The following is a 56,295-nucleotide window of genomic DNA, read 5'->3' as shown; positions in this document are numbered from 1 at the left end:
CGCCGCACCGGTTCCCGTTCCCGGTGTCGCCGTCGCCGTCAGCGCCACCACCGCCACCGCCCCCGCGACCACGGCCGCGGCGATCCGGCTGATCTGCGAGTCGAAGCTCCCCTCGCAGGCCCACGACACCATCGCACTGATCGAGAAGGGTGGGCCGTTCCCCTATCCCAAGGACGGAACGGTCTTCCAGAACCGCGAGGGCATCCTGCCCCAGAAGCCGCGCGGCCACTATCACGAGTACACGGTGAAGACGCCCGGCTCCTCCACCCGCGGGGCCCGCCGGATCGTGACCGCCGGGCACGAGGGCGACGACGGCATGTACTACACCGCCGACCACTACCGCAGCTTCTCCCACATCGACTTCACCTGCTGATCCCCGCCGCCGGGCGGCCCGCGTGCGGCCGCCCGGCGGTACGGCCCGGAAATACGATGGCCCCGCGACGGCGCCGGTGCCACACTCCCGCGGGTGACCACCACCCGAACCGAACTGCTGCTCCGTCAGCTCGACATCGCCTGGGCGCTGTTCGAGTACCACCTGACGGACCTCGACGACGCCGCGTTCCTGTGGGAACCGGCCCCGCACTGCTGGACCGTCCGCCGCGCCGGGGACCGCTGGGTCGCCGACTGGGCCGACGCCGAGCCCGACCCCGTCCCCGCCGTCACGATCGCGTGGGTGACCTGGCACATCGGCTACTGGTGGACGACGACGCTCGGCCACTGCTTCGGGTCCGGCGCGCCGGACCGCGAGGAGATCGCCTGGCCGGGCTCGGCCGCCGCCACGGCCGGGTGGCTGCGCGGGCTGAAGGACGAGTGGCGCTCCCGGCTGACGGGCCTGTCCGACGCCGACCTGGACGCCCCCGCCTCGCTGCCCTGGGCCACGGACCAGAGCCTGGCCGACGTGGCGGGCTGGGTGACCGTCGAGCTCACCAAGAACGTCGCCGAGGTCGGCCTGCTCCACAACCTCCACGGCACGCGGAAAGCCTGAGCCCGGGAAATCCGGGCGGGGCTGTCGATCCGGGCGGGGTCCGTTCGTCGTCATCACATGACGGACACGATTCTCTCCTGGCTCCGCGCCGAACGGCTCGACTTCGCCGACCTCCTGGACGACCTCGGCCCGCACGAGTGGGACGTCCCGTCCCTGTGCCCCGGCTGGACGGCGCGCGACGTGGCCGCGCACCTGACGCTGTCCACGCGCACCACGCTGCCGCTCGTGCTCTGGCGCGCGGTCCGGGCGCGGGGCGACTGGAACCGCATGACCGCCGACCTGGCCCGCGAGCGCGCCGCCGCGTTCCCGCCCGCCGCGCTCATCGCGCAGATCCGCGAGACGGCGGGCTCGGCGCGGCGCGCGCCCGGTGCGGGACCGCTGGACCCGCTGGTCGACGTGCTCGTGCACGGGCAGGACATCGCCCAGCCGCTCGGCCGCGTCCGGGAGATGCCCGTCGAGCCCGCGATCGCCGGGCTGGAGCACGTCCTGCCGAGCCGGTTCTACGGGGCCCGGCAGCGCATGCGCGGCACGCGGCTGGTCGCCACCGACGCCGACTGGTCGGCCGGGGAGGGGCCCGCCGAGGTGCGGGCCCCGGCGGGCGACCTGCTGCTGTGGGCGACCGGCCGCGCGATCGCCCCGCCCGCGGGGCCGTGACCTCGGCTTCGGTGGCCCGGACCAGCTCGCCGCCCATGCCGACCTCCCCCGCGCCCAGCTCCACACCGCGCCGTGGAGGGAGCCGGTTCCTTCGACGCACGCGGCGACGTCGGGGATGGTCGCGCCGCGTGCCGGGGGCGGGGCCGCGGCTGAACGATGGGGCGTGCGATTCGGCCGGGCGATCGTGGGTCGGCGGCATGGCGCTGGACGCCTCGCCCGGCGCGGGGCCGCTGTTCCGCGTCGATCCGGGCGGACGACGTACGTGACCGAGACGGCACGGCGCCTCATCCTCGCCCACGACTTCGACGTGGGCGTGCTGGGCGTGTCCCCGGTCGTGTACGCGGGCCCGCTTCCCGACCCGGAGACACAAAAGAGCGGGGAATCTTGTCAGTGATCGGTGGAGAAATCGGCGGCGGGCGGGGGCCATGATGCGCGCATGCGGATCTTTCGGCTCGGCTGTGTCGCGGGGGCCCTCCTGCTGACGTCCCCTCCGGCGCTCGCGGCGGAGGCCGGGGCGTGGCGGGCCGTGCCGCTGCCGTTCCTGTGGCGGGACAGCGGGCTGCGCGCCGTCGCCGCGACCGGGCCGGGGGACGTCTGGGTCGCCGGGTACCAGGGGTACAAGGTCCTCCCCCATCCCGTGAACGTCGTCAGCCATGGCAGTCCCGTGGTGCGCAGGTGGGACGGCGCGGCGTGGCGCGAGTACCCGCTGAACGGGTGGGGCGGGCCCGGATGGGCTCCGCGTCTCGCCGTCGGGCCCTCCGGGGTCTGGCTCAGCACCGGGTGGTGGGACAGGCAGCGCGACTACCTGGCGCGGTTCGACGGGGCGGCGTTCCAGCCCGTCGCGCCGCCGCCGGGCAGGGAGCCGGAGGTGCTCGACGCGGGCCCGGCCGGGGTCTGGCTGAAGAACGGCAGGCCCGGCGCCGTGCACGGCGAGTGGGCGCTGTACCGGCGCGCCGGTGACGCCTGGGTGGAGGTCCCGGTGCCCGGCCACGTCGAGTCGATCGCCGAGATCAGGGCGCGGACCGCGACCGAGGTCTGGGCCGTGGGCAGGCGCCGGAACAACTGGACCGACAACTACGTGGTGCTGCGCTGGGACGGGTCGTCCTGGCACGACGTTCCCGTGCCGGACGCCCCCGGCCGCCCGCCCGGCTGGGGACTGGAGCACGTCGCGCCCGTCTCGGCCGACGAGGTGTGGGTGTCCGGCAACGGCGAGGTCGGGCACTGGAAGGGCGGTGCCTGGACGTTCTCCGCCCCGCCGATGCCGCAGCCGGCCGTCGGGGACGTCGCCGTCGACGCCACCGGAACGCCGTGGGTCGTCGCCCTGGCCCCCGACGGCTCGCGGCGCGCGCTGTACCGGCGCGCCGGTGACGCCTGGCGGGAGGCGCCGTTGCCGCCGGGCACGAGCCCGGACGCCGTGGCGGCGGTTCCGGGCTCGTCCGCGATGTGGGCCGTGGGCGCCAGGCCCGACCCGGCCGACCGCGGTCACCCCGACAGCGCGACCGCCGTCACCGGAGACTGAGGCCAGGGCTTCTCGCCGCGGTCATCGCGAGGGTCAGTCCGCGGTGAAGGAACTCGACCTCCGTCCGGCCACGTCGCGGACGCGCGGGTCGTCGTCGGAGGACGCCAGGTCGGCGACCCGCCGCCGGAGCGACGAGGCGTTGCGGTCGGTGACCGACCGCACGGCGACCTTGCGGACGGCGGGGCGCCGGTCGTCCAGCAGCCGCGCCAGCACCTCGTCGGCCTCGCGGCCGGGGAGCCGCGTGGCGCAGGAGGCGGCCGCGGCCGCGACCTCCAGCCGGGGGCTCTCGGCGGCGGACCGGACGGCCCGCCGGGCGGACCTGTCGTCGACGCGGCTCAGGGCGTGCACGGCGCGCGCCGCCAGCCACCCCTCCTCGTCGTGCATGAGGGCGGTGAGCGCCTCGACGTCCTCGGGCCCGATCCCGGCGTAGGTGTGCTCGTCGGGCTCGATGTCGCTGAGCTGCGCGCGGAGCTCGGCCTGGGATTTCGCCATGGTGGGCTCCTAGAACGGGTCGGGCCGGGTCAGGGCGCTGTCGAGCATCTTCGTCGTCTCGGCGGCGCTCACGTCCGGCGGGACGTTGGTCCAGCCGGTGTTCGGCCACATGAGGAAGTCGCTGTTGGTGGTGGGCGTGCGGGGCACGTGCCGCAGGGACAGGACATGGCCCACCTCGTGGGCCAGCAGCCACCGCGAGCTCGTGACGACGACCGCCGCGCCGGGCTTGCCGGACGGGTGGGTGGCGCAGCCGACGAGGTTGCCGTCGCCGCCGTCCAGCATCTGGACGATGTAGATGACCAGGTCGGTGTCGGCGGCGCCGCCGCGGTGGGCGAACAGCTCCTCGTGCTCCTCGGTGGGCCGGCCGAGCAGGCACGCGCCCACGTCCAGGACGAGCAGGGAGTCGAGGTCGCTGTCGCCGCTCAGGTCCTCGATGGAGCCGCGGCGCACGTCGATGCGGGACCGGGTGAACAGGTCGCGCATCGCGCCGAACTGGTCGTCGATGAAGTCCTGGACGGCCGAGTCGATCTTCAGCAGGGACTTGAAGTGGACGACGATGAACTCGCGGTCCCAGCCCCAGTTGGAGATCGGCGCGGGGTAGCCGGGGTCCACGGTGCCGGGACCGGTCTCGCCCCGGGTGACCCGGATGTACTGGTCTCCCTTGAAGAAGTAGGTCTTGGAGCCGGAGTTGAGGGCGGCGTCGATGCCGTTCGCCCCGAATCCCGACGGCCAACCCCAGTTCGAGATCGGCGCGGGATAACCGGGGTCCACGGTGCCGGGACCGGTCTCGCCCCGGGTGACCCGGATGTACCGGTTCCCCTTGAAGAAGTAGGTCTTCGACCCCGAATACAGGGCGGCGTCGATGCCGTTCCCGCCGAACCCCGACGGCCAACCCCAATTCGAGATCGGCGCGGGATAACCGGGGTCCACGGTGCCGGGACCGGTCTCGCCCCGGGTGACCCGGATATACCGGGCCCCTTTGAAGAAATAGCATTTGGGGCCAGAGAAAAGCGCAGCGTCGATCCCCATTCAGCCCTCCCCCGGGCCGGATTCCGCGATGCGGCGGAATGTGTTCCGTCATCGTCGTCCCGCTCCCGGGGAGGGTCAAGGTCGAAAAGGGCTCCGCGCAATTCTGTCCCACTATGGCCAGTGCCGCTCCGGAACGGGCGGGTCGGACGGGGCGCGAAGGGCGTCGGAGAGGGGTTTGGCGCCGCCGTGGGCGGTGTAGCCGCCGTCCACCGGGATCTCCGCGCCGGTGATGTAGGAGGACTCGTCGGAGACCAGGAAGACGACCAGCGGGGAGACCTCCTCGACCGTGCCGGGGCGGCCCAGCGGCGTCTGGGCGTCGCTCGCCTCGCGGAACGCCGCCGGGGCCGAGGCCGTCATCTCCGTCTCGATGAAGCCGGGGTGCACGGTGTTGACGCGGATGCCGAGGCGGCCCAGCTCGGCGCAGGCCGCCCGGGACACCCCGCGCAGCGCCCACTTGCTGGCGGTGTAGGCGACCGGGTAGTGGCCGGTCAGGGCCGCCGCCGAGCCGATGTTGACGATCGAGGAGCCGGGCGGCATCAGCGGCGCCAGGTGCTGGATGCCGAGCAGGGCCCCGGTGACGTTGACGCGGTGGACGCGTTCCAGGTCGGCGACGGCGGTGTCGCCGACGCGGGTGCGGTGGGTGATCCCGGCGTTGTTGACCAGGCCGTCCACCCGGCCGTGCGTGGCGCGCAGCCAGGCCGCCAGGTCGGTCCAGTCCTGTTCGGAGGTGACGTCGAGGCGGCGGTAGGTCACCCCGGGCGGCGCGGGGGCGGCGGTGGCGAGGTCGGTGGCGACGACGGTCGCGCTCGCGCGGGCCAGGGCGGCGGCGTGCGCCGCGCCCTGGCCGCGGGCCGCGCCGGTGACCACCACGATCTTTCCGGCGGCGCGGGTCATGGCCGGGTGCGCGGCCGCCGGCGGGCGGGCGGGACCGGCAGCGGGTCCGGGCCCGGCACGACCGTGTTGGCGACCGTCCCGATGCCCTCGACGGTGAGGGTGACGGTGTCGCCCGGCCGCAGGGGCGGCGGGGTCCGCTCCCCGTTGCGTCCCCACAGCTCGGCCAGGCAGCCGCCGTTGCCGCAGGTGCCCGAGCCGAGCACGTCGCCGGGGCGGACCTCGGCGCCGCGCGAGGCGTAGGCGACCAGGTCCTCGAACGGCCAGCCCATGTTGGACAGCAGGTCCCGGCCCACCACCGCGCCGTTCACCTCGGCGGTGAGGGCCAGGCGCAGGAAGCCGTCGGCGTCGCGGTACGGCTCCAGCTCGTCGGCGGTGACCAGCCACGGCCCGAGGGTGGTGGCGAAGTCCTTGCCCTTGCAGGGGCCGAGGCCGACCCTCATCTCGCGGGCCTGGAGGTCGCGGGCCGACCAGTCGTTGAAGACGGTGTAGCCGAGGATGTGGTCGCGGGCCCGTTCGGGCGTCAGGTCGCGTCCGGCGCGGCCGATGACGGCCGCGACCTCCAGTTCGAAGTCCAGCGCGTGGCAGCCCGGCGGCACCGGCACGTCGTCGTGCGCGCCGACGAGGGCGTGCGGGTTGGTGAAGTAGAACGTCGGGGCCTCGTACCAGGCGTCGGGCACCCCGGACGCGCCGTCCACCGCCGCGCGCACCCCCTCGACGTGCTCCTCGAAGGCGACGAAGTCGCGGACGCTCGGCGGCTGGACGGGCGGGAGCAGGCGGACTTCCGCCAGGGGGACGGGCTCCCCGGTCGGGGCGTCGCCGGTGGCCGTCAGCGCCGTGACGCCCTCGGGGAACGGGTGGATCCCGTCGTCCTCCACGCGGCCGGTGCGGTGTTCACCGTGGTGTTCGTAGCGGGCGATGCGCATGGCGGATCACACCGGAGGGGCGACGAACACGCCGCGGTCGGGGTCGTTGAAGGACTCCTTGGCGACCAGCTCGTTCATGGGGTTGGCGGTGCCCCACTGGTCGGTGACCTCCGGCCGGGAGAAGTCGTGGACGCTGGGGTGCCAGGTGTCCTCGTCGAGCAGTTCCAGCTCGGTGGTGTACTCGACGGTGTTGCCGTGCGGGTCCAGGAAGTAGGAGAAGGTGTTGTCCCCGGCCAGGTGGCGGCCCGGTCCCCAGATCATGCGGACGCCCGCGCGCAGCAGGCGGCCGGTGCCGTACATGTACTCGTCCAGGCCGCGCATCTCGAACGAGATGTGGTGCAGCGAGGTGTGCGGGCCCTTGGCGAGGGCGACGCTGTGGTGCTGCGGGTTGCAGCGCATGAAGTGCATGACCTCGCCCATGCGCGGGGAGGACAGGGTGTCGCTGAGCGCGAAGCCCAGGTGCCGTTCGTACCAGCGGCGGGTCGCGTCCAGGTCCGGGGAGTTGAGGACGACGTGGGACAGGCGGACCGGGACCGCCTCCTTGGCCTCCAGCCTGCGGTGCCCGCGGACCGCGACGTCGGCGGACACCTCGATGGTGCGGCCGTCGATGTCGAAGAACCGGAAGCCGTAGCCGCCGCCGGGGGTGTCCATCTTCCCGGGCTGGGAGACCAGCCGGACGCCCGCCTGCCCGAGGCGTTCGGCGAGGGCGTCCACCTCGGCGGGGCTGCCGGCGCCGAACGCCACCAGGTCCAGGCGCTTCTCGTCGGCGCGGCGCAGCCGGACGACGTACTGCTCGGGCGAGCCCTCGGCGGCCAGGAACGACAGGCCGGAGTCGCTGGCGACCTCGGTCAGGCCCCACACGCCCGCGTAGAACTCGCGCTGCCGGTCGTAGTCGGGCACCGCCAGGTCCACGTGGCGGAGATGGGTGATCAGTCGGGTCATGTCCTTCAGTCCTTGAGGTCGAAGAGGGCCGCGGCGTTGCCGCCGGTCACCGCGTCGCGGTCGGGGCCCGGCGGGAGCACGTCGCGGATCAGGTCCAGGGGGTGGTCGTCGCCCATGTCGAACGGGTGGTCCGAGCCGAGCACGACCCGGCCGGTCCCGGCCGCGCCGAGCAGGGCGCGCAGCGCGGCGGCGTCGTGGACGAGGGAGTCGAACCACAGCCGCCGCACGTAGGAGCCGGGCGGTTCGGCGCAGCCGCGCGCCTCGGGCCGGACCCGCCAGCCGTGGTCGGCGCGGCCCAGGTGGGCGGGCAGGTAGCCGCCGCCGTGCGCCGCGACGACCTTCAGCGCGGGGTGCCGGTCCAGCACCCCGGAGAAGATGAGGTGGGAGAGGGCGACGGCGTTCTCGACGGGCTGGCCGACGATGTTGGACAGGTACCAGCGGTCGAGGCGCTCGTCGAGGGTGCAGCCGAACGGGTGCACGAACACGACCGCGCCGTGGGACTCGGCCCGCGTCCAGAACGGCTCCAGGCCCGGGTCGGACAGCTCGCGGCCGGGGGCGTGCGAGGAGATCTCCACGCCCTTCAGGCCGCAGGCCATGGCGTGGTCCAGGGCCTCCACCGCCAGGTCGGGGTGCTGGAGCGGGACCAGGCCGAGGCCGTGCAGGCGGTCGGGGGCCTGCGCGCAGTGCGCGGCGGTGCCCTCGTTGGCCAGGGTCCACACGGTGCGGGCCAGGTCGCGGTCGGCCCAGTAGTGGTAGTGCGACGGGGACGGGCTGACGATCTGCGCGTCGATCCCGGCGGCGTCCATGTCGGCCAGCCGCGCGGGCACCCGGGTGAGGCGGGGGATGCGCTCCCCCACCATCCGTCCGCTGACCTCCAGGGACTCGGGGCCGTTGCGGAGGGCCTCCAGGTCCCGGTGCCCGGCGTGGCCGGGCATGCCCGCGACGGCCCGCTCGATCTCGGGGAGCAGGACGTGGGCGTGCACGTCGACGGTCTTCACGGCCGCTCCGTCACCAGGGCGGCGACGCGCCCCATCAGTCCGGGCACGTCGGCGTCCGGGGCGGGCTCCATCTGCCAGCCGGCCAGGCGCAGCGAGGCCTCGACGACGGCCCTGGCGCGGTCGTACCGGCGGTCCATGAACTCCTCGAACAGCCGCTGGTCGAGGCGGTCGCGGCCCAGCAGCAGTTCGGCCAGGACGGCGGCGTCCTCCAGGCACTGGGCCGCGCCCTGGGCGAGGGTCGGCGGGCAGGCGTGCGCCGCGTCCCCGATCAGCACGGTCCGGCCCCGGTTCCACGGGCGGTCCACCAGCAGCGACTCGAACCACGTGTAGTTGATGCGGCCGGGGTCGGTGATGTCGTCGCGGATCTCGTCCCAGACGCCGCCGTACCCCTCGGCGAGGGCGCGCATGTGGGCGGGCTTGTCGGTCTCGGCGACCGACTCGCGGGGCCGGGCCCTCTCCACCAGGTAGGCGTACATGGTGTCCGGGCCGGTCGGGCAGTACCCGGCGATGAAGCACGGGCCGCCGTAGACCAGGTCGGTGCGGTCGACCGCCTTGGGGCGGCGGGTGTGGATCCGCCAGATGCCCATCCCGCTCGGGCGGGGGCCGAGGTCGATCCCCATCAGCCCGCGCACCCGGGAACGGATGCCGTCGGCGCCCACGACCAGGTCGTAGGTCGCGGTCGTGCCGTCGGACAGGTCCACGCGGACGCCGTCGCCGGTGTCGGCGAGGGCGTCCACCGTCAGGCCCAGCCGGACCCGCGCGCCCGCCTCGCGGACGGCGCCGGCGAGGATCGCGGCGAGCTCGGGGCGGTTCATGCCCAGGGTGGCGGGCAGGTCGGGGCCGCCGGTGCGGGCGTCGGGGATCTCCGCCAGCAGGGTCCCGTCCGGGGCGCGCAGCCCCAGGCTGTCGAAGGCGTGGCCGGTCGCGCGGACCCGGTCCCACACGCCGAGGTCGCGCAGGACGCGCAGCGCGTTGCCCTGGAGGGTGATGCCCGAGCCCAGCGCGCCGAGGTCGGGTTTGATCTCGGCGATGTCGACGGTGACGCCGCCGCGCGCCAGCAGGATCGCCAGGGCGGACCCGGCGGTGCCGCCGCCGACGATGAGCGCGTTGCCTACTGCTGCCATGGGGGCCTCACTTGAGGGCGATGGGGTTGACGGGGGCGCCGACCGCGCCGGTGACCGGCAGCGGGGCGGCGGTGAGCAGGAACTCGTACACGCCGTCGGCGGCGCAGTCGGCGGCCAGCTCGTCCAGGTCCCACATCTCGCCGACGAGCAGGCCCAGGTGGGGGATGACGACCTGGTGCAGGGGCTGGAACGCGCCGTCGAACTCGTTGGGCCGCACCTCGAAGCCCCAGGTGTCGGTGGCGATCGCGGCGATCTCGGTGCGGTGCAGCCAGCCGGCGGTGGTGAACGACAGGCCCGGCGCGGGACCGCCCGCGTAGTCGCCCCAGCCCTCGCCGCGCCGGACGCGGGCGAGCTGGCCGGTGCGGACGCAGACGATGTCGCCGCGCCCGACCGTGACGCCGTGCGCGTCGGCGGTGGCGGTCAGGTGCTCCTCGGTGACGGCGAAGCCGTCGGGCAGCTCGCCGTCCTCGCCGACCGCGCGCCCCACGTCCAGCAGCACGCCCCGGCCGGTGACCGGCGCGGCCAGGTGCTCGATGCCGGTGACCTGGTCGCCCTCGCTGGTCACCACGCGGGCGGCGTCGCGGCCGTTCCACGCCCGGCCGTGGTCGAAGATGTGGCCGAGGCCATCCCACTGGGTCGCGCACTGCAACGGCATGAAGATCACGTCGTCGGCGCCGCCGAAGCCGTGCGGGAAGCCCTGGGTGCCGAGCGCGGCCTCGGTGCCGGTGTCGGTCATGGTGTGGACCGGGTTGACGCGCCGCCGCCAGCCCTTCTGCGGGCCGTCGTTCTGGAACCGCATCGACAGCGAGAACGCCGCGCCCCGGCGTACCAGCGCGGCGGCCCGGACGCGCGCGGCCTCGTCGATGAGGTTGACGGTGCCGCGCACGTCGTCCTCGCCCCAGCGGCCCCAGTTGGAGTACTTCCGGGCGGCCTCGGCGATCGCGGCCTCGGGGTCGGCGCGGTCGATCCGGCCGGTCATCGCGCGGCCTCCGCTCGGCAGACGTTGCGCTGGACGCCCAGGCCCTCGATCGCGCCCTCCATGACGTCGCCGTCGCGCAGGATCTCGCCCCACTTCTTGCCGTTTCCGGCGGGGCTGCCGGTCAGCACCAGGTCGCCGGGCAGCAGCGGGGTCGTCCGCGACACGTAGGACACCAGCCGCGCCACGTCGAAGATCATGTCCTTGGTGGTCTCGTCCTGGCGCACCGCGCCGTTGACGGTGAGGGTCAGGCGCAGGTCCTGCGGGTCGCCGACGAACGCGGCGGGCACCAGCCACGGGCCGAGCGGGGTGAACGTCGGGGCGTTCTTGGCGCGCAGCCAGTCCGAGCCGATCGCGGGCATGTCGGGGCGGAACACCATCTCGCGGGCGGTGAGGTCGTTGGCGATGGTGTAGGCGGCGACGTGGTCGAGGGCGTGCTCGCGGTCCACCCGGAAGGCGGGCCTGCCGATGACGGCGGCCAGCTCCAGTTCCCAGTCGGGCTCCGCGCACCAGGACGGCAGCACCACGTCGTCGTACGGGCCGGTGACCGCCGAGGGGAGGCCGAGGAACACGTACGGCTGGTCCCCGGCGGCGCGGCGGTCCATCATCGCGGCGGTCTCGGCGCGGACCTCCTCGACCGTGCGCGGGTCGCCCGGGGCGCGGTGCGCGACGGCCAGGTCGATGACGTGGGTGCGGTAGTTGGCCCCCGACTGGAACACCTGGCGCGGCTCGACGGGTGCCAGCACCCGCAGGTCCCCGACCGGCGTCCCGTCGGCGGCGGCGCGGCCCGCGAGCCCTTCCAGCAGGGGGAACACCGTGTCCCAGCGTTCCAGCAGGGCGCGGGTGGTCAGCGGTCCGTCGACCGGGAGCGAGGCGGCGCGCAGGTCGAGCACGCGGCCGTCGCCCAGCAGGCCGGGGAAGGCGGGTCCGTCGCCGTCGGCGAAGGTGCCGAGGGCGAACGGCCCGGACAGTGAAGGGTGGGACACCACCGGAGTTCCTTTCGAGCGGTTTCCCACCAATGTGACGGCGGACACTGGATCTGACAAATGGATAGTGTGTATAGGAATGATCCACCGAACGAATAGCACGAGGCAGGGTGGTATGCAGCTCGCCGGACTCGACCTGAATCTGCTGGTGGCGCTGCGGGCGTTGCTGGCCGAACGCAACGTCACCCGCGCCGGGGCCGCCATCGGCCTCAGCCAGCCCGCCACCAGCGCCGCGCTGGCGCGGCTGCGCCGCCACTTCGGCGACGAGCTGCTGGTGCGGGTGCGCGGCGGCTACGAGCTGACGCCGCTGGCGGCGGCGCTGGTCGAGCCGGTGGAGACCGCCGCCGCAATGCTGGAGCGGGTGTTCACCGCCCAGCCCGGCTTCGACCCGCCGACCGCGCGGCGCGAGTTCACGCTCCGCAGCTCCGACTACGCCCTGGCGGTGCTCGCCGAGCCCCTGGCGCGGACGCTGCGCGCCGAGGCCCCGCACGTGCGGCTGCGGCTGCGGCAGTTCGGCCCCGCCGACGTGGAGGAGATCGACACCACGCTGCGGACCTGCGACGGGCTGCTGATGCCGCACGGGTTCCTCACCGACCACCCGGCGGTGGACCTGTTCACCGACACCTGGGTGTGCATGGTCGCCGCCGACCACCCCACGGTCGGCGACCGCCTCACCCTGGCCGAGCTGGCCGAGCTGCCCTGGGTGGACTACCTGAACCGCCCCACCGCCTTCACCCCGGCCTCCTGGCACCTGCGCACGCTCGGCATCGAGCCGCGCGTCGAGGTCGTCACCGAGAGCTTCCAGATCATCCCGTTCCTGGTCGCCGGGACCGACCGCGTGGCGCTGATCCAGGAGCGGCTCGCCGCCCGCTACGCGGGACTGGCGGCGGTCCGCGTCCTGCCGTGCCCGTTCGACGTGGTGCCGCTGGTGGAGGCCATGTGGTGGCACCCGGTGCACACCCGCGACGCCGGGCACGCGTGGCTGCGGGAGGTCATGGCGCGGGTCGGCCACATGATCGCCGACGCCGGGTGAGACACCGGGCGGGACGGCGGGTGGTCAGCGCCCGGCCAGCAGGTCCTCGAACGGGACCACCGGCTCGTCGAACGGGTCCGCCGGGCGGGCCGGGGCGCGGCCGGCGATCGCGGCGGCCAGTTCCCGGCCCAGCCGGGCGGCCCGCTCGGTCAGCGCCGCGTCGCCCCCGGCGCCGCCCCAGTCCTCCGAGGCGGCGTACACGCCGGTCGGCATGGCGTTCGCGCGCAGGTAGGCGAACAGCGGGCGCATCGCGTAGTCGATGGCCAGCGAGTGCCGCCCGGTGCCGCCGGTCGCGCCCAGCGCCACCGGGACGCCCTCCAGCACGCCCTGCTCCAGCACGTCGAAGAACATCTTGAACAGGCCGCTGTAGGAGGCGTTGAAGACCGGCGTCACCGCGACCAGCCCGTCGGCCGCCGCGACGGCCTCCAGCGCGGCGCGCAGGTCCCCGGTCGGGAACCCGGTGACCGTCGCGTCGGCCAGCGCGCGGGCGTGGTCGCGCAGGTCGACGGTGACGGTCTCCACCTGCTCGCCCGCCTCGCGCAGCGCGTCGGCGGCCGCGTCGGCGAGCCTGTCGGCCAGCATCCGGGTCGTCGACGGCTTGCCGAGCCCGGCGGAGACGACGGCGAGGGCGCGGGTGCTCATCGGGCGACCTCCGTGGTGTCCTTCTCTCGCCTGGCGGCCAGCAGGGAGGCGTGGGTGGGGGCGTCGGGGACGTTCGCCGGGCGGCCGATCGCGAACTCCCTGCGCAGCACCGGCACGACCTCCTCGCCCAGGATCTCGATCTGCTCCAGCACGGTCTCCAGGGGCAGCCCGGCGTGGTCCACCAGGAACAGCTGCCGCTGGTAGTCGCCGAAGTGGTCGCGGAACTTCAGGGTGCGTTCGATGACCTGCGCGGGGCTGCCGACGGTCAGCGGCGTCTCGGCCATGAACTCCTCCAGCGACGGGCCGCCGCCGTACACCGGGGCGTTGTCGAAGTAGGGCCGGAACTCGCGGATCGCGTCCTGGGAGTTCGCGCGCATGAACACCTGGCCGCCCAGCCCGACGATCGCCTGCTCGGCGGTGCCGTGGCCGTAGTGCTCGAAGCGGCGGCGGTACAGGCCGATCAGGCGCTGGAAGTGCTCCTTGGGCCAGAAGATGTTGTTGGCGAAGAACCCGTCGCCGTAGTAGGCGGCCTGCTCGGCGATCTCGGGGCTGCGGATCGAGCCGTGCCACACGAACGGAGGCACGCCGTCCATCGGGCGCGGCGTCGAGGTGAACGACTGGAGCGGGGTGCGGAAGCGCCCCTCCCAGTCCACCACGTCCTCGCGCCACAGCCGGTGCAGCAGCTGGTAGTTCTCGACGGCGAGCGGGATGCCGTCGCGGATGTCCTTGCCGAACCACGGGTAGACCGGGCCGGTGTTGCCGCGTCCCAGCATCAGGTCGACCCGGCCGTCGGCCAGGTGCTGGAGCATCGCGAAGTCCTCGGCGATCTTCACCGGGTCGTTGGTGGTGATCAGCGTGGTCGCGGTCGACAGGACCAGCCGCTCGGTCCGGGCCGCGATGTGGCCGAGCATCGTGGTCGGCGAGGACGGCACGAACGGCTTGTTGTGGTGCTCCCCGGTGGCGAACACGTCGAGCCCGGCCTCCTCGGCCTTGCGCGCGATGGCGACCATGGCCTTGATCCGCTCGTGCTCGGTGGGGGTCCGGCCGGTCGTCGGGTCGGGCGTCACGTCCCCGACGCTGAAGATTCCGAACTGCATGCCCGACATGGCCCGCCTCCGTTGATAGAAGTTTCAACTATCGTACCGAACCACGAGCCCGGGGACGGTATTCCCCTTCGCGGCGGTTTGATCGTTTCCCGCCGGAACCCTACAAAGGGGCATGCCGTTCATCCTGGGCTACCCCGCCGCCGCCACAGCTTCGCGGACGCGCTGCCCTGGCTGATCACCGTCTCGTTCGGCGGGCTGGGGTCGTACCGGTGGTTCCAGTACGCGAGCGGCGTCGGCGGGCTGGCGATCCTGGCGTGGTGGCGGTGGTTCCGCGCCGCGCCGATCGCCCTGCGGGGGCCCGGACGGGCCGTCCGGGCGGGCCTCGCCGACGGTGGCCGCCCTGCTGACGGGCACGGGCCTGGCGGGCACGGGCCTGGCGGGCGCGGTCGTCGGGACGGTCAGCGGCCTGCTGGTCGCGCCGACCCTCTACGCGCCGCTCTTCCCCGCCCTGGCCCGGCGGGTCACTTCCGGGCGTCGCGGATCAGGTCGCGCGTCCGGTCCATGATGGCCGCGAACGGCCCCACCAGCATGTTCTTCGTCGCGCTCTCGGTGCCGGGGTGCGGATGGGTCGGCGCGGTGGCCTCGGCGGCCTTCACCGCGACGGCCATCGCCTTGCGCTGCGCGTCGCTGAACTGGTCGCGCAGCCGCTCGAACTCGTAGCGCTCCTCCGCCCGGGCGTGGGTCAGCACCGCCAGCCGGAGCTGGTCCAGCTTGGCCAGGAAGTCGGGCGCCTCGGTGTCCATGCCGTCGAGCTCGGCGAGCAGCTCCTTGGCCGAGCGCTCCTCGGCCAGCCGGTCGTCGACGATGCCCCCGCCGCCCGGCAGCGAGCGGGCCATCGGATGGACGATCTCCTCCTCGGCCGTCTCGTGCACGGCCAGCAGCCGCACCAGGTCCTGGAACGCCGTGCGGCGCTCCTCGCCCTCGGACACCATCACCAGGCCGAACAGGTCGCGGATCTGGCCGTGCTGCTGGTACAGCAGGTCGATCACGTCGGTGACCGGACGTTCGGAGGTCGGGCTCTTCATGTGCTCCCCCTCAAGGGCTCGGCAGGTCGGCGGCTCACCTACCCCGGGCCCCGACCGCCATGCACAATCCGGGGAAAACCCCGGCCAAGGAGTGCCCTTGATTGTCCGTATGTCGTGCACGGGCAATCGGTGGGGGTAGGCGGGTGAGAGGGCCGCCGTTCTGGGTAGGGCGTGCTCCCCCGTCATCGTGAGGAGAGACCAACACATGTCCTTCAACCCGCTGGAGCACAAGGGCATCCCGCTGGAGCGGCAGGTCCGCAACTGGCGCGAACTCGACGTCACCCCGGTCGACCCGGACCGCTCCGACCCGTACACCAAGTGCCGCATCATCACGATGAACGGCATCGAGGTCGAAGCCGTCATGTTCAGCCACCACTTCAACCGGGTCTGTCCCGACCCCGAGGTCAAGCGGCAGCTCGCCGAGGTGCGCTTCACCGAACAGCAGCAGCAGAAGGTCGTCAACTGGCTGCTGCCGGGCCAGGCGTCGATCCTGGAGACCACCATCTCCTACGAGCAGGTCGCGGTGGACCTCACCGCGTGGGTCGCCCGCATGGAGCCCGACCCCTACCTCAAGCAGGCCTACGAGTTCGGCGTCCTGGAGGACTTCGACCACCTGTACCGGTACGCCAACCTGTACGAGATGATCGAGCACCGCCAGGCCGAGAAGATCGTCGACGGGCTCACCGAGGTGATGCCGGGCCGGCCCACGATCGTGGAGCACCGGCACCCGGCCGACAACGTGCGCGACCCCTACGACCGCGCCAAGGCCGACCCGCTGTCCAAGCTGCACGCCCTGACGGTCATGTCGGCCGAGCAGCAGACGATGAACTTCTACATGACCGTCGGCCCGCAGTACATGGAGCCGATCGCGCGCCAGCTCTACCAGGAGATCGGCCTCATCGAGGAGGAGCACGTCACGCACTACGAGTCGCTGGTCGACCCCGGCGAGACCTGGTGGGAGCGCCTGGTCAACCACGAGTACAACGAGTGCTACATGTACCACTCGTTCATGGAGACCGAGAGCGACCCGAAGGTGAAGGCGATCTGGGAGCTCCACCTCAACATGGAGCTGGAGCACCTGCGCATCGCCTGCGACCTGATGCGCCGCCACGACGGCCGCGACCCCGAGAGCGTCCTGGCGCCGCAGCTCCCGCCGCCGGTCACCTTCGAGCCCAACAAGGAGTACCTGCGCCACCTGCTGGCCACCCAGATCGACCTGACCACGCTCGGCGCCGGCTACGTCCGCGAGGCCCACGAGCGGTTCGAGAAGATGCAGGAGGCGATCCACGGCGGCGAGAAGCCCCCGTCCGAGCGCGTCATCGACATGCACCGCGAGAAGTTCGGCCAGGAGTACCGGCACCAGACCGACGGCCAGCACCCGGTGGAGAGCCTGCGCGAGGTGCGCGTCTCCCAGGACTGACCGGCCGGATCACCCGTTCCTTCCGCGCGGTCGGGCCGGTCACCCGGCCGCGCGACGCGCGATGTTGCGGGGCATCCTCCCGAAGATGAACCCGTGCAGCGGGGAGATGCCCCACCAGTACAGGTGGCCCAGCAGCCCGTGCGGATGGAAGATCGCACGCTGGGCGTAGACGCTGCCGCCGTCCCGGCCGGGGCGGACCGACAGCTCCAGCCAGGCCAGGCCCGGCAGCCGCATCTCGGCGCGCAGCCGCAGCAGGCGGCCGGGCTCCAGGGCCTCCACCCGCCAGAAGTCCAGCGCGTCGCCGACCCGCAGCCGGGCCGGGTCGCGGCGGCCCCGGCGCAGGCCGACGCCGCCGAACAGCCGGTCCAGCGCCCCGCGCGCCCGCCAGGCGACCGGGAGCGAGTACCAGCCGTTGTCGCCGCCGATGCCCTCGACGACCCGCCAGACCGCCTCGGGCGGCGCGGCGACGGGGCGTTCGCGCTCGTCGGTGTAGAGGACGCCGCCCGCCCAGTCGGGGTCGGTGGGCAGCGGGTCGCTGGGCGTGCCGGCGGTGGAGGCCGACGACCAGCGGGTGGCGACGTCGGCCTCGCGGATGCGCTTCAGGGCCAGCTCCACCGCGCGGTCGAAGCCGGTCAGGCCGCCCGGCGGGTCGGGGACGTACCCGGCGATGTCGTGCTCGCGGCAGACGACCTCGCTGGTCAGCGACTCCACCAGCGGGCGGGCCAGCGCGCCGGGCACCGGGGTGATGAGGCCGACCCACAGGCTGGACACCTCGGGCGACAGCACCGGGACCGGCAGCACGACCCGGCGCGGCAGGCCCGCGGCGGCCGCGTACCGCAGCATCATGTCGCGGTAGGTCAGCACGTCCGGGCCCCCGATGTCGAAGGCGCGGCTGACCTCCGGTGGCAGCGCCGCCGCGCCGACCAGGTAGTGCAGCACGTCGCGGATGGCGATCGGCTGGATGCGCGAGTGGACCCAGCGCGGGGTCACCATGACGGGCAGCCGCTCGGTGAGGTAGCGCAGCATCTCGAACGACGCCGAGCCCGACCCGATGATGACGCCGGCGCGCAGCACGGCCGTCGGCGTCCCCGAGTCGAGCAGGATCCGGGCGACCTCGGCGCGCGAGCGCATGTGCCGTGACATCCGGCCGCCCGAGTACAGGCCGCCCAGGTAGACGACGCGCTCCACCCCGGCCGCCTTGGCGGCGGCGGCGAAGTTGTGCGCGGCGGTGCGGTCGCGTTCGGCGAAGTCGCCGTCCCCGCCCATCGCGTGGACCAGGTAGTAGGCGACGTCCACGCCGTCCAGGGCCGCGCGCAGCGAGTCGGCGTCCAGCACGTCGGCGCGGACGCTGTCCACCTCGCCCGCCCACGGATGGTCGCGCAGGCGGTCGGGGTGGCGCGCCATGCAGCGCACCCGGTGCCCGGCGGACAGCAGTTCGGGGACGAGACGGCCGCCGATGTAGCCGGTGGCGCCGGTGACCAGGCAGGTACGTGCGTTCACGCAGGGCCGGTACCCCGAAGTGATCGGTTGGACACTCCCAGGGAGGCCAGCAGCCATTCATGGGCGAGGCCGAGGCTGAGCCGGTCGCCGGTGACGCGGGCCGCCAGCCGCCAGTAGCGGTCGAGGCGCGGGTCCTGGTCGAGGGTGAGCTCGGCGTGCAGGTGGCGGCGGAACTCCGGGGTGTCCCTGCCGCCGCGCACCTCCGCGTGCGCGGCGACCAGGCGGTCCAGGGCCGTGCCCGGGGCCGGCGGCGCCCCGGCCGCCAGGGCGGGGACCGCCAGCCGCCACGCCTCGCCGACGCCCTCCATCAGGGCCTCCTCGTCGGAGATCGCCCGGGCGTTGACGCGGCCGCGGGCGCGCACCCGCCGCACCAGCGCCGGGTCGGCGGCCAGGGCGACCATCTCGGCGTAGGCGACGACCTGGCCGGGTGTCGGGTCGGCGGGCGGGTCGGGGACCGCCAGCGCGACGAAGCCGTCGAGGTAGCGCCCGCCGATCGGCGCGACGATCACCGAGTGCCAGAACCCCACCAGCGCGTCGCGGGCGGCCGCGCCGTTCTCGGCGGCGGCCAGCAGGTCCAGGCGGGCGGCGCGTTCGGCGGGACCGGCCTCCTCGACGGCGCGCAGGGTGGCGTGCCGCCAGGCCAGCGCCGACAGCTCCACCTCCAGCGCGGCGCGTTCGGCCGCGACCGCCTCGGCGAGGGAGCGCTCGCCGTCCAGGACCCCGGCGATGGCGGCCAGGCCGAGGCCGAGGGCGCGCAGCCGCCGGATCGTGCGCAGCCGCTCCACCGCCGAGGGGTCGAAGCGGCGGTGGCCCCCGCCGCTGCGGCCCACCGGGAGCAGCCCCTCGTCGCAGTAGAACCGGACGGTGCGCACCGGCAGCCCGGCCCGGGCCGCCAGCTCCCCGATGCTCAGCGTGGTCTCGCTCACAGTGTCTTGAACCTCCACCCGGGTGGAACCCCTACGGTACGGGCGAGTCGGAGAACGCGTGAGGAGACACCCATGAAGCATCCCGACGCGAGCATCCTCGCGGTGTGGCTGCACGAGCAGACGGCGGCGTTCGCGGCGGCGGCCGAGGGGCCGGGCCTCGACACGTGGGTGCCGACCTGCCCGGAGTGGCGGATGCGGGACCTGGTCGAACACGTCGGGCGCGCGCACCGCTGGGCCGTGGAGCTGGTGGCGTCTGGGTCCAAGGAGATGCCGCCGCAGCCGGAGGTGACCCTTCCCGCCACCCCCGGCGAACGCACCGGCTGGCTGGTGGAGGGCGCCGAACGGCTGGTCGAGGCGGTCGAGCGGGTCGGCCCGGACACGCCGGTCTGGTCGTTCCTGGGGCGGCGGACGCCGACGTTCTGGCTGCGGCGGATGCTGCACGACACCACCGTCCACCACGCCGACGCCGCGCTCACCGCGGGGATCGAATACCGACCCGACCCCGCGCTGGCGGCCGACACCCTCACCGAGGGTCTGGAGCTCATGGCCGCCGTGGTGGAGTCGGGGATCAACCCGACGCTCGCCGAACTGCGGGGCGACGGCGAGACGCTGGCGTTCGTCCCCGACGAGACCGGCGTCGAGGGATGGGTCGTCACGCGGACGCCGGACGGACTGACCTGGACGCGGGGGCGCGGGGACGCGCAGGTCACGGTCGCCGGGCCGATGGCGTCCCTGCTGCTGGTGTTCAGCCGCCGGACCAGGCCCGACGACGCCGCGGGCGTGCGGGTCACCGGGCGGCGGCCACTTCTGGACCACTGGTGGGAACGGACCGCGTTCGGCTGAAAAAATGATCTTCCGTACGGCCTCGTGAAGGAGGTACCGCACTGTGAGCCTCGCCTACGCCCTCGCCCTGGCACCCGGCGGCGACGGCGGATTCCACGCCCCCGACACCGAGATCTTCCGCTGGGGGCCGCTGTTCCCCGACGGGCCCAGCTGGCTGCGCTGGTTCACCAAGCCCGTGCTGCTGATCGCGCTGTCGGCGGCGCTCGTCGTGGCGTTCTACCGGATCGCGTTCCGCGCGCCCCGGCTCGTGCCGCGCGGCATGCAGAACCTCGGGGAGGTCGCCTACCTGTTCGTGCGCGACCAGATCGCCCGGCCCATGATCGGCAAGGACGGCGACCGGTGGATGCCGTTCCTGCTGTCGGTGTTCTCGTTCGTGCTGGTCATGAACCTCATGGGCGTGGTGCCGGTGCTCCAGCTCCCGGCCACCTCGCACTTCGCGATGCCCCTGCTGCTGGCGCTGGTCGTGTACGGGCTGTACCTGACCCTGAGCATCCGCGTCCAGGGGTTCACCGGCTACTTCCGCAACGTGATGTTCCCGCCCGGGCAGCCCGCGTGGATGTACTTCATCTACTCCCCCATCGAGCTGCTCCAGCACCTGGTGCTGCGCCCGGCCACGCACTCGATCCGGCTGTTCGCCAACATGTTCGCCGGGCACCTGCTGATCGCGTTCTTCGCGTCGGTGGCCTGGTGGTTCCTGTTCGAGAAACTGTCGGCCGCCGGGGTCGGCGTCGGGATCGTCGGCGCGCTGATGACCGTCGTCATCACCGCGTTCGAGATCTTCGTGCAGGCGCTCCAGGCGTACATCTTCACGCTGCTGGCGGCGTCCTACATCGGCGGCGCCCTCAACCCCGACCACTGAGTCCCGACCACTGAGTCCCGACCACTGGGCGCGCGGCGGACGGGCGGGGCGTCGAGCTCGCCGCGCGCCGCCTGGCCGCCGGCTGATCCGCGCGGGTCAGCGCCACACGATCGACGGTGTCAGGTCGTCGCGCGCCACCCGCGCGACCAGCCCCTCGTAGACGAACACCGCCGGGCGGGTCTGGCTGGGACGCGCCCGCCAGATCTCCCCGACGGCGCCCGGCCCCGCCGACAGCAGGGCCTCCGACAGGGCGCGCAGCGCGCTCGGCTTGCTGCGGCTCACCCCGCACGGGCCCAGCCCGCCGTCCCCGGCCGGCAGGTCCTGCACCTCCCACGCGAAACACGCGGCGGGCACCGCCCGTCGATCCGTCTCCATGGCCATCGTCTCCCCCCAGAGCGAAACCGTCAGAGTTCCGAAAATAGGACGAGGGGGCCCGGCGGCGCATGCGTAGACTCCCCCATCCGCATACCTATCCCGCCCGTCCGGCGAACCACTCGGCGATCTGCGAACGGGACGAGAAGCGCAGTTTCGCCAAAATATGCTCCACATGGGAGTCGGCGGTGCGCTTGGCGATGACGAGCCGGTCGGCGATCTCCCGGTTGGTCAGGCCGTCGGCGACCAGTTCGGCGATCTGCAGTTCGCGGGGGGTGAGGGACGGCCCGGCCGAGCCGTTCAGCACGGCCGGCGCGGGGCGGTGCGGGCGCTCCCCCAGCGCCTCGGCGACCGCGTCGTCCAGGTCGAGCGCGCGGCCGTCCCGGCAGGCCGCCTCGAACCCCCGCTCGCCGAGCAGGTCCCGGGCCTGCCCGGTGACCAGCTCGCGCAGCATCCCGTGGTGCGGGCCGAACAGCCCCATGCCGGTCGCCGAACGGCAGCGTTCGGCCGCGCCCAGCAGCCGGGCCCCGCCCGCGCCGTCCCCGTCCGCGATCATCGCCGCGCCGAGCAGGTCCAGCGCCAGCGCGATCCCCAGCCGGTCCCGCAGGTCGCGTTTGACGCGCAGCGCCGCGCGCAGGTCCCGTGCCGCGCCGTCGGCGTCGCCGGTCGTCAGCAGCGCGAGCCCGTGCACGCACAGCGCGTAGGAGCGGCACCACTGCTCCCCCGCCTCCCCGGTCGCCGCGACGGTGGCGGCGGAGTGGCCGAGGGCGGCCGGGACGTCCCCGGCGGCCAGGCACGCCTGCGCCAGGAACACCTCCCCGATCGGGACCAGCACGTCGGCGGTGCCCGCCGCCTCGTGCAGCCGCCGCGCCTCGGCCAGCAGCCCGATCGCCTCCTCCGGATGCCCGGAGTACGCCGCGATGGTGCCCCTGACCTGGTGCGCGTAGCCGAGGGCGCGGGTGTCGCCGGCGGCGCGGGCGCGTTCCTCGGCCCGGTCGACCAGGTCGCGGGAGACGGCCAGGTCGTTCTGCACGGCGGCCAGCCACGCCGCCAGGGCCAGCAGCTCGGTCCCGGCGGGGCCGGGCTCGGGCCCGCGTTCGGCCAGCAGCCGGTCGGCCCAGTGCCGGGCCTCGCCGATCAGTCCCTGCAACGCCAGGATGCGGCCCATCCCCAGCGCCGCGCGCGTCATCTGGTCGTCGGAGTCGTGCCGCAGCGCGAACTCGTACTGGGCGCGCAGGTTCGTCTGCTCGCGGTGGGCCCAGTCCAGCCAGTCCCCCTGCTCGCCGGTCGCCAGCGCGTCGGCGGCCCGCCGCACCAGCGCGGCGAACCGGGCGTAGGCGCGAGCCCGGACGCGTTCGGCGTCGCCGAGCCCGGCCAGGCGTTCGGCGCCGTACTCGCGCAGGGTGTCCAGCATCCGGTAGCGGGTCGCGCCGTCGCGTTCCACCCGCAGCACCACCGACTTGGCGACCAGCCCGGCCAGCACGTCGAAGACCTCGGCGACGGGGAGCCCCCCGTCGCCGGTGTGGTCGGTCCCGTCGGTGGCGTCGGCGTCGCAGCACACGTGTTCGGCGGTGGCCAGGTCGAAGTCCCCGGCGAACACCGACAGCCGCGCCCACAGCAGCCGTTCGCCCGGCGTGCACAGCTCGTGGCTCCAGTCGATCGCGGTGCGCAGCGTCTGGTGCCGGGACATCGTGGTGCGGCGGCCCCGGATGCGCAGGATGCGGCTGTCGAGGCGTTGCAGCGTCTCCTCCACCGACAGCGCCCGCAGCTGGACGGCGGCCAGCTCGATCGCCAGCGGGATGCCGTCGAGGCGGTGGCACAGCGCCGCGACGGCGTCCCGGTTGGCGTCGGTGATGCGCCAGCCGGGGACGACGGCGGCGGCGCGGTCGGCGAACAGCCGCGTCGAGTCGCACGGCGCGTCGTCGGCGACGCCGCCGGTGGGGGCCGTCGGGCCGGCGCACGGCAGCGGCGCGACCATCAGCGTGTGCTCGCCCGCGACGTCGAGGGGCTGGCGGCTGGTGGCCAGCACGCGCAGGCCCGGCGCGCTGCGCAGCAGCGCCTCCGCCAGGATCGCGCAGCCGTCCACCAGGTGCTCGCAGGTGTCCAGCACCAGCAGCATCCGCCGGTCGGCCAGATGGGAGACCAGGGTGTCCAGCAGGGCGCCGGGGGCCTGGTCGGGCAGGCCGAGCGCCTCGGCGACGGCCAGCGGCAGCAGCCCCGGGCCGCGCACGGCCGCCAGGTCCACGAAGCACACGCCGTCGGGCATCCGGTCGCGCGCCCGCGCGGCGGCGTGCACCGCCAGCCGCGTCTTGCCGACGCCGCCGGGCCCCATCAGCGTCACCAGGCGGCACCGCTCCAGCAGGCGGCCGACCTCGGTGAGCTCCTCGCGACGGCCGACGAAGCTGGTCAGCTCCGCCGGGAGCCGCCCGGACCGTTGTTCCAGAGTCGTGAGCGCCACGGCCGCCTCATGGTCGCTTGGGGGGGACGTCGCCAGCATCGTACCCGCGCCGGGACCGTTCGCAACGGCCCTATCACGGTGCGTGTCCATCCTCCCCATGAGGACGCTCCGCGTGCCAGGTCGCGATCTGGACACGGGAGGTGAAACCGAGCTTGCCGAGGATGTGCTCGATGTGGGAGTCGACGGTGCGCTTGGAGATGACGAGGCGTTCGGCGATCTCGCGGTTGGACAGGCCGTCGGCGACCAGCGCGGCCACCTCCCGCTCGCGGCGGGTCAGCGCGCGCCGCCCGGCCGGCCGTTCGGGCGCCTCCCCCAGCGCCTCGGCGACGGCCCCGGCGGTGTCCAGCGACCGCCCGGCGGTGAACGCCGCCGTGAACGCGGCGTCGCCGAGCCCGTCCCGCGCGAACTTCTCGAAGAACGCGCGCAGCTGCGCGTGCTGGCGGCCGAACAGCGCCGTGCCGATGAAGGTCCGCAGCCGGTCGCCCGCCCCGAACAGCCGGACGCCCGCGCCGAACGCGCCCGTCCCGATCAGGCAGGCGCCGGTGATGTCGAGGGCCAGCGCGACCCCGAGCCGGTCCTCCAGCTCGTCCTTGACGGCCAGCCCGGCGCGCACGTGCGGCAGCGCGGCGGCCGGGTCCCCGGCGAGCAGGTGCGCCAGCGCCCGCATGCACAGGCCGTAGGACAGGCACCACTGCTCGCCGCTGTCCTCGGCCTCGCGCACGATCGCGGCGGCGTGGCGTTCGCCCTCCTCGGTGTCGCCCGCCAGCGAGCACGCCGCCGACAGGAACACCCGGGCGATCGGCACCAGCACGTCGCGGGAGCCCGCGGCCCCGTGCAGCCGCCCCGCCTCGGCCAACAGCCGCGCCGCCTCGGCCATCCGGTCGGAGTACAGCTCGATCGTGCCCTGCACCTGGCGCACGTAGGCCAGCCCGGCCGGGTCGTCCCCGGCGCGGTCGGCGGCCCGCCCGACCATCCCGCGTCCTTCGTCCAGGTCGTCCTGGAGGGTGGCCAGCAGCCCGCCGAGGGCCAGCGCCTCGGCGGCGCACGTCTGGTCCGGCGCGGCGATGGCCAGCAGGCGGCGCAGCCAGTGCCGCGCCTCGCCGATGAGGCCCTGCAACGCCAGGATGCGGCAGAAGCCGAGGAACACCGGGTACAGGTCGGAGCCGTGGCCGTCGCGCAGGGCGTGGTCGAGCACGGCGCGGACGTTGGCCTGCTCGTCGCGGAACCAGCGCAGCCAGCCGGGCTGGGCGGCGGTGGCCAGCTCCTCGCGGGCCCGGTGGATCTGGCCGGTGAACCAGTCGAACGCGCGTTCCCGCGTCCGCTCGCGCTGGCCGAGTTCGGCCAGGCGTTCGGCGCCGTACTCACGGAGCGTGTCCAGCATCCGGTAGCGGGCGTCGCCGTCGCGTTCCACCCGCAGCACCACCGACTTGGCGACCAGCCCGGCCAGCGTGTCCAGGACGTGTTCGGCGGGCAGCTCCCCGCCGTCGGCGTCGTCGCGGCACACGTGCTCGGCGCTCTCCAGGTCGAAGTCCCCGGCGAACACCGACAGCCGCGCCCACAGCAGCCGTTCCGGCGGCGTGCACAGCTCGTGGCTCCAGTCGATCGCGGTGCGCAGCGTCCGGTGGCGGGGCAGCGAGGTGCGGCGGCCCCGGGCGAGGACGAGACGGTCGCCGAAGCGGTCCAGGAGCTGCTCGACCGACAGCGCCCGCAGCTGGACGGCGGCCAGCTCGATCGCCAGCGGGATGCCGTCGAGGCGGTGGCACAGCAGCGCGACGGCGTCCCGGTTGGCGTCGGTGATGCGCCAGCCGGGGACGACGGCGGCGGCGCGGTCGGCGAACAGCTCCATCGACTCGCACGGCCCGGCGGGCGCCTCGGGGCACGACAGCGGCGCGACCACCACCGTGTGCTCGCCCGGCACCTCCAGCGGCTGGCGGCCGGTGGCCAGCACCAGCAGGCCGGGGGCGCTGCGCAGCAGCGTCTCGCTCAGCAGGGCGACGGCGTCGACCAGGTGCTCGCAGGTGTCCAGCACCAGCAGCATCCGCCGGTCGGCCAGATGGGCGATCAGCACGTCGAGCGCGGCGGCCGGTTCCTGGTCGAGCAGTTCCAAGCGTTCGGCGACGGTCTGGGCGAGCAGCGCGGGGTCGCGCAGCGAGCCGAGGTCGACGAAGCGGACCCCGTCCGGCAGGCCGTCGCCGACATGGACGGCGGCGCGCAGGGCCAGGCGGGTCTTGCCGACCCCGCCGGGCCCGGTCAGCGTCACCAGGCGGCACCGGGTGAAGAGGCGGGCGATCTCGTCGAGTTCCGCGCGGCGCCCGACGAAGCTGGTCAGCTCCGCCGGGAGCCGCCCCGACCTGTGTTCCAGGCTGGCCAGCGACACCTCGGCCTCTCAGCGGGAGGGGAAGGACTCCGCTGCATCGTACCTCCGGTGCACGGTCCGGATCGGCACCGTCACGCGGCGCGCGCTTCGCGCAGCGGGACACCGGCCGGGGCGGGCGGGGCGGGCTCGGCCAGCAGGCGGCCGGAGAGGACGCCGCGCAGCGTGCGGGACGCGGCGACCGCCCACGCGACGGTCAGCAGCAGGAACAGCGCGGCGGCCACGGCGGTGAGCGCGGTCAGGCCGGTGCGCCGGGCCAGCGCGGCGGCGCCGGTGACGCAGGTCCCGACCGGGAACGTGTAGGCCCACCAGGTCATCGCGAACGGCATCCCGCCGCGCAGCGCCCGCGCGTTCGCCAGGCCCGCGACGGCCAGCCACAGCAGCGCGAACCCCAGCACCGGCACCCCGTACAGCACGGCGAACGCGCGCATCGCGGCGGCGTGCGCGGGCGCGGCGGCCCCGGCGGCGTCGGCGAGCTGGTTCACGGCGGTGGTGGACTGGCCGAGCGGGCCCAGGACCAGGAACAGGGTGGGGGTGAGGGTGACGGGGGCCAGGGGGTCGCGGACCAGGCGGGTCCACACGCCCGGCAGCAGCGTCAGCGTGGCCAGCAGGCTCATCCCGAACATCGCGTAGCAGCCGTACAGCATCGTCGCGCGCGCCTCGCCCGGGGGCAGGTGCGGGACCAGCGCGGGGCCGAGGGCGGCGGCGACCATCGGCGCGACGACCGGCAGCAGCCGGGTCGGGTCCGAGGCGCCGGGGTGGCCGCTGTGCCGGGAGGTCATCAGGTACGGGACCACGACGGCGACGGCCAGGGAGTAGAGCGTTCCCGTGGTCCACAGGGCGAGGTCGAGGGCGACGGCGAGGCGTTCGCCCAGGACGGCGGGGCCGATGACGAGGGTGCCGTGGCCGACGGCGAGCAGCGCCATCGGCGGGCAGCCGTAGAAGACGGCGGTGGAGGGCTCGTCCAGCAGGTGGGCGCGGGCGACGTCGCGGTGGCGCAGCAGGTGCGCGGCGCGGGCGGCGGCGACGGCGGCGAGGGCGGCCAGCGACAGCAGCCACACCGCGACCGCGAAGGCGTTCCGGCCGGGGAGGTCGACGGGGAGGGCGTGGGCGGCGTTGGCCACGATGGCGGTGCCCATGACGCTGGCGTACCAGTTGGGGCCGATCCCGCGGCAGGAACGGGTGATGCTCATGGTCCCCAGGCTGGCCCGCGGGCGGGCGGGCCGGTAGAGGTCATCACCCTATGCCGTCATAAGCTGGCCTTATGAGTGTGGCGCGTCGCGTCCCCGATCTCGGGGCCCTGGAACTGCTGCTGGCGGTCGTGCGGCTGGGCAGCGTCGGGCGGGCGGCGGCCGAGCTGGGCGTCACCCAGCCCGCCGCCAGCGCGCGGATCCGGGCGATGGAGCGGCAGGTCGGGGTGGCGCTGCTGGAGCGGTCGCCGCGCGGCTCGCGGCCCACCGAGGCCGGGGCGCTGGTGGCCGGGTGGGCGCAGCAGGTGGTCGACGCGGCGCACGCGCTGGACGCCGGGATCGGGGCGCTGCGCGGGCGCCGCGACGGGCGGCTGCGGGTGGTGGCGAGCCTGACGGTGGCCGAGTACCTGATCCCGGGGTGGCTGGTGGCGCTGCGCGAGGCGCACCCGGAGGTGACGGTGACGCTGCGGCCCGCCAACTCCGCGGCGGTCGCCGACGCGGTGCGCGGCGGCGAGGCCGACCTGGGGTTCGTGGAGGGCGTGCGCACCCCGTCCGGGCTGGGCGGGACGGTGGTGGGGTCCGACCGGCTGGTCGTGGTCGTCGCGCCCCGGCACCGCTGGGCCCGGCGCCGGGGCGGGGTGACGGCGGCGGAGCTGGCGGCGACGCCGCTGATCCTGCGGGAGGAGGGGTCGGGCACCCGCGAGGTGCTGGACCGGGCGCTGGCCGCGCACGGCGGGGCGGCCCCGCCGCGCCTGCAACTGGGCTCGACGACCGCGCTGAAGGCGGCGGCGGTGTCGGGGGCGGGCCCGGTGGTGGTGAGCGAGCTGGCGGTGGCCGACGAGGTGGCGGGCGGGCGGCTGGTGGTCGTTCCGGTCCCCGACCTGGACCTGAGCCGTCCCCTGCGCGCCGTCTGGCCCCGGGGCGGCCGTCCCGCGGGGCCCGCCCGCGACCTGCTGGCCCTCGTCCGGTCGGGGGAACGCGCCCTCTGAGCGCCCGCCCGTGATCCCCGCGCGCCGACCCAGGGTGTCCGTCAGGCGGCCAGGACGGCCTGGATCTCCAGCTGGATGGCGATCGTGTCGCCGAGCACGACCTTGTCGCCCTGGAGCGGGAGGTTGAACTCGATGCCGAAGTCGCCGCGGCTGATCACGGCGGTCGCGGTGAAGCCGGCGCGGATGCCGCCCCAGGGGTCGGGGCTGACGCCGTGGTACTCGGCCAGCAGGCGGACGGGACGGGACACCCCCTTGATCGCCAGGTCGCCGTCCACGTGGTAGCGGGGCGCGCGGGCGCGGCGGCCGATGGCGGCGCGCCCGACGCCGCGGGAGGTGAACGTCATCACCGGGAAGCGCTCGACGTCCAGGAAGTCGGCGGAGCGGACGTGGGCGTCGCGCTCGGCGTTGCGGGTGTCGATGGAGGCCATCCGGATGTCGGCGCGGGCGGTCGAGGCCGGCGCCTCCCGCGCGACCTCGATCTCGCCGGAGAAGTCGGTGAAGCTGCCGCGCACGGTCGTCATCAGATGGCGGATGGTGAAGGTGATCTCCGAGTGGGCGGGGTCCACGGTCCATCGCCCGGCCACCAGTCCGGGCAGCCCGGTCTCCAGAGTCACATTCCCCCCAAAAGTCACAAAAGCTGACAGACCAGCAGAATCTACCCGAGGGCGCGGGCCGTCCCGGCCATCTCCGGAGCGCTCCCGCCCAGGTCAGCCCGTTGCGCGGGGGAGGCCGGCGGCCCACGGCGGTGCGAAGCGCCGTCGAAGGGGAATGACACCGACCATGATCGGAGAACACGTTCTGGTCGGGTACGTCCCCGACCCCGGAGGCAGGGAGGCGCTGGACCTGGCGCGCACGGTCGTCGCCCACACCGGCGGGCGGCTCACCGTCGCCCACGTCCACCCGCCCGACCGGCTCGCCGCCGCGGGCGAGGCGCACGCCCTGCTGGAGCAGGCCGCCGAGCTGCTGGCCGACCAGCCCGCCGAGTACACCGTCCAGGAGGGCCGCAGCGTGGGGCGGGGCCTGTCGTCGCTGGCCGGGAAGGTCGGCGCGGACCTGATCGTGGTGGGCTCCCCGCCGGGCGGGGCGCGCGGCCGCATCGCCGTCAGCGCGACCGGCGACCACCTGCTGCACTCGGCGCCCGAGGCGGTGATGCTGGCCCCGGCGGGCCACCGCCCCACCGAGGAGGGCCTGACCCGGATCTCGGTGATGTACGTGCAGCGGCCGCAGGCCGACGAGGCGGTCGCCCGCGCGGCGGTGGCGGCGGTGACGCTCGGCGTCCCGCTGCGGCTGGTCACCCTGGCGATCGGCGACGTCTCCACCGGACGGCTGCGCGACGACCTGGCGCTGGCGATCCGGCTGGCCCAGGAGTCCTCCGGCCTGCCGCCCGAGAGCGTCACCGCCGAACTCGGCGAGGGCGACGACGTGGCCGCCGCGCTGGCCGACGTCCCCTGGTCCGAGGGCGAGATCCTGGTGTGCGCCAGCAGCGAGGACGCCGCCGCGCACCGGGTGTTCCTCGGCGAGGTCGCCCTCAAGGTGCTGCGGGCCGCGCCGTGCCCGGTGACGGTCCTCCCCCGGGGCTACTCCTGACCACCGGGGGACTATCGCCCTACTAGTCCGTATCGACCACTTCTCGCGGGACGACTTGTCACTCGTTCTTTACCTCGGCTAGATTCTCGCGTGATCGGAACGTGACCTTGAAACGGGGTCACGTTTCTCATGGTCGGGCGCACCCGTCCGCACCAGGCACGCCCCGGGGAGTACGTCAGTGGACCCGATTGGTCAGAAGCTGCTCGAAGTCGCCAAAGGCCAGCTCGGCTACACCGAGAAGAGCGACGGCTACACCAAGTTCGGCGACTGGTACGCCGAGAACGTCGACGGCGACAACGACGAGTACTTCAAGACCGCCCCCTGGTGCGACATGTTCCTGGCCTGGGCCGCCGACAAGGCCGGGGTCGCCGACGAGGCCGGGCAGTTCGCCTCGACGATCCTGCACGCCAAGTGGTTCGACGAGCAGGACGCGTTCGGCGACGACCCCGAGCCCGGCGCGCTGGTGTTCTTCGACTGGAACGGCTCCAACGACATCGACCAGATCGACCATGTCGGCATCGTCGAGAAGGTCGTCGGCAAGAAGATCCACACGATCGAGGCCAACGCCGACGGCTACAAGCTGACCCGCAAGGTCCGTTCCATGGACCAGATCGTCGGCTTCGGATACCCCGGCAAGATCGCCGAGGTGAAGAGCGCGGCCGAGAAGAAGTACGTGCCCAAGCACGCCGCGCCCGCCCCCGGCGTCGAGGCGCTGACCGGCGCGACCCCGGCCACCGGCGTCCGGACCGTCCAGCAGCAGCACAAGCCCGCGCCCGAGATGGTCATCCCGCACGAGGAGGCGCTGCTCGGCGGGCTGCTGGCGTTCTTCCTGTGCGGCACGTTCGCGCTCGCGTTCGGCAAGGCCGCCGCCGCCAAGACGCCCACCACCCCGCCCATCCGGGTCCGCAAGCGCGGCAAGCACCACCGCCCCGCCGCCCCGGTCCTGCTGCCCGCCGACATGACCCCCGCCGACCTGGCCGCCGCCGAGGGCGAGACCACGATCATGCCCGCGCTGTCGCTGGCCGCCGCCCACGAGGCCGAGGACCGCGAGTTCTGGGGCCGCATCGCCCACCTCCAGGAGGACGAGGAGCTGGCGTTCTGGGACGACCTGCACGCCGAGTCCACCCTCGTCGGCCGGGGCACCAAGCAGCCCGAGCAGCCCGAACGGCCCAGGGACTCCCACGCCGTCCCCAGCGTTTTCGCGAGCGGCCCCAACATCGGCTAAAGTTGAACCTGCGCGACGGGGCGAGCCCCGGAGCCAAGCGGAAGTGGCTCAGTTGGTAGAGCATCACCTTGCCAAGGTGAGGGTCGCGGGTTCGAATCCCGTCTTCCGCTCGCGAGTTGGGCCATCGTGGTCGACGCAGCCGCGTCTTCCCCGGTGGCCCGCGGTGTCTTCTGGGGGGCGACCCCCAGACCCCCGGGTTGGGGGCCCGCCCCCAAGCCCCCGTCGGGGCACAGCCCCTGAACCCCTCGGGGCCACGCCCCTGAACCCCCGGGCCACGCCCCTGAACCCCCGCCTGCGGACGAGCCGTCCTGGCCGAAAGCCGCTCGTCCGTTTCCAAGATCCTTCGTAGCCCCCGACCTTGAGGCCCGGGTCGTGGAGTACGCATCCACTCCGGAAGTCCGCTAAAGTTGAGCCTGCGCGACGGGGGAAACCCCGGAAGCCAAGCGGAAGTGGCTCAGTTGGTAGAGCATCACCTTGCCAAGGTGAGGGTCGCGGGTTCGAATCCCGTCTTCCGCTCTGAGGAGGGGCCTGGCCCCACTCGGTGGAGTGGCCGAGAGGCGAGGCAACGGCCTGCAAAGCCGTGTACACGGGTTCAAATCCCGTCTCCACCTCGACATCCCGCGAGGGAACGTCACGGGCGATTAGCTCAGTGGGAGAGCGCTACCTTGACACGGTAGAGGTCACTGGTTCAATCCCAGTATCGCCCACCACATCCGGAAGGCCCGGTCCGTATGGACCGGGCCTTCCGGCGTCTGTCAGGGGCTCACCTCGACCAGTTCGACCTCCATCAGGTCGGCCAGGGCCCGCAGGTCGGCGATGCGGTGGCCGGTGCACAGGGCCCAGTGGTGGGAGATGCCGGTGGCGCTCCAGGCGTCGGTCCACTCCCCCGGGTCGCAGCCGAAGTCGACCCGGGAGGTGGTGTTGCCGATCCTCATGAGCGGCCCGTCGACGACGGCGCCCTCGGACGCGACGAACCCGTAGCGGCCGTCGCGGCGCTGGACGATCCCGAACGCGGTGACCGGCCCGTGCCTGACGTCGAACTCCACCGACACGCCGTAGCCGCGCTTGCCGTGGTAGACGCCCAGGCCGCGCAGCAGCGGGCGGCGGGCCGAGATCGCCAGGTGCGCGGGCCCGTCGTGCCCCATCTCGACATGGCCGCGCCGGAAGTCCAGGGCCTGCAGCTCGGTGAACGAGCCGCCCCCGCCCAGCCGGTCGGCGACCAGCATCGCCAGCGAGGTGCGCAGCTCGTACTCCCCCGCCGCCGGGATCCCGCGCGCGGTGAGCAGCGAGGCGCCGAGGATCATCCCGGCGCCCAGCCGCTCGTGCACCTCGCCGTCCAGCCCGCGGTGGTAGTAGGCGAGGCTGTCCAGCCCGAAGTCCTCGACCAGGCGGTCCAGCCCGACCGAGACCCGGGCCGCCCAGGCCAGGTCGTCGTCGTCCACCGAGCCGTCCAGCTCGAAGATCTCCGCCGCCCGGTCCGTGCGGGCCCGGACCTCGGCGTCGGTGACCTTCTCCACCCGGACCCTCAGGTCGTCGAACTCCAGGACCTCGACGTGGCCGCCGAAGTTGGCGCTGACCAGGGTCAGGTCGGTGGAGACGTCCAGCATCCCCGGGTAGAGGTGCCCCATCAGGCCGTGGCGGCCGCGGCGCAGCGCGGCCCGCACCCCGGCGGCGCGGACCCAGCGGCCGATCCTCGTCCAGGCCCGCTCGTCCTCCAGGTGGCCGCTGACCGAGCGGAACGGGACGCCGCAGCGCTGGAACGCGTTCGCCATCTCCGGCAGGGGGCAGGCGCCGCAGTAGGCGAGCCACTGCCCGGTGTCGACGGACCCGTGGTCCATCGACTCGGTCGGCTGGAGGTTGATCAGCAGCACCGGCGCGTCGCCGCGCTGGGCGATCGGGACCAGCATCGTCGCGGTCATGTAGGTGGTGAGGAACCCGACGATGAGGTCGCAGCCCGCCGCGCGCAGCTTCTCCGCGGCCGCCGCGCCCTCCTGCGCGTCGGAGATGAACCCGACGTCGACCACGTCCGCGCCCAGTTCCCGCATGCGCGCCGACACCCGGTCGGCGGACCTGCGGAGCCGCGGCAGCAGGTCGGGGAACTGCGGCCAGTACGCGCCCAGGCCCCCGGCGACGAGGCCGACCCTGACGCGCGGCGCGGTGACGCGGTCGAGCGGGAGTTCGGTGGGGACGGTCATGGTGCCCTCCTCGGACATGGATGCGAACGCTATGCCTCCCGCACGCCCGGCCTGCGGTCCTCGACCACGAAGCTGGCGCGGGTGGTGACCGGCGCGCCCGGCCTGGTCACGTACGGCAGCACGCGGAAGTCGGTGCGCCACCGCTGCCGGTCGACGTTGATCCTCAGGTAGCCGCGCTGGGCGTTGAAGAACTTCATGTGCGGGTTGGCCGACAGGAACGTGCGGCCGAGGGCGTCGATGTCGGCCCCGTCGCCGCCGCTGGTGACCGACGTGCCGACGAACTCCGAGCCCACGGTCGGCGAGTCGGGGTCGTCGTGGTCGCGCTTGAGGTCGACGGCGTAGTTCTGGTGCCGGTCGCCGCTGACCACAACGAGGTTGCGGACGCCGAGGTCGTGCGCGGCCGCCAGGAGGCGGTTGCGCTCGCCGGCGTACCCGTCCCACGGGTCCACCCAGACGTCCTTGCCCGGTCCCGGGTCCCAGTCGGTCTCCGCCATCGGCATCTGGTTGCCCAGGATGTGCCAGCGGGCGCGCGAGGTGCGGAAGCCGTTCAGCAGCCAGCGCCGCTGCTGGTCGCCCAGCACGGTGCGGGCGGCGTCGAAGCGCTCGTCGCAGTCGCGCGTGCGGCCCGTGCCGTTGCCGTAGGAGCAGGCCTGGATGTCCCGGTGGCCCCGGGTGTCCAGCATGGTGAAGTCGGCGAGCCGGCCGTAGGAGATCCTGCGGTGCAGCCGGATGTCGGGGCCGGACGGCAGCTGCGAGCGGCGCAGCGGCAGGTTCTCGTAGAACGCCTGGAACGCCGCCGCCTTGCGCCGCGCGAACTCGGCCGGGTCCGGATTCGGGTGGCGGCCCATGATGACCGTGTCGTCGGCCCAGTCGTTCACCACCTCGTGGTCGTCGAGGGTGTGGATCCACGGGACGGCGGCGTGCGCCCTCTGGAGCGGCGCCTCGGCCTTGTAGAGGGAGTACTGCAACCGGTAGCGGGCCAGGTCGAACGTCTCGGTGGTGAACTGCGGGCCCGGCACCGGCACGCCGCGCCGGTTCTTGGCGGGGATCTCGTACTCGTAGATGTAGTCGCCGAGGTGGACGATCAGGTCGAGGTCCTCCTCGGCCATGTGGTCGTAGGCGGTGTAGAAGCCGTCCTGCCAGGCCTGGCAGGAGGCGACCGCGAAGTTCAGCCGGCGCGGCTGGGAGGTCGCCGGCGGCATCGTGAGGGTCCGGCCCGAGGGGGAGATCTCCCCGGCCACGCGGAACCGGTAGAAGTACTCGTGGCCCGGCCGGAGCCCGGCGATCTCGAGGTGGACCGAGTGGCCGAGCTCCGGCGTCGCCACCGCCGCCCCGCGCCGGACGACGTGGCGGAACCGCTCGTCGCGGGCGACCTCGTACTCGACCCGGACGCGGCGGTCGGGCATCCCGCCCCGGCCGTCGGGGGCGAACGGCTCGGGCGCCAGCCTCGTCCACAGCACGAAGCCGTCGGGCGACGGGTCGCCCGAGGCGACGCCGAGCGTGAACAGGCCCGCCTTCCGCAGCGTGTAGGCGTGGGCGGCCGACGCGCCCAGGGCGCCGGTGCCGAGCATGACCGCCGCCGCGCCGGCCCCGCCGGCCCCGAGGAACCGGCGCCGCGACACCTTGTCGTCGTTCGGAGTCATCTGAACACTTCCCTTCAGGGGGCGGCGGGCGTGGACGCCGGAGCCGGTGAAGCGGATGTCCTCGTGGGTGGGTCCGGCCGGGCCGGTGATCTCGGGGGCGGGCCGGGGGCGTGGTCGAGCGGGGAGGGAACCGTCCACGCACCACTCCGATCACGGATCAATGTGTGAACGTAACTTTCAAAATGTGAAATGAGCGTAGGGGCGGCCCCGAACGGCGTCAAGATCCTCGGAGGCGGCGGCGTCCGGGGCTCGGCGCGACGGGCCGGGACGGTCCAGGACCCGGGGAGACGGGAAGGCGTACACGCCTTACGGGAAAGCCGCTGCTCGCGCCGCATGTCGCCGCGCCGCCCGGTCGGCGACGGCGCGCCCGGACGGAGGAGCCCCCTTCGCGTCACGGCTCCCGGATTTACCAACTGGTAGTGTTAACTTACACCGCCAGTCATCGCGTCAAGGGGTCCTCTTCACCGCCTCCGGACCAGCGGAGTGACGGCGGTCGTCCACCGGCCCGCCGCCGCCCGGCCACGAGAGGATCGCAGCATGACCAAGGACAGCAGCGTCCGGCGCGGGCCCGACGTGCGCCGCCAGGCCATCACCGACCACGTCCTCTCGGCGGGCTCGGTCACCGCGGGCGAGCTGGCCGAGCGGTTCGGCGTGAGCCTCATGACGATCCACCGGGACCTGGACGAGCTGGAGCGGCAGGGCATCGTCCGCAAGTACCGGGGCGGGGTCACCGCGCAGCCGTCCGCGGTGTTCGAGAGCAACGTCGCCTACCGCATGAAGTCCATGCAGCCCGCCAAGGACGCCATCGCCGGGAAGGCCGCCGAGATGGTGGAGCCGGGCATGGCGGTGATGCTCGACGACTCCACCACCACCCTGGCGCTGGCCCGCCGCCTCGGCGCCGTCACCCCGCTGACGGTGATCACCAACTTCCTGGAGACCACCAACCTGCTGGCCCGCGAGCGCGGCATCCGGCTGATGGCGCTGGGCGGGGAGTACGACGCGCTGCACGACTCCTTCCTGGGGGTCTCCTGCGTGGACGCCATCGCGGCGCTCCAGGTCGACCTGTGCTTCGTGTCGACCTCGGCCGTCTCCGGCGGGTTCGCCTACCACCAGGAGCAGCACATCGTGTCGGTCAAGCGGGCCATGCTGGAGGCCGCCGCGCGCCGGGTGCTGCTGGTGGACCACTCCAAGCTCGGCCGGGTCGCGCTGCACAGGGTGGCGCCGCTGTCGGTGTTCGACCGCGTCATCGTCGACGACGGCGCGGGCGCCGAGGCGCTGCGGGAGCTGGACGAGCACAAGGTCGCCTACGAGGTCGCCGCCACCTGAGCGGGACGGGACGGCCACGGGCGCCGGGACGACGCCGGGGCACCGTTTCGTAACGTTAGATCTGTTCTCATCGCACCGCCGCCGTCGTCCGGGCCGTAGCGCCGCGATCACCGTTCACCGGCTGTTTCCACACCCCTCAACGCCTTGCGACCAGGGACGATGCGCCAGCAGGGCCCGGATTCGGGCTGCCCTCCCCCGACTTCCCGGCAGCGCCGAAAGCCGTCGAAGCGTGATCCTCCTAACATCTTGACACCCCAAATTGGTATCTCTACGCTCCTTCTCACACTCGCGGGTGTTAACTCACGGTCAATTGATGTAGGGATCGGAGCGGCTCATGACCGGCCACCCCACGACGACGCCGATGCCCCATCACCCGCGTCACCAGCCGCCCGGTGAGCACCCGGCCGACCCCGAGGCCGCCGGTCCGTCCCGCCCGCGGTGCTCGTGACGGCCCCGGGCCGCAGACACCATCGCGGCACAGGGCCGCGGTTTCGAGGAGGACTCATGACATCGTCGTCCGGACCGGCGGCCCTCAGCCGCCGCGGATTCCTTGGCCTGACCGGCGGCGTCGCCGCCATGGGCGCGCTCGCGGCCTGCGGCGGGACGTCCGGCGGGGGCGGGGGCGGCGGAACGCTGCGCCTGGTCGCCGTCGCCGACCAGCAGAAGCCGCTGGAACTGCTGCTCAAGGACTACGCCAAGAGCAGGTTCAACGCCTCGTACGCCCCCACCGACCAGGTGCAGACCTCGGTGCGCACCCAGCTCGGCGCGGGCAACGCCCCCGACGTGCACGTGGTGTACCCCGGCGACGGCTCGGCGATGAGCATGGCGCAGATCGCCCAGGCCGGGCTGCTGGCCGACCTGAGCGACCAGGCCTGGACCAAGCGCATCCCGGAGGGGCTGCGGCCCGCGTTCCAGAAGAACGGCAAGACGTTCCTCTACTCGGCCGGGTCCAGCGTCATCGGCGCCGTCTACAACAAGAAGGTCTTCCAGGAGGCGGACGTCGAGCCGCCCACCACCTGGAGCGGGTTCCTGGAGGTCTGCGAGAAGATCAAGAAGAAGGGCAAGGTGCCGATCGCGCTGGGCGCCCAGACCCAGTGGGTCACCCAGCTCATCACCTACGCCCTGGTGCCCTCCACCGTCTACGCCAAGAACCCCCGGTTCGACGAGCAGATGCGGGCGGGCTCGGCCAGCTTCGCGAACTCGGGCTGGACGGACGCACTGGAGATGTACCTGGAGCTGCAGAAGCGCGGGTACTTCAACGACAACCCCAACGGCACCACCTTCGAGCAGCAGACCTCGATGGTCGCCACCGGCAAGGCCGCGATGGCGATCCAGGTGTCGGCGGTGCTGCCCGACTTCCGCAAGGCCGCCACCAGCGCCGACGACCTGGACATGTTCCCGGTGCCCGGCGCCGACGACGCGGGCGGGGTCTGGATCCCGGCGGGCGTGGTGGTCGGGCTCGGCGTCAGCGCGCGCGGGAAGAACGCCGACGCGGCCAAGGCGTTCATGGAGTTCCTCGGCGAGCAGCGGAACATGAACCGCTGGGCCGAGGCCGTCGCGTGCGTGCCGCTCAGCCGTGACGCCGACTCCAGGATCGATCCGGCGCTGAAGTCGTTCCTGCCGTTCATCGACGGGAACAAGGCCGTGCCGTTCATGGACCAGGGCTGGCCGAACGCCGAGGTTCAGCCCGCCCACTTCGCCGCGGTGCAGGAGCTGCTGGGCGGGCGGACGACGGTGCCCAAGGCGCTGGCGAAGCTGGACGAGACCTACCGGAAGAAGTGACCGTGGCCTCCACCCTCCGTCCCGCCCCGGCCAAGCGGGCCGCCCCGCCGGACGCCGCGGCCCACCGGCGGCGGCGGGGCGCCCGCTTCCTCTCGCCGCCGTGGTGGTTCGCCGCGCCCGCCCTGGCCGTGTACGCCCTGGTGGTGCTCTACCCGAGCCTCAGCGGCATCCTGTACGCCTTCACCGACTGGAACGGCCTGGGCGACCGGAACTTCGTCGGCCTGGACAACTTCACCAAGCTGTTCGGCGACGACGCGGCGCGCGGCTCGCTGGTCAACACGCTGCTGCTGACCGTGGCGATCGTGGTCGTGCAGAACGGCGTCGGGCTGCTGCTGGCCCTCGGCGTCCACACCGGGATCAGGTCGCGGACCGTCCTGCGGGTCGTGTTCTTCGCCCCGGCCGTGGTCAGCCCGGTGATGGTGGCGTTCCTGTGGAAGTACATCTACAACCCCTCGCCGGACGCCGGGCTCAACGGCATCCTCGGCGCGGTCGGCCTGGGCGGGCTGCGGCAGGACTGGCTGGGCGACCCCGACCTGGCGATCTGGTCGATCGCGGGCATGGTGATCTGGCAGTTCGCCGGCTACTCCATGGTGATCTTCCTGGCCGGGCTGGAGGGGGTGCCCGCCGAGCTGCACGAGGCCGCGATGATCGACGGCGCGGGCCGGTTCCAGCGCTTCCGGCACGTGACCTGGCCGCTGCTGGCCCCGGCGGTCACCATCAACCTGATGCTGTCGACCATCGGCGGCCTCAAGCTGTTCGACCAGGTCTACGCCGCGACCAACGGCGGGCCCGGGCACGCCAGCGAGACGCTGTCGACGGTGCTCTACAAGCAGGCGTTCGTGTTCGGCAACTTCGGCTACAGCACCGCAATCGCGCTGGTCCTGGCGCTGTTCGTGGCCGCGGTGTCGATGGTGCAGATCCACTACCTGCGGGGACGGGAGGTCGCGTGAACGTCAGGTACGGAGCGCGCACGTTCGGCCTGGAACTGGTGATGATCGCCGTGGCGGTCGCCTTCCTGTTCCCGGTGTACGCGCTGGTCACGCTGTCGCTCAAGGACCAGCGGGAGGTCGCCGAGTCGCCGCTGGCGCCGCCGGCCAGCCCCACGGCGGGCAACTTCGCCAACGCCTGGACGCGCGCCGAGCTCGGCCCGGCGCTGCTGAACAGCACGGTCATCACGATCGCGAGCCTGGTGGCGCTGATCGCGCTCGGCTCGTTCGCCGCCTACTTCCTGTCCCGCCGCGCCTCCCGGCTGGGCTACGGGCTGTACGTGCTGTTCCTGCTGGGCATCGTGCTGCCGTTCCAGCTCGGGATGATCCCGCTGTTCAAGCTGGTGGACGGGGCCGGGCTGCTCGGCACCTACCAGGGGATGATCCTCTTCTACACGGGGATCCAGCTGCCCTTCACGGTGTTCCTCTACACCGGGTTCATCCGGGCGCTGCCCGCCGACTACGCCAACGCCGCGCTGATCGACGGCGCCGGTCACTTCCGGGCGTTCACCCGGGTGGTGTTCCCGCTGCTGCGGCCGATCACCGGGACCGTGCTCATCCTCAACGCGGTGTTCATCTGGAACGACTTCTTCACTCCCCTGCTGTACCTGGGCGGCTCGGCCCGCGAGACGGTCCCGGTGCGGATCTTCGCCTTCGTCGGCCAGTACGTGTCCGACAACGGGCTGGTGTTCGCCGGGCTGGTGCTGGCCGCGCTGCCGATCCTCGCGGTGTTCCTGGTGCTGCAGCGCTATGTGATCAAGGGCTTCGCCAGCGGGCTGAAGGGATGATCCCCGCCCGGCTGCGCGCGGTGCTGGACGCGCCGCCCCGCGCCTACTCCCCCGCGCCCATCTGGTGGTGGAGCGGCGAGCGGCTGGACCGGCGGCGGCTGCGCGACCAGCTCGAACGCTTCGCCGCGGGCGGCGTGTACAACCTGGTGATCCTCAACCTGGCGCCGTCGGGGCCCATGTTCGGGGCCGACGCCGACGACCCCGCGTTCTTCACCGACGCGTGGTGGGAGCTGCTCGACGGGGTGTGCGAGGACGCCGCCGGGCTCGGGGTGTCGCTGTGGTTCTACGACCAGCTCGGCTTCTCGGGGGCCGACCTCCAGGCGCGGCTGGTGCGCGACGTCCCCGCGTTCGCCGGACGGTGGCTGGAGCCCGGCGGCGGCACCGTGGCGCGCGGCTTCGACTACCTGTCGGCGGAGGCGTGCGCGGCGCTGCTCGACCGCGTCCACGGGGAGTTCGAGCGGCGGCTCGGCCACCGCCTCGGCAACGTGATCGTCGGGTCCTTCCAGGACGAGCTGCCCGCGCTGCCGACCTGGACCGAGGGGTTCGCCGGGGAGTTCGCCGCCCGCCGCGGCTACGACCCGACGCCGCACCTGCCGCACCTGTGGCAGGGCGGCGACGGCGAGGACGGTGACGAGGCGCTCCGGTTCCGCCGCGACTACCACCTCACCCGGGCGGAGCTGGCCGAGGAGGCGTTCTTCCGGCCGCTGGCCGGCTGGCACGCCCGGCACGGGCTGCTGCACGGCTGCGACCAGCAGGACCCGGCCCGCGCCGGGCACCCGGTGGACGGGGTGCGGCTGTACGCCGACTACGCCCGCACCCACCGCTGGTTCGGCGCGCCCGGCTCGGACCACCACGGCGACGCGCGCGTCCACTCGTCCCTGGCCCACCTGTACGGCAGGGACCGGGTGTGGATCGAGGCGTTCCACTCCAGCGGCTGGGGAGGCACGCTGGAGGAGACCCTCGACTGGCTGCTGCCGTGGCTGCGCGCCGGGGCCACCCTCTACAACCCGCACGCGGTCTACTACACGACCAAGGCGGGCTGGTGGGAGTGGGCGCCGCCCGCCACCGACTGGCGGCAGCCCTACTGGGCGCACCACCGGGTCTTCGCCGACGCGGTCACGCGGCTGTGCGCCGCCCTGTCGCTGGGGCGCCACGTCTGCGACGTGGCCGTGCTGTTCCCGACCGCGACCGCGCAGGCCGGCACCCGGCTCGACGGCGTCGATCCGTCCGCCGCGCTGGCCCAGGAGACCTACCGGGAACTGGTGGGCGACATGGCCTGGTTCCGGATGGTCCCCGGCGTCCTCGACCGGCTCGGCGTCGACGCCGACGTCATCGACGACGACTCCGTCCGGCGGGCCGCGGTGGAGGCGGGGCGGCTGAACGTGGCGGGCGAGTCCTACGGCACGGTCCTGCTGCCCGCCTGCGACGTCCTGGAGGCGGAGACCGCCCGGCGGCTGGTCGCGCTGATCGAGCGGGGCGGCCGGGTCGTCGCCGTCGGGCCGCCGCCCCGGCGCGGCGTCGGCGCCCCGGACGCCGACGCGACGGTGGCGCGGCTGGCGGCGCTGCTGGAGACCGTGCCGGACCCCGGCGCGCTCGGCCCCCTGCTGGCGGGCTCCCGCCGGGTCGAGGCGCCGGTCCCCGCCCTGGTCCGCGAGGTCGACGGCGCGACGGTGGTGTTCCTGACGGCGGCCGCGTCCATGGCCAGCCGCGTGTCGGTGGGCCGCCCGGACGAGCGCGGCGCCGACCTCGGCTGGCTGGACGTGACCTACGACTTCGACCCCGGCCGCTACCACCGCGACATGCGGGTCCGCGTCCACGGCGTCACCGGCCCGGCCCTCCTGGTGAGCCCCTTCGGCGGCCCGCCCCGGACGCTGCCCGCCACCCGGGCGGGTTCCGGTGCGCCGGTCGAGGTGGTCGTCCCGTTCGACGACGGCCCCGCCGCACTCCTGGTGTTCCCCCCGGGCGGCGCGGGCCCGCCGCCGGAGGCTGGTGGCCCGGAGGGGCGGCCGCGTCCCGTACGCGAAACGGACCTGGGCCCGACCTGGGACATGGAGCTGGTGCCGACGCTCGACAACACCTGGGGCGACTTCGCCCGCCCGGCCGGTGCCATGGTGTCCGTGGAACGCCGGCGGCTGTGGCACCGGGTGGAGGACGACCCCGCCGGGGACTGGACGCCCGTCCACGCGACGTTCGGTCCCCACGGGCTCTGGGCCGGTCCCGGGGGCCGGTGGCGGCCGGTCGTCTACTCCGACAGCCGGGGCATCCGCAAGGACCCGGTCCACCGGACCGTGCTCGGCCCGAAGGGGCACGTCCCCGAGGAGTTCCTCGACTTCGGCGAGGTCGCGGCGGGCGAGCGGGTCGTCCTGCGCACCCGCGTGACCGTTCCCGCCGAGGGCTTCCTCGTGCTCGGCGCCGCCGCCGCCAAGACGCTCCTGGTGGACGGGGCCGCGGTCCCGCTCGACGACCACGGCTACCTGGCGGTGACGCGGGCGCCGCTCCCGCCGGGCGAGCACGGTCTCGAACTGCGCCTGGTGCCCGACGAGGACGTGCGGCTGCGCGGCCACCTGTCCGTCGCGGCCGACCCCGCCCGCTGCCTGCGGCCCGAGTGGATCACCGTCGCGGGCCACTCCCGGCCGGGCGCGCGGGTCCGTTTCGGCGCCGTGCTGCCGGACGCGGCCGCCCCCTCCCTGCTCCAGGTCGCGTCCGCGTCCCCGTGCCGGGTCCTGGTCGACGGCGTGGAGATCGGCCGCCAGGGCGGCTTCGACCCGTACGCCGAGCAGCAGGCCCCCCGCGTCGGCCGCTACGACCTGCCCGGGACGCCCGGCGCCCGGCTCACCCTCGTCCTCACCGAGGGCGAGGGCCCGGCGGCGGTCCTGGTGGACGGCCCGCTCGTGTCGGGCGCCGGGTGGCGCGCCACCCGCGACGGCGTCCCGGTGCCCGTCGTGCCGAGGCGCGCGCAGCCCGGCGACCCCGCGGCCTTCCACCTGCGGCGCCGCCCGCATCCGCTGCCCGGCGCGCACTGGCTGGAGGACGGCCCGGAGGAGGACGCCGTCCTGCCCGCCCGGTTCGCCGTCCCGGGCGCGCGGCCCCGGATCGAACGGCTGCGGTTCGAGGTCCCGCCCGGCGCGACCCGGATGCGGTTCACCGCGCGCGGCGAGGTCCTGGACGTCCTGCTCGACGGCGTTCCCGTCCCGGCCGCCGCCCGTGACGGCCGCGTCGACCTCGAACTCCCCGGAGAGCGCCGCCCCGCCGGGACCGCGGAACTGCGGCTGCTGACCCGGCCCGAGCACCGGGAGGGCGCGGCGCTGGCCGGTCCGGTCGCGTTCACCGTCGGCCCCGGGACGATCGGGCTGGGCGACTGGGAGGACGTGGGGCTCGCCGGGTACAGCGGCGGGGTCCGCTACCGGCGGACCGTGGACCTGCCCGCGACCCCGGCCGGGGCCGGACTCGACCTCGGGCGCGTCCGCGGCACCGCCGAGGTGACGGTGAACGGGACCCCGGCGGGCGTCCGGATCTGCGCCCCGTACGCCTTCGACCTCGGCACCGCCCTGCGCGGCGGTCGCAACGAGATCGAGATCGTCGTCTACGGCACCCTGGCCCCGCACCTCGACGAGACCAGCCCCACCCACTTCGTCTTCCCCGGCCAGCGGACCTCCGGGCTGCTCGGCCCGGTGGTCCTGCGGACCTTCGGGTGACCTACCAGGCCATGTCCCGGGCCACCTCCTCCTGCGCGGCCGCGATCTCCTGCCCGGTGGACGCGGTGACGTCCGCGTCGGCCTCCGCCTCAAGGCTCGTGAGCAGATCGAGCAGCGCCTGCTTCTGCGCCGGATGGGTGACCGGGACGGTGTCGAGGTCCGTGCTCGTCAGCCAGTCGAACAGGACGACGGCGTCGGCCCGCCACAGGGCGACGTTCACGGTCGGCAGGTCAGGGTCCATGACCGGCATCCTGCCGGGAGAGCGATGATTTGTCCCCGCCCGCCGGGTCTACTCCGCACACCTGATCTCACGCAGACGGAGGCGAGCGACATGAGCAGAGTGGAGCTGGGGGTCAACCTCCCCATCGCCGGGGAGGACGCCACCCCGGAGGCCATCGTCCGGGTGGCGGAGGAGGCCGAGGCCGCCGGGCTCGGCTCGGTGTGGACGTTCGAGCGGCTGCTCAGGCCGACCGTGCCGATCGCGATGGGCGGCGAGGGCGGGCCGGTGATGGAGCCGCCGGAGGCGTTCGGCAACGTGTACGACCCGCTGGAGGTCCTCGGGCACGTCGCGGCCCGCACCGAACGGATCAGGCTGGGCAGCAGCGTGGTGGTCGCGCTGTTCCACAACCCCGTCGTGCTGGCCCGGCGGCTCGCCACCCTGGACCGGCTGAGCGGCGGGCGGCTGCTCGCGGGCGTCGGCCAGGGCTGGATGGGCCAGGAGTTCGAGGCCGCCGGGGTGCCGCTGAAGCGGCGCGGGGCCGGGTTCGAGGAGCACCTGCGGGCGATGCTGGCCGTGTGGGGCCCCGACCCGGTGCGCTTCGAGGGCCGCTTCTACCGGATCCCCGAGTGCGAGATCGGTCCCAAGCCGGTGCGGAACGGCCATCCCGGCCTGCTGGTCGGCGGCGTCACCCCCGCCGCGATCGACCGCGCCGCGCGGCTCGGCGCCGGGATCTCCCTGGTGGTCTTCGACTGGGACGCGCTGCGCGGCCAGGTCGAGGCGTACCGGGGCGCGGCGGAGGCGGCCGGGCACGCCGGCGGGCCCGTCGTGGTGCAGGTGAACGGCCCGGTCACCGCGCGGCCGCTGGCGGAGCGGGCGCCGCTGACCGGCTCCGCCGAGCAGGTCGCCGGTGACCTGGAGCGGCTGGACGCGCTGGGAGTCGACCACGTCTTCTGGTCGATGACCGGGGACCCCGCCGAGCGCGTCCCGCTGGTCGCCCCGCTGCTGGCCCGCTGACCCCGGGCGCCGGGAGGCCCGCGCGGGCCTCCCGGCGCCCGTCAGGCGCGGACGACGCGGCGCGACAGCAGCATCCCCGCCACCGCGAGCAGCCCGGTCAGGACGAACACCCCCAGCAGCGCTCCCCGCATCGATCCGCCGTGATGGCGGCCGAGGGCGAGGGCCGCGCCGCCCAGGCCCGCGACCAGCGCGGTGGCGAACGTCTGGGCGAGCTGGAGCGCCGCGCTCACCTCGCCCTGCCGTTCCGCCGGGGTCCGCTGGAGGGTGGCGGTGGTGGAGGCGTTGAACGCCACGCCCATGCCCAGCCCGCCGACCGCCCAGCCGAGCAGCGCGGCCCACGGCGGCAGCAGGTCCGTCAGGACCGTCACCGCGATCAGCGCCACCCCGGCCAGCAGCACGGCGAAGCCGCCGGCCGTGGCGGCCACGCGCCCGGCGCCCGCGTCGTCCCGCCGGGCCTGGAGGGCCGAGCCGACGACCCAGGTCACCGCCCCCGCCGACAGGCCCAGCCCGGCCGCGGTCGCGCCCATGCCGCGCAGCTCCCGCAGGCCCAGCGGCAGGAACGCCTCGCTGCCGAAGTACACCCCGCACAGCAGCGCCCGGACGACGACGCCCGCGCCCAGGCCGGGCCGCGCGGTCAGGGTGCCCTCCGGGGTGACCCACCGCAGCGCGGGCACCGTCACGGCGAGACCCGCCGATGCCAGGAGGACCAGCGCGACGGGGTTCTCCAGCAGCAGCGCCTGGAGGAGGACGCCGGTGCCCACGGTGAGCAGGACCGCGCTGACCAGGGGCCGCCGCCACCACGGCAGGGCGGCGGGCGCGGGGGCACCGGCGGACGCGGGGCGCAGGGCCCGCAGCGCGGGCAGGGTGAGGACGGCCGCGACGGCGGTGATCGGCAGCATCAGGGCGAAGACCGCGCGCCAGGAGGCGTGGTCGGCGGCCGTTCCGGCGACGGCGGGCCCGACCAGCGAGGGCAGCGTCCACGCCGACGACAGCAGCGCGTACATCCGCGCCCGCAGCCGCTCGGGGTAGGCCAGGCCGATCAGCGTGTAGGCCATCGCCATCACCGCGCCCACGCCGAGGCCCTGGCCGAACCGGCCGAGCAGGAACAGCGGCCAGTTCCCGGCCGCGCCCGCCACCGCGCAGCCGGCGGCGAACACCAGCATGCCCAGTGCCATCGGCGCCGCCGGTCCCCGCCGGTCGGCGGCGCGGCCCGCGACCACGGTGCCGACGATGTTGGCCAGCATCAGCGCCGACAGGCCCCAGCCGTAGGCGTCCAGGCCGCGCAGCTCCTCCGCGACGCCCGGCAGGACGGTCGCCACGCCGAGCGACTCGAACGCCACCATGCCGACCGACAGCAGGACGCCCAGGGTGAGGGCGCGGTGGGCGGGACCGAACACGCTCGCCGGGGACGCGGCCCGGGGGCGTTCGGCCCGGACGTCCGCCGCGCCGGGGTCAGTGGACATGGGAGCTCCCTTCACGACTTTAGTTCCGTTCCGGAACGAAACGTAATTGGTTTATACTCGTCCCATGGCCCGATCCACAACCCCGGCCCCGGACGGCCCGCACCGCACCGGCCGTCCCCGCGACGCCCGCATCGACGACGCGGTCCTGCGCGCCGTCGTCGAGATCCTCAACGAGGCCGGCTACGGCGGCCTCACGATGGAGGGGGCCGCCGCCCGCGCCGGGACCAGCAAGCCCGCGCTGCGCCGCCGCTGGCCCACCCGCCAGCACCTGGTCGTGGCGGCCCTGGCCCGCACCGTCGGGACCGCGCCGACCCCCGACACCGGCTGCACGCACTGCGACCTGATCGCCGGGATCGGCACGATCGGCGCGGCGTTCACCACCGCCCTCGGCCGCCGGGCGCTGCCCGGCCTGATCGCCGACCTGGCCGCCGACCCGGTGCTGGAGAAGGAGTTCCTCGACACCTTCTTCCACCCGCGCCGCGCCACCACGGCCGCGGCGCTGCGGCGCGGCGTCGCCCGCGGCGACATCCGCCCCGACGCCGACATCGACCTGCTGCTGGACATGCTGGCCTCGACGACCTACTACCGCGTCCTGTTCGGGCACCTGCCGGTCACGCCCGACCTCGCCGGGGACGTCGTCTCAGTGATCATGTCGGGCGTCGCGACCGACCGCTGGCGCACCGTCCACGAGGCGCACCGCTAGGACGTGTTCCAGGGCCCTGGCCCGCGGGCCCGAGGCGAAGGCGCGCGGGTCAGGTGGAGTCGCGGACGACGAGTTCGGTGGGGAGGATCACCGGCTCGGCGCCGTCCTCCACCCCGGTCAGCAGCATCCGGACGATGGTCCGGGCGACCTCGGTGATCGGCTGGCGCACGGTGGTCAGGGCCGGGTCGGTGAACCGGGCGGCCTCGATGTCGTCGAACCCGACCACGGCGACGTCGTCGGGGACGCGGCGGCCCGCCCTGCGCAGGGCGTGCAGGGCACCGATCGCCATCAGGTCGCTCGCGGCGAACACCGCGTCGAGGTCCGGGTCGTCCTCCAGGAGCTGGCTCATCGCGGCCACCCCCGAGTCCCGGGTGAAGTCCCCCACGGCCACCAGGGACCGGCGGCCGCTGCCGGACATGAGCTCGCGGTACCCGGCCAGCCGGTCCAGCCCCGCGGACATGTCGACCGGGCCGGTGATGGTGGCGATGCGCCGCCGTCCCCTGGCCAGCAGGTGTTCCACGGCGGCGCGCGCTCCCCCGACGTTGTCGGCGTCGCAGTACGGCGGCCTGGTCGTGGACACCGGCCGCCCGTGCGAGATCACGGGCACCCCCGTCCGCACGAGGGCCGTGGGCAGCGGGTCCGAGCCGTGCTGCGACAGCAGGATGACCCCGTCCACGTGGCGGCCCGCCACGTACCGCTCGACCCGGTCGTAGCCCGCCGGGGAGGACGCCATCATGAGCACGACCTGCTTGTCGGCGGCCTCCAGCTCCTGGCTCACCGCGCGGATGACCAGGGAGAAGAACGGGTCGTCGGAGAACACGCGGGCCGGTGGCTCGGAGACCACCAGCCCGATCGACCCGGTGCGCTGGGTGACCAGGCTGCGGGCCGCCGAGTTGGGGACGTAGCCCAGCTCCTCGACGGCGCGCAGCACGACGGTGCGGATCTGCGGGTTGACGGTGGCCGAGCCGTTGACCACACGCGACACCGTCGCCCGGGAGACTCCCGCCCGGGCCGCCACGGCCTCCAGCGTGGGACGTTTCATTTCGCCTTTCCACCGATTCCGTTGCGGGCGATGACATCACGGAACCACAGCGCGCTGTCCTTGGGCAGGCGCCGCTGGTCGGCGAAGTCCACGTAGACGATGCCGAACCTCTTGGCGTAGCCCTCGGCCCACTCGAAGTTGTCCAGGAGCGACCATACGAGATATCCCCGCAGGTCCGCACCGGCGGCCAGCGCGGCGTGCGCGGCGCGCAGGTGCCCGTCGAGGTAGGCGATGCGGGCCGGGTCGCGCACCCGCCCGTCGGCGTCGGGCACGTCGTCGAACGCGGCGCCGTTCTCGGTGACGACCAGGGGCGTGCCCGGGTAGTCGCGGCTGAGCCGGACCAGCAGGTCGCCGAGGCCGCCGGGCGCGATGGGCCAGCCCATCGCCGTGAGCGGCGGCTCGGCGGGCGGGAACGCCACGCCCTCGGAGCCGGGATAGGCGGGGTTCGGCGGGGCGCCGGGGGACGCCGCGACGCGGGTCGGGTTGTAGTAGTTGATGCCGAGCGAGTCGATCGGCTCGGAGACGACGGGCAGGTCGTCGCCGTGGACGTGGTCCAGCCCGCCGTGGCGGGACGCCGCGGCCAGCACCCGCCCGGGGTACTCCCCGCGCAGCACCGGGTCGAGGAACTGCCGGTTGAGCATGGCGTCCACCAGGTCGGCCGCGTCCGCGTCCGGCTCCGCCGCCCCGGCCACGACCGGCGCGAGGTTGAGGGTCAGGGAGATCTGCCCGGCCCCGGCGGCGCGCAGCCGCCGGACGGCCAGGCCGTGCCCCAGCAGCAGGTGGTGCGCGGCGCGGAACGCGTCGGCGGCGCTGGTCCGGCCCGGGGCGTGGACCCCCGCGGCGTGGCCGAGGTAGGCCGCCACCCACGGCTCGTTGATCGTCGTCCAGGTGCCGACCCGGTCGCCGAGGCGGCGGTGCACGGCCTCGGCGTAGTCCGCGAAGCGCAGGGCGGTGTCGCGCGCCGTCCAGCCGCCCCGGTCCTCCAGCGCCTGCGGCAGGTCCCAGTGGTAGAGGGTGGCGTAGGGGGTGACGCCGACCTCCAGCAGCGCGTCGACCAGCCGGTCGTAGAAGCCGAGACCGCGCGGGTTGACCGGGCCGGAGCCGTCGGGCTGCACCCTCGGCCAGGCCACCGAGAACCGGTAGGCGTCCAGCCCCAGCCCGGCCATCAGGCGGACGTCGTCGCGGAAGCGGTGGTAGTGGTCGCAGGCCACGTCGCCGGTGTGCCCGCCGGCCACCGCGCCCGGCCGGCGGCTGAAGGTGTCCCAGATCGAGGGGCCGCGGCCGTCGTCGCGCGCCGCGCCCTCGATCTGGTAGGACGCGGTGGCCGCCCCCCAGACGAAGCCGGAGGGGAAGGTGAGGGGCCGGTCGTCGGTCTGGAGCGCGGGAGCCGTCATCGTCTCGGCTGGTCTCTCCGGTGGCGAGGGGGAAGTGATCATGCCTTGAGGGCGCCGTCCATGATCCCGCTGATGATCTGGCGTCCGAACAGCAGGAAGACCGCCAGCAACGGCAGCGTCGCCACCAGCGTGCCGGTGAACATCAGCGAGTAGTCGGTGTAGTAGGCGCCGTTGAGCAGGTTGAGGGAGTACTGCACGGTGGGGTTGTCGGGGTTGAGCACGGCCAGCGGCCAGATGAACTCGTTCCAGGTCTGCATGAAGGTGAACAGCCCGAGGACCGCCATGGCGGGGCGCAGCACGGGCAGCACCACGCTCCAGTAGATGCGGAAGGTCGAGCAGCCGTCGATGCGGGCGGCCTCGATCAGCTCGTCGGGGACCGCCTGCGTCGTGTACTGCCGCATCATGAACACGCCGAACCCGGTGACCAGGAACGGCACGATGACGGCCTGGAGCTTCCCGGTCCAGCCGATCTCGGCCATCAGCATGTAGAGCGGGATGACGCCCATCTGCACCGGCACCATCATCGTCGCGAGCATGACCAGCAGCAGCGCGCCCCGCCCGCGGAAGCGCAGCTTGGCGAAGGCGAACCCGGCCAGCGTGGCGAACAGCAGCGTGGAGACGGTGACGGTCGTGGCGGCGACGGCGGAGTTGGCCAGCCCGAGCGTGAAGCGCGCCTGCTCGTTGCCGAACAGCCGGGCCAGGTTGCGGCCCAGCTCGCCGCCCGGGGTGAGCGGCGGGGGCACCGACCCGACGGCGTCGTTGGTGCGGGTGGCGACGACGAACATCCAGTAGAGGGGGAACAGCGACAGCACGACCGTCGCGACCAGCGTGATCCGGGTGAGCGGCCCGGCGCCCCAGACCGCGGCGACGGCGCCCGAGCGCCTCCGGCGGGGCCTTCCGGGCGTTCGCGGCAACGTCATCGGGTGCCTCCCACACGTCGCAGCCACAGGAAGTTGAGCAGGGATCCGACGAGGATGAGCATGAAGAGCATCCAGGAGACGGCGGACGCGTAGCCGTAGTCGAACCGGCGGAACGCGTTCTCGAACATGTACATGGTGACCGTCTGGAACTGCCGCAGCGATCCCCCGGCCATGTCGCCGTTGCCGAACAGCAGCGGCTCGGTGAACAGCTGGAACCCGCCGATGGTGGAGACGATCGCGGTGAAGACGATGGTCGGCCGCAGCATCGGCAGCGTGATCGTCCAGAACCGGCGGGCGCGGGACGCCCCGTCGATCGCCGCCGCCTCGTACAGGTCGCGCGGGATCGACTGCATCGCGGCCAGGTAGATCAGCGCGTTGTAGCCGGTCCACCGCCAGTCCACCATCGCCGAGATCGCCAGCCAGGACGACCAGCGTCCCGCCGCCCAGTCGAGACGGTCCACGCCGAACCAGCCGAGCACCCAGTTGACGAACCCGAAGTCCCGGCTGAACAGCTGGCCGAACACGATGGCCACCGCGGCGATCGAGGTGACCATCGGGGCGAGCACGCCCAGCCGGGCCACCAGCCGGCCCCGCATGCGCCGGTCGAGCGCGTTCGCCAGCACCAGCGCGAACAGAAGCTGCGGGACGGTGGCGATGACGAACATGCCGAGGGTGTTCAGGACCGCGTTCCAGAACTGCGGATCGGTCAGGACGAGCCGGAAGTTCTCCAGGCCGACGAACCTCTGGTCGCCGAGCAGCTCCCAGTCGTGCAGCGCGACCCAGAGCGTGTAGCCCATCGGGAAGAGCCCGAAGACGAGGAACAGCAGGAAGTACGGCGAGACGAACAGGTAGGGCGAGAGCCTGACGTCCAGCCGGGTGAGCGCGGACCCGCGCGGGCGCGGGCCCGGGGGCCCGGACGGCCGGGCCGTCCGGGGCCGGACGCGGACGTCGGCGGGGACGCTCATCGGGCTTCCCGCTCGGCGTCGGCCAGGGCCTTCCGCCACGCCGCGTCGGGTGAGAGCCTGCTCTGCTCCAGCGCGAGCAGCGCGTCCTCGAACCGCTGCTGGACCGGGTTGTTGTCGGGGCCCAGGTAGAGCGGCCTGATCGCCTTGGCGCCCTTGGCGTAGATCTCCCCGACGGGCGCGTCGTTGAAGTACCCGTTCCGGAACGACAGCACCGCCGGGTCGTCCAGCGCCCGCGGCGACGAGGGCAGGTTGTTGCGCGCCCTGAACGCCACGATCTGGCTCTCCGCGCTGGTCAGGAACCTGACCAGCGCGGCCGCCTCTGCGGCGTGCCTGCTCTGCCTGGGCACCGCCAGGAACGACCCGCCGCGACTGCCCGCGCCGCCCGGGATCGGCGCGACGTCCCACTTGCCGGAAGCCTCCGCCCCGGCGTTCTCCTTGATGACGCCCAGCATCCACGACGGGCAGGCGACGGTGGCGAAGCTCGCCTTCTTGAAGCCGGAGCCCCAGCTCGGCTCGAACGACTTCAGCCCGGCCGACAGCCCGTTCTGCTGGATCCTCACGGTCGTGTCCCAGGCGCCGCGGACCGCCGGGTTGGCGCCGGCGACGAGCCTGCCGGAGGGGTCGAAGAAGGTGTGCCCGGCGGTCTGGCTCGCCTGCTGGGCGAGGATCGTGTTGTAGAGGTTCACCGACCCGTCGACGAACCTGGAGTCCTTCACCTTGTCGGCGTACCTGCGGCCGGTGGCGATGTAGGCGTCCCAGGTCGGCCAGAGCCCGCCGACCTTCTCCCGGTCGGTGGGCAGTCCCGCCTTCGCGAACAGGTCGGTGCGGTAGCACATGGCCAGGCCGCCGATGTCGGTGCCCAGGCCGACCAGGTACCTCCCGTCCTGGCTGAGCGCCTGCTTCCACTTCCAGTCCAGGAAGCCGTCCTTCAGGGAGGCGGCCCCGTGGTCGAGCAGGTTCACGAACCGGTCGGGTTTGGCCAGGAACTTGCTGAGGATGCCCTCCTCCAGGGCGACGACGTCCCCGGCGCCGCTGCCCGCGGCGATCCACTGCTCCAGGCGGGGCAGGTACTCGTCGAGCTGCACCACGTTGCGGTGCTTGATCCTGACGCCGGGGTGGGACGCCTCGTACCGCTTGAACAGCTCCTCGTACCCGAACGTGCTGAAGGTGTCGACGGTCAGCGTGACCGTTCCGTCCGGGCCGGCGCCGGATCCGCCGCCTCCGCAGGCGGCGGCGCCGAGCGCCAGGGTGACGGCCGCGGCGAGGCGGGACGCGAGGCGGCGGTGGGATCTGCGCATGGGCTGTCCTCGGGGTCAGAGGTGGGGGGTGAGCCCGCAACGGGTGAGAGAGCGCTCTCGCAGAGAGTGAAGTGACGACGAGGGATTGTCAAGAGAGCGATTTCCCGATGGGACCGGCTCAGATTCGGGATTGGTATAACGCCAGCAAAACGCGCCGACGCAGTTCAGAGAGCGCTCTCACGCTCTTGACAGGCGGCTCCGGGAGGGTGACATTGACCCGCACCAGAGGGCACGCGACACAACGCCTGCTCCCCTCACTGTGGGAGGTCCCCCCGCCATGACCCCACTGAGAAGACGGCTCCGGCGCCGGTCCGTCCCGGCCGTGCTCACCGCCGTGCTCGCCGCCGTGCTCCCGGCGGCCGTCGCCACGGCCGCGGCGCCGCGGCCCGCCGCCGCCACCGTCCCGCCGCCCCCGGCCGGCTGGAGCCTGGTGTGGAGCGACGACTTCGACGGCGCCGCCGGAGCCCGTCCCGCACCGGAGAACTGGATCATCGACACCGGGCACGGCTACCCGGGAGGCCCGCCCAACTGGGGCACCGGCGAGATCCAGAACTACACCGCCGACCCCGCCAACGTGAGCCTGGACGGCGGCGGCAACCTGCGGATCACTCCGCTGCGCAGCGCGTCGGGAGAGTGGACGTCGGCCCGGATCGAGACCCGGCGCTCCGACTTCAAGCCCGCCGACGGCCGCGTCCTGCGGATCGAGGGCCGGATCCGGATGCCCGACGTCACCGGCGAGCAGGCGCTGGGCTACTGGCCCGCCTTCTGGGCCCTCGGCGCCCCGTACCGGGGCAACTACCAGAACTGGCCGTCGATCGGCGAGTTCGACGTCATGGAGAACGTCAACGGGATCAACTCGGTCTGGGGCGTGCTGCACTGCGGCGTGAACCCCGGCGGTCCCTGCAACGAGCCCAACGGGCTCGGGGCCAGCCGCGCCTGTCCGGGCACCTCCTGCCAGGCGGGCATGCACACCTACCGCTTCGAGTGGGACCGGAGCGTCACCCCCAACCAGCTTCGCTGGTACGTGGACGGCCAGCAGTTCCACAGCGTCGGCCAGAACCAGCTCGACGCCGCCACCTGGTCGAACATGACCGGGCACGGCGGCTACTTCCTGCTGCTCAACGTCGCCATGGGCGGCGCGTTCCCCAACGGCGTCGCCGGGCGCGCCACGCCCACCGCCGCCACCGTCCCGGGACGTCCCATGCTCGTCGACTACGTCGCGGTCTGGCAGAGCGGCGGCTCACAGGAGCCGCCGCCCGGCGGGGTGAACGCCCGCTCGACCATCCAGGCCGAGAGCCGCCAGGCCCAGTCGGGCACGCAGCTCGAGACCACGACCGACAGCGGCGGCGGCCAGAACGTCAGCCACATCAGCGACGGCGACTGGCTGCGTTACGACGGCGTCGACTTCGGGAGCACCCCGGCGACGCAGTTCCGCGCGAGGGTCGCCTCCGGCGCGGCGAGCGGGGTCAGCGGGCGGGTCCAGGTGCGGCTGGGCAGCCCGACCGGCCAGGTCGTCGGCGAGTTCTCCGTCGCCAACACCGGCGGGTGGCAGAGCTGGCGGACCGTGCCCGCCAACATCTCGCCGGTGACCGGCAGACACACCGTCTACATCACGTTCAGCAGCGGCCAGCCGGCCGACTTCGTCAACCTCAACTGGATGACCTTCGCCGACTGACCGCGTCCCGCGACCGGCCGCCGGACCGGGCCCGGCGGCCGGTCCGGCGGTCGGGCCGGTGGTCGACCGCGCACTACGATGGCCGTATGCCAGAGCGCGAGCACGCCGCGTCCCCGGTGGTCCACCACCACGAGTGGACCCCCGACCGGGAGCAGTTCGAGCGGGCGAGCGCGGTGTTCGCCCTGCTGGCGGATCCGACGCGGCTGCACCTGCTGTGGCTGCTGGCCGAGGGCGAGGCCGACGTGACCGAGCTGACCTCCGCCAGCGGCGGGGCCCGGCCCGCCGTCAGCCAGCACCTGGCCAAGCTCCGCCTGGCGGACCTCGTCCGGTCCCGGCGCGAGGGGCGGCGCGTGGTGTACTCGCTGCGCGACGGGCACCTGCGCGGCCTCGTCAACGAGGCGCTGAACCACGCCGACCACCTGATGACCGGCGAACCCTGGCACGACTGAGCTGCATTTCAAAAGCTTGGCCCACGGCACTCGCCCGGGGGCTCGCGCCTCACCAGGTCTCGGCGAGCGCGACATCGCTTCGCGATCTTCCCGGTGGGGCTCGCCTCCGGCAGTCGCCCCACCGCTCAGGTCACGCGCTCGCGCGGTGGCCGAGGACACGTTGAACACGATCCAGGCGGTGCTTGAAAGCCCTGGTCCACGGCGCTCGCCTGGCAGCTCGCGTCTCACCAGCCCTTGGCAGGTACGACATCGCTTCGCGATCTGACCTTCGAGCCCTCGCCTCCGGCTTCGGGCCCGCAGGCCAGGTAACGCGCTCGCGTGCGCGGCCAAGGCCCCCTGCGACACGGGCCCTGGTCCCCTCCGCCTCCCGGGAATGGATCGACACCCCTCCCGGTTCATTATGTGCGCAAGTACGCACATAATGAAGTGTCGAGTCGTCACCGAGAGGGCAGGGGCCATGTTCGCCGTTCTCCGTCACCGCACCTACCGGCACCTGTTCGCGGCGCAGGCCATCGCCCTGGTGGGCACCGGGCTCGCGACCGTGGCGCTGAGCCTGCTCGCCTACGACCTGGCCGGAGGGGACGCCTCCGCCGTGCTCGGCACCGCGCTGGCCATCAAGATGGTCGCCTACGTCGTCGTCTCGCAGGTGGTCGGCGCCGTCGCGGACCGCCTGCCGCGCCGCGCCCTGATGGTGACCACCGACCTGGTCCGGGGCGGCGTCGCGCTCGCCCTGCCGTTCGTGACCGAGGTCTGGCAGGTGTACGTCCTGATCTTCCTGCTCCAGTCCGCCTCGGCCGCGTTCACCCCGACCTTCCAGGCGACCATCCCCGAGGTGCTGCCCGCCCGGCGGGACTACACCCGGGCCCTGTCGCTGTCGCGGCTCGCCTACGACCTGGAGAGCCTGTTCAGCCCGGTGCTCGCCGCCGGGCTCCTCACCCTGATCAGCTACAACTGGCTGTTCTTCGGCACCGTGCTGGGGTTCCTGGCCTCGGCCGCGCTCGTGGTCTCGGTCGTGCTGCCCACGCCGGCGCCGGCCGCCCGCACCGGCGGCGCGCTCGCCAAGGCGACCTACGGGGCCAGGCTGTTCGGCGCCACCGCTCCCCTGCGCGCCCTGCTGGCGTTGAACGTGGCGGTCGCGGCGGCCGGCTCGATGGTCGTGGTCAACACCGTGGTCCTGGTCCGCGAGCAGCTCGGCCGGGGCACCGGCGACGTCTCCCTGGCGCTGGGCGCGTTCGGGGCCGGGTCGATGGCGGTGGCGCTGCTGCTGCCGCGCGTCCTGGACAGGTTCGAGGCCCGGACCGTGATGCTGCCCGCCGCCGCCGTGCTGTTCGCGGTGCTCGGCGTCCTCACCGCCGGGCTGGCGGCGGGCGCGCTGACCTTCGCCGCGCTGCTGGCCGCGTGGGCGGTGCTGGGGGCCGCCACCTCGGCGGTGCTGATCCCGGTCGGCAACCTGATCCGGGGCGCGGTGCGTCCGGCCGACCTGCCCGCCGCGTTCGCCGCGCAGTTCTCCCTGTCCCACGCCGCCTGGCTGGTCACCTACCCGCTCGCCGGATGGCTGGCCGCCGGGGCCGGGATGACCGCCGCCGCGGGCGCGCTCACCGTGATCGGGGTCGGCGCCGCCGTCGCCGCCCGGGCGCTGTGGCCCACCCGCGCCGCCGCGGCCCCC

The 56,295-nt window shown here is 73.8% G+C and carries 50 protein-coding genes and 4 tRNA genes (1 of these 54 only partly in view); 26 read left to right on the top strand and 28 right to left on the bottom strand.

What is annotated here, in order from left to right; all coding sequences use genetic code 11:
- The 5 genes from AKI01S_RS02605 to AKI01S_RS02590 all read left to right on the top strand — a co-directional run.
- Positions 1–373: the 3' portion of a guanyl-specific ribonuclease gene (locus tag AKI01S_RS02605; RefSeq protein WP_067811876.1), read on the top strand. 92 nt of this gene lie to the left of the window's left edge; 373 of the gene's 465 nt are visible here — the last part of the coding sequence; the start codon falls outside the window, past its left edge; its stop codon occupies positions 371–373.
- A gap of 93 nt (positions 374–466) precedes the next feature.
- Positions 467–985, top strand: a complete 519-nt coding sequence (locus AKI01S_RS02600) for a DinB family protein (protein ID WP_067811874.1) — start codon at positions 467–469, stop codon at positions 983–985.
- Positions 986–1,042: 57 nt separating this feature from the next.
- Entirely contained in the window at positions 1,043–1,639 is a 597-nt protein-coding gene (locus AKI01S_RS02595; RefSeq protein WP_067811872.1) for a maleylpyruvate isomerase family mycothiol-dependent enzyme, read from the top strand.
- Positions 1,640–1,901: 262 nt separating this feature from the next.
- Positions 1,902–2,033, top strand: coding sequence for a hypothetical protein (locus AKI01S_RS54150; protein WP_281185811.1), 132 nt, complete (start codon positions 1,902–1,904; stop codon positions 2,031–2,033).
- Between the two features lie 42 nt (positions 2,034–2,075).
- The gene (locus AKI01S_RS02590; RefSeq protein WP_067811870.1) at positions 2,076–3,158 is read left to right on the top strand and encodes a hypothetical protein; all 1,083 of its coding nucleotides are present in this window, start codon (positions 2,076–2,078) and stop codon (positions 3,156–3,158) included.
- A 33-nt stretch (positions 3,159–3,191) separates the two neighbouring features.
- Here AKI01S_RS02590 and AKI01S_RS02585 read toward each other — a convergent pair whose 3' ends face one another.
- The 9 genes from AKI01S_RS02585 to AKI01S_RS02545 form a co-directional block, all read right to left on the bottom strand.
- Positions 3,192–3,650, bottom strand: a complete 459-nt coding sequence (locus tag AKI01S_RS02585; protein ID WP_067811868.1) for a HEAT repeat domain-containing protein — start codon at positions 3,648–3,650, stop codon at positions 3,192–3,194.
- A gap of 9 nt (positions 3,651–3,659) precedes the next feature.
- Positions 3,660–4,679: a hemopexin repeat-containing protein gene (locus AKI01S_RS02580; RefSeq protein ID WP_083998783.1), complete on the bottom strand. Its 1,020-nt coding sequence runs from the start codon at positions 4,677–4,679 to the stop codon at positions 3,660–3,662.
- A 111-nt stretch (positions 4,680–4,790) separates the two neighbouring features.
- Positions 4,791–5,573 (bottom strand): SDR family NAD(P)-dependent oxidoreductase, encoded by a 783-nt coding sequence (locus tag AKI01S_RS02575; RefSeq protein ID WP_067811865.1) that lies wholly within the window; start codon positions 5,571–5,573, stop codon positions 4,791–4,793.
- Complete coding sequence (locus AKI01S_RS02570) at positions 5,570–6,496, bottom strand: fumarylacetoacetate hydrolase family protein (RefSeq protein WP_067811862.1); 927 nt, start codon at positions 6,494–6,496, stop codon at positions 5,570–5,572. The genes AKI01S_RS02575 and AKI01S_RS02570 overlap by 4 nt, the downstream gene beginning before the upstream one ends.
- Before the next feature lie 6 nt (positions 6,497–6,502).
- Complete coding sequence (locus tag AKI01S_RS02565) at positions 6,503–7,438, bottom strand: VOC family protein (RefSeq protein WP_067811860.1); 936 nt, start codon at positions 7,436–7,438, stop codon at positions 6,503–6,505.
- A 5-nt stretch (positions 7,439–7,443) separates the two neighbouring features.
- Complete coding sequence (locus tag AKI01S_RS02560) at positions 7,444–8,436, bottom strand: amidohydrolase family protein (RefSeq protein ID WP_067811858.1); 993 nt, start codon at positions 8,434–8,436, stop codon at positions 7,444–7,446.
- Positions 8,433–9,560 (bottom strand): FAD-dependent oxidoreductase, encoded by a 1,128-nt coding sequence (locus AKI01S_RS02555; RefSeq protein WP_067811856.1) that lies wholly within the window; start codon positions 9,558–9,560, stop codon positions 8,433–8,435. Before AKI01S_RS02555 ends, AKI01S_RS02560 begins: the two co-directional genes overlap by 4 nt.
- A gap of 7 nt (positions 9,561–9,567) precedes the next feature.
- The gene (locus AKI01S_RS02550; protein WP_067811854.1) at positions 9,568–10,539 is read right to left on the bottom strand and encodes a cyclase family protein; all 972 of its coding nucleotides are present in this window, start codon (positions 10,537–10,539) and stop codon (positions 9,568–9,570) included.
- Positions 10,536–11,522, bottom strand: coding sequence for a fumarylacetoacetate hydrolase family protein (locus AKI01S_RS02545; protein WP_067811995.1), 987 nt, complete (start codon positions 11,520–11,522; stop codon positions 10,536–10,538). Before AKI01S_RS02545 ends, AKI01S_RS02550 begins: the two co-directional genes overlap by 4 nt.
- A gap of 115 nt (positions 11,523–11,637) precedes the next feature.
- Here AKI01S_RS02545 and AKI01S_RS02540 point away from each other — a divergent pair, with 115 nt between their 5' ends.
- Entirely contained in the window at positions 11,638–12,555 is a 918-nt protein-coding gene (locus AKI01S_RS02540; protein WP_067811852.1) for a LysR family transcriptional regulator, read from the top strand.
- Between the two features lie 24 nt (positions 12,556–12,579).
- Here AKI01S_RS02540 and AKI01S_RS02535 read toward each other — a convergent pair whose 3' ends face one another.
- The 3 genes from AKI01S_RS02535 to AKI01S_RS02525 all read right to left on the bottom strand — a co-directional run bounded on the left by AKI01S_RS02535 (position 12,580) and on the right by AKI01S_RS02525 (position 15,328).
- Positions 12,580–13,197: a CE1759 family FMN reductase gene (locus AKI01S_RS02535; RefSeq protein WP_067811850.1), complete on the bottom strand. Its 618-nt coding sequence runs from the start codon at positions 13,195–13,197 to the stop codon at positions 12,580–12,582.
- Complete coding sequence (locus AKI01S_RS02530) at positions 13,194–14,294, bottom strand: LLM class flavin-dependent oxidoreductase (protein WP_067811993.1); 1,101 nt, start codon at positions 14,292–14,294, stop codon at positions 13,194–13,196. The genes AKI01S_RS02535 and AKI01S_RS02530 overlap by 4 nt, the downstream gene beginning before the upstream one ends.
- Before the next feature lie 470 nt (positions 14,295–14,764).
- On the bottom strand, positions 14,765–15,328 hold the full coding sequence (locus AKI01S_RS02525; RefSeq protein ID WP_067811848.1) for a hemerythrin domain-containing protein: 564 nt from the start codon (positions 15,326–15,328) through the stop codon (positions 14,765–14,767).
- Between the two features lie 205 nt (positions 15,329–15,533).
- On the opposite strand from AKI01S_RS02525, the gene AKI01S_RS02520 reads away from it, so the two are divergent.
- The gene (locus AKI01S_RS02520) at positions 15,534–16,748 is read left to right on the top strand and encodes a hypothetical protein (protein WP_067811846.1); all 1,215 of its coding nucleotides are present in this window, start codon (positions 15,534–15,536) and stop codon (positions 16,746–16,748) included.
- Between the two features lie 39 nt (positions 16,749–16,787).
- Here the strand turns inward: AKI01S_RS02520 and AKI01S_RS02515 are convergent, their stop codons facing one another.
- Entirely contained in the window at positions 16,788–18,248 is a 1,461-nt protein-coding gene (locus AKI01S_RS02515; RefSeq protein WP_067811844.1) for an SDR family oxidoreductase, read from the bottom strand.
- The gene (locus tag AKI01S_RS02510) at positions 18,245–19,174 is read right to left on the bottom strand and encodes a MerR family transcriptional regulator (RefSeq protein WP_067811843.1); all 930 of its coding nucleotides are present in this window, start codon (positions 19,172–19,174) and stop codon (positions 18,245–18,247) included. The genes AKI01S_RS02515 and AKI01S_RS02510 overlap by 4 nt, the downstream gene beginning before the upstream one ends.
- Positions 19,175–19,246: 72 nt before the next feature.
- On the opposite strand from AKI01S_RS02510, the gene AKI01S_RS02505 reads away from it, so the two are divergent.
- Together AKI01S_RS02505 and atpB are read left to right on the top strand one after the other, a co-directional pair.
- Positions 19,247–20,017, top strand: coding sequence for a maleylpyruvate isomerase family mycothiol-dependent enzyme (locus tag AKI01S_RS02505; RefSeq protein WP_067811842.1), 771 nt, complete (start codon positions 19,247–19,249; stop codon positions 20,015–20,017).
- Between the two features lie 43 nt (positions 20,018–20,060).
- Positions 20,061–20,876, top strand: a complete 816-nt coding sequence (gene atpB / locus AKI01S_RS02500; RefSeq protein ID WP_067811841.1) for a F0F1 ATP synthase subunit A — start codon at positions 20,061–20,063, stop codon at positions 20,874–20,876.
- Between the two features lie 96 nt (positions 20,877–20,972).
- On the opposite strand, the gene AKI01S_RS02495 is transcribed toward atpB, so the two are convergent.
- The 4 genes from AKI01S_RS02495 to AKI01S_RS02480 form a co-directional block, all read right to left on the bottom strand.
- A complete protein-coding gene (locus AKI01S_RS02495; protein ID WP_157419613.1) occupies positions 20,973–21,251 on the bottom strand; it encodes a hypothetical protein in 279 nt (92 codons plus the stop codon).
- A 94-nt stretch (positions 21,252–21,345) separates the two neighbouring features.
- Positions 21,346–23,706 (bottom strand): ATP-binding protein, encoded by a 2,361-nt coding sequence (locus AKI01S_RS02490; RefSeq protein WP_067811837.1) that lies wholly within the window; start codon positions 23,704–23,706, stop codon positions 21,346–21,348.
- A 73-nt stretch (positions 23,707–23,779) separates the two neighbouring features.
- On the bottom strand, positions 23,780–26,083 hold the full coding sequence (locus tag AKI01S_RS02485; RefSeq protein ID WP_067811835.1) for a LuxR C-terminal-related transcriptional regulator: 2,304 nt from the start codon (positions 26,081–26,083) through the stop codon (positions 23,780–23,782).
- Positions 26,084–26,154: 71 nt separating this feature from the next.
- On the bottom strand, positions 26,155–27,273 hold the full coding sequence (locus AKI01S_RS02480) for a TDT family transporter (RefSeq protein ID WP_067811833.1): 1,119 nt from the start codon (positions 27,271–27,273) through the stop codon (positions 26,155–26,157).
- A 71-nt stretch (positions 27,274–27,344) separates the two neighbouring features.
- Here AKI01S_RS02480 and AKI01S_RS02475 point away from each other — a divergent pair, with 71 nt between their 5' ends.
- Positions 27,345–28,259 carry a LysR family transcriptional regulator gene (locus AKI01S_RS02475; RefSeq protein ID WP_067811826.1) on the top strand — a complete coding sequence of 305 codons (915 nt, stop codon included), beginning with the start codon at positions 27,345–27,347 and terminating at the stop codon, positions 28,257–28,259.
- A gap of 41 nt (positions 28,260–28,300) precedes the next feature.
- On the opposite strand, the gene AKI01S_RS02470 is transcribed toward AKI01S_RS02475, so the two are convergent.
- Positions 28,301–28,873, bottom strand: a complete 573-nt coding sequence (locus AKI01S_RS02470) for a YceI family protein (protein ID WP_067811824.1) — start codon at positions 28,871–28,873, stop codon at positions 28,301–28,303.
- 166 nt (positions 28,874–29,039) lie between these two features.
- Between AKI01S_RS02470 and AKI01S_RS02465 the strand changes: the two genes are divergently transcribed.
- From AKI01S_RS02465 to AKI01S_RS02440, 6 genes are all read left to right on the top strand, one after another.
- Positions 29,040–29,846 (top strand): universal stress protein, encoded by an 807-nt coding sequence (locus tag AKI01S_RS02465; RefSeq protein ID WP_067811822.1) that lies wholly within the window; start codon positions 29,040–29,042, stop codon positions 29,844–29,846.
- Positions 29,847–30,024: 178 nt separating this feature from the next.
- A complete protein-coding gene (locus tag AKI01S_RS02460) occupies positions 30,025–31,071 on the top strand; it encodes a CHAP domain-containing protein (protein WP_067811820.1) in 1,047 nt (348 codons plus the stop codon).
- 37 nt (positions 31,072–31,108) lie between these two features.
- A tRNA-Gly gene (locus AKI01S_RS02455) sits at positions 31,109–31,181 on the top strand.
- Positions 31,182–31,514: 333 nt separating this feature from the next.
- Positions 31,515–31,587: transfer RNA gene (locus AKI01S_RS02450), tRNA-Gly, on the top strand.
- A 24-nt stretch (positions 31,588–31,611) separates the two neighbouring features.
- Positions 31,612–31,682, top strand: a tRNA-Cys gene (locus AKI01S_RS02445).
- A gap of 24 nt (positions 31,683–31,706) precedes the next feature.
- A tRNA-Val gene (locus tag AKI01S_RS02440) sits at positions 31,707–31,781 on the top strand.
- A 45-nt stretch (positions 31,782–31,826) separates the two neighbouring features.
- Here AKI01S_RS02440 and AKI01S_RS02435 read toward each other — a convergent pair.
- Together AKI01S_RS02435 and AKI01S_RS02430 are read right to left on the bottom strand one after the other, a co-directional pair.
- Complete coding sequence (locus AKI01S_RS02435; protein WP_245681449.1) at positions 31,827–33,284, bottom strand: L-fucose/L-arabinose isomerase family protein; 1,458 nt, start codon at positions 33,282–33,284, stop codon at positions 31,827–31,829.
- Positions 33,285–33,295: 11 nt separating this feature from the next.
- A complete protein-coding gene (locus tag AKI01S_RS02430) occupies positions 33,296–35,047 on the bottom strand; it encodes an alkaline phosphatase D family protein (protein WP_245681448.1) in 1,752 nt (583 codons plus the stop codon).
- A 399-nt stretch (positions 35,048–35,446) separates the two neighbouring features.
- Here AKI01S_RS02430 and AKI01S_RS02425 point away from each other — a divergent pair, with 399 nt between their 5' ends.
- The 5 genes from AKI01S_RS02425 (at position 35,447) to AKI01S_RS02405 (ending at position 43,486) form a co-directional block, all read left to right on the top strand.
- Positions 35,447–36,235 carry a DeoR/GlpR family DNA-binding transcription regulator gene (locus tag AKI01S_RS02425; protein ID WP_067811813.1) on the top strand — a complete coding sequence of 263 codons (789 nt, stop codon included), beginning with the start codon at positions 35,447–35,449 and terminating at the stop codon, positions 36,233–36,235.
- A gap of 504 nt (positions 36,236–36,739) precedes the next feature.
- Positions 36,740–38,017, top strand: coding sequence for an ABC transporter substrate-binding protein (locus AKI01S_RS02420; protein WP_067811811.1), 1,278 nt, complete (start codon positions 36,740–36,742; stop codon positions 38,015–38,017).
- 2 nt (positions 38,018–38,019) lie between these two features.
- Complete coding sequence (locus AKI01S_RS02415) at positions 38,020–38,967, top strand: carbohydrate ABC transporter permease (protein ID WP_157419611.1); 948 nt, start codon at positions 38,020–38,022, stop codon at positions 38,965–38,967.
- A complete protein-coding gene (locus tag AKI01S_RS02410) occupies positions 38,964–39,791 on the top strand; it encodes a carbohydrate ABC transporter permease (protein ID WP_245681447.1) in 828 nt (275 codons plus the stop codon). The genes AKI01S_RS02415 and AKI01S_RS02410 overlap by 4 nt, the downstream gene beginning before the upstream one ends.
- On the top strand, positions 39,788–43,486 hold the full coding sequence (locus AKI01S_RS02405; protein WP_067811806.1) for a glycosyl hydrolase: 3,699 nt from the start codon (positions 39,788–39,790) through the stop codon (positions 43,484–43,486). Before AKI01S_RS02410 ends, AKI01S_RS02405 begins: the two co-directional genes overlap by 4 nt.
- 1 nt (position 43,487) lies before the next feature.
- Here the strand turns inward: AKI01S_RS02405 and AKI01S_RS02400 are convergent, their stop codons facing one another.
- The gene (locus AKI01S_RS02400; RefSeq protein WP_067811804.1) at positions 43,488–43,727 is read right to left on the bottom strand and encodes a hypothetical protein; all 240 of its coding nucleotides are present in this window, start codon (positions 43,725–43,727) and stop codon (positions 43,488–43,490) included.
- Positions 43,728–43,817: 90 nt separating this feature from the next.
- On the opposite strand from AKI01S_RS02400, the gene AKI01S_RS02395 reads away from it, so the two are divergent.
- On the top strand, positions 43,818–44,720 hold the full coding sequence (locus tag AKI01S_RS02395) for a TIGR03619 family F420-dependent LLM class oxidoreductase (RefSeq protein WP_067811802.1): 903 nt from the start codon (positions 43,818–43,820) through the stop codon (positions 44,718–44,720).
- A gap of 41 nt (positions 44,721–44,761) precedes the next feature.
- Here AKI01S_RS02395 and AKI01S_RS02390 read toward each other — a convergent pair whose 3' ends face one another.
- Positions 44,762–46,183, bottom strand: coding sequence for an MFS transporter (locus AKI01S_RS02390; RefSeq protein WP_083998775.1), 1,422 nt, complete (start codon positions 46,181–46,183; stop codon positions 44,762–44,764).
- 64 nt (positions 46,184–46,247) lie between these two features.
- Here AKI01S_RS02390 and AKI01S_RS02385 point away from each other — a divergent pair, with 64 nt between their 5' ends.
- A complete protein-coding gene (locus AKI01S_RS02385; RefSeq protein WP_067811800.1) occupies positions 46,248–46,886 on the top strand; it encodes a TetR/AcrR family transcriptional regulator in 639 nt (212 codons plus the stop codon).
- A 49-nt stretch (positions 46,887–46,935) separates the two neighbouring features.
- Here AKI01S_RS02385 and AKI01S_RS02380 read toward each other — a convergent pair whose 3' ends face one another.
- Genes AKI01S_RS02380 through AKI01S_RS02360 form a run of 5 tightly spaced genes read right to left on the bottom strand, consistent with a single transcriptional unit; the run spans position 46,936 to position 52,505 of the window.
- The gene (locus tag AKI01S_RS02380) at positions 46,936–47,928 is read right to left on the bottom strand and encodes a LacI family DNA-binding transcriptional regulator (RefSeq protein WP_067811798.1); all 993 of its coding nucleotides are present in this window, start codon (positions 47,926–47,928) and stop codon (positions 46,936–46,938) included.
- The gene (locus tag AKI01S_RS02375; RefSeq protein WP_067811797.1) at positions 47,925–49,322 is read right to left on the bottom strand and encodes a GH1 family beta-glucosidase; all 1,398 of its coding nucleotides are present in this window, start codon (positions 49,320–49,322) and stop codon (positions 47,925–47,927) included. Before AKI01S_RS02375 ends, AKI01S_RS02380 begins: the two co-directional genes overlap by 4 nt.
- Positions 49,323–49,360: 38 nt before the next feature.
- Positions 49,361–50,242, bottom strand: coding sequence for a carbohydrate ABC transporter permease (locus tag AKI01S_RS02370; RefSeq protein WP_067811795.1), 882 nt, complete (start codon positions 50,240–50,242; stop codon positions 49,361–49,363).
- A complete protein-coding gene (locus AKI01S_RS02365) occupies positions 50,239–51,207 on the bottom strand; it encodes a carbohydrate ABC transporter permease (RefSeq protein ID WP_067811793.1) in 969 nt (322 codons plus the stop codon). Before AKI01S_RS02365 ends, AKI01S_RS02370 begins: the two co-directional genes overlap by 4 nt.
- Positions 51,204–52,505 (bottom strand): extracellular solute-binding protein, encoded by a 1,302-nt coding sequence (locus AKI01S_RS02360; protein WP_067811791.1) that lies wholly within the window; start codon positions 52,503–52,505, stop codon positions 51,204–51,206. Before AKI01S_RS02360 ends, AKI01S_RS02365 begins: the two co-directional genes overlap by 4 nt.
- Positions 52,506–52,782: 277 nt before the next feature.
- Here AKI01S_RS02360 and AKI01S_RS02355 point away from each other — a divergent pair, with 277 nt between their 5' ends.
- From AKI01S_RS02355 to AKI01S_RS02345, 3 genes are all read left to right on the top strand, one after another.
- Entirely contained in the window at positions 52,783–54,180 is a 1,398-nt protein-coding gene (locus AKI01S_RS02355) for a carbohydrate-binding protein (protein WP_067811789.1), read from the top strand.
- An 86-nt stretch (positions 54,181–54,266) separates the two neighbouring features.
- A complete protein-coding gene (locus AKI01S_RS02350; RefSeq protein WP_067811787.1) occupies positions 54,267–54,629 on the top strand; it encodes an ArsR/SmtB family transcription factor in 363 nt (120 codons plus the stop codon).
- A gap of 457 nt (positions 54,630–55,086) precedes the next feature.
- The coding region (locus tag AKI01S_RS02345; RefSeq protein ID WP_067811785.1) for an MFS transporter at positions 55,087–56,295 on the top strand (1,209 nt) is incomplete at its 3' end.

It is taken from the genome of Actinomadura kijaniata NBRC 14229, assembly GCF_001552175.1.
Lineage (GTDB): Bacteria > Actinomycetota > Actinomycetes > Streptosporangiales > Streptosporangiaceae > Spirillospora > Spirillospora kijaniata.
Note: the sequence above shows the minus strand (reverse complement) of the source record. Positions and strands in the feature narration are given on the sequence as shown.

Coding starts and splice junctions, on each gene's coding strand:
- AKI01S_RS02555 (WP_067811856.1), bottom strand. CDS start 9,560: ATGGCAGCAGTAGGCAACGCGCTCATCGTCGGCGGCGGCACCGCCGGG.
- AKI01S_RS02355 (WP_067811789.1), top strand. CDS start 52,783: ATGACCCCACTGAGAAGACGGCTCCGGCGCCGGTCCGTCCCGGCCGTG.
- AKI01S_RS02575 (WP_067811865.1), bottom strand. CDS start 5,573: ATGACCCGCGCCGCCGGAAAGATCGTGGTGGTCACCGGCGCGGCCCGC.
- AKI01S_RS02390 (WP_083998775.1), bottom strand. CDS start 46,183: ATGTCCACTGACCCCGGCGCGGCGGACGTCCGGGCCGAACGCCCCCGG.
- AKI01S_RS02530 (WP_067811993.1), bottom strand. CDS start 14,294: ATGCAGTTCGGAATCTTCAGCGTCGGGGACGTGACGCCCGACCCGACG.
- AKI01S_RS02385 (WP_067811800.1), top strand. CDS start 46,248: ATGGCCCGATCCACAACCCCGGCCCCGGACGGCCCGCACCGCACCGGC.
- AKI01S_RS02435 (WP_245681449.1), bottom strand. CDS start 33,284: ATGTCCGAGGAGGGCACCATGACCGTCCCCACCGAACTCCCGCTCGAC.
- AKI01S_RS02520 (WP_067811846.1), top strand. CDS start 15,534: ATGTCCTTCAACCCGCTGGAGCACAAGGGCATCCCGCTGGAGCGGCAG.
- AKI01S_RS02405 (WP_067811806.1), top strand. CDS start 39,788: ATGATCCCCGCCCGGCTGCGCGCGGTGCTGGACGCGCCGCCCCGCGCC.
- AKI01S_RS02400 (WP_067811804.1), bottom strand. CDS start 43,727: ATGGACCCTGACCTGCCGACCGTGAACGTCGCCCTGTGGCGGGCCGAC.
- AKI01S_RS02350 (WP_067811787.1), top strand. CDS start 54,267: ATGCCAGAGCGCGAGCACGCCGCGTCCCCGGTGGTCCACCACCACGAG.
- AKI01S_RS02370 (WP_067811795.1), bottom strand. CDS start 50,242: ATGACGTTGCCGCGAACGCCCGGAAGGCCCCGCCGGAGGCGCTCGGGC.
- AKI01S_RS02360 (WP_067811791.1), bottom strand. CDS start 52,505: ATGCGCAGATCCCACCGCCGCCTCGCGTCCCGCCTCGCCGCGGCCGTC.
- AKI01S_RS02420 (WP_067811811.1), top strand. CDS start 36,740: ATGACATCGTCGTCCGGACCGGCGGCCCTCAGCCGCCGCGGATTCCTT.
- AKI01S_RS02480 (WP_067811833.1), bottom strand. CDS start 27,273: ATGAGCATCACCCGTTCCTGCCGCGGGATCGGCCCCAACTGGTACGCC.
- AKI01S_RS02580 (WP_083998783.1), bottom strand. CDS start 4,679: ATGGGGATCGACGCTGCGCTTTTCTCTGGCCCCAAATGCTATTTCTTC.
- AKI01S_RS02365 (WP_067811793.1), bottom strand. CDS start 51,207: ATGAGCGTCCCCGCCGACGTCCGCGTCCGGCCCCGGACGGCCCGGCCG.
- AKI01S_RS02595 (WP_067811872.1), top strand. CDS start 1,043: ATGACGGACACGATTCTCTCCTGGCTCCGCGCCGAACGGCTCGACTTC.
- AKI01S_RS02495 (WP_157419613.1), bottom strand. CDS start 21,251: ATGGAGACGGATCGACGGGCGGTGCCCGCCGCGTGTTTCGCGTGGGAG.
- AKI01S_RS02550 (WP_067811854.1), bottom strand. CDS start 10,539: ATGACCGGCCGGATCGACCGCGCCGACCCCGAGGCCGCGATCGCCGAG.
- AKI01S_RS02565 (WP_067811860.1), bottom strand. CDS start 7,438: ATGACCCGACTGATCACCCATCTCCGCCACGTGGACCTGGCGGTGCCC.
- AKI01S_RS02465 (WP_067811822.1), top strand. CDS start 29,040: ATGATCGGAGAACACGTTCTGGTCGGGTACGTCCCCGACCCCGGAGGC.
- AKI01S_RS02570 (WP_067811862.1), bottom strand. CDS start 6,496: ATGCGCATCGCCCGCTACGAACACCACGGTGAACACCGCACCGGCCGC.
- AKI01S_RS02585 (WP_067811868.1), bottom strand. CDS start 3,650: ATGGCGAAATCCCAGGCCGAGCTCCGCGCGCAGCTCAGCGACATCGAG.
- AKI01S_RS02395 (WP_067811802.1), top strand. CDS start 43,818: ATGAGCAGAGTGGAGCTGGGGGTCAACCTCCCCATCGCCGGGGAGGAC.
- AKI01S_RS02425 (WP_067811813.1), top strand. CDS start 35,447: ATGACCAAGGACAGCAGCGTCCGGCGCGGGCCCGACGTGCGCCGCCAG.
- AKI01S_RS02475 (WP_067811826.1), top strand. CDS start 27,345: ATGAGTGTGGCGCGTCGCGTCCCCGATCTCGGGGCCCTGGAACTGCTG.
- AKI01S_RS02540 (WP_067811852.1), top strand. CDS start 11,638: ATGCAGCTCGCCGGACTCGACCTGAATCTGCTGGTGGCGCTGCGGGCG.
- AKI01S_RS02525 (WP_067811848.1), bottom strand. CDS start 15,328: ATGAAGAGCCCGACCTCCGAACGTCCGGTCACCGACGTGATCGACCTG.
- AKI01S_RS02590 (WP_067811870.1), top strand. CDS start 2,076: ATGCGGATCTTTCGGCTCGGCTGTGTCGCGGGGGCCCTCCTGCTGACG.
- AKI01S_RS02380 (WP_067811798.1), bottom strand. CDS start 47,928: ATGAAACGTCCCACGCTGGAGGCCGTGGCGGCCCGGGCGGGAGTCTCC.
- AKI01S_RS02505 (WP_067811842.1), top strand. CDS start 19,247: ATGAAGCATCCCGACGCGAGCATCCTCGCGGTGTGGCTGCACGAGCAG.
- AKI01S_RS02535 (WP_067811850.1), bottom strand. CDS start 13,197: ATGAGCACCCGCGCCCTCGCCGTCGTCTCCGCCGGGCTCGGCAAGCCG.
- AKI01S_RS02375 (WP_067811797.1), bottom strand. CDS start 49,322: ATGACGGCTCCCGCGCTCCAGACCGACGACCGGCCCCTCACCTTCCCC.